A 40,805-nucleotide genomic window follows, 5' to 3' on the forward strand; every position below is an offset into this window, starting at 1 on the left:
CCCCCGCCGGCCCGTCGACCACCACGTCCGCACGCTCCCGCAGCTCCGCGACCTCGTCGCTGCCGCTGCACACCAGCAGCCCCGGAGTGCCGGCGGAGCGGAGCTTGTCGACGGCCGTGTAGGCGGCGAGGTCGCCCAGGTCGTCCCCGGCGTAGAGGACCGACCCGGCGCCGATCTCGCGGGCGTACTCCAGCAGGGCGACGCCCTTGTCCATCCCGGGCGGGCGAAGCTCCAGGACCATGCGGCCGGGCTCGACGACGAGGCCGTGCCGGGTGGCGAGGTCGGTGAGCGGCTCGCGCAGGGCCTCGAACGCGGCCTGCGGATCGGTGGCCCGGCGGGTGTGGACCGCCACCGCCCGGCCGCCCTTCTCCTCGATCCACGTGCCCCGCCACGCGCCGACCCGGTCGAGCAGCCCCGGCAGTTCCGCGCGGGCGGCGGCGACACCGGGGTGCGGGGCGGGCGCGGTGACCGTGCCGGTGACGGCCTCCCAGCGCTCGGCGCCGTAGTGGCCGAGAACGACGAGGTGCTCCAGACCGGGGACGCCCGCGAAGCCTCCGTTCCGGACCGCGACCCCCGCCGGTCGGCCCGTGACGACGGCGACCGCGGCCACCTTCGGGGCGAGCGCGGCGAGTGCGGGCACCGCGTCGGGGTGCGCGCGGGCCTGCTCGGGGTCGGCCACGATCGGCGCGAGTGTTCCGTCGAAGTCGAGCCCGATCAGCGCCTTCCCCGGCCGGGAGAGAAGCGCGTCCAGCCCTTCCCGCCCGGCCTGCGTGGCGGGCGTCGGCGTGGCATTCGGGTCCGTGGAATCCGTATGGCTGGCCATACCGTCCAACCTATCCGCGCCCGCCCCCGCACACGCCTGTGTGACCGGCCATACCTCCGGTCAGCCGGACGTTCCGTCCCGCAGCGCCTCCAGCTGCTCCAGGAACCACCGCGCCGGGGGCAGCGCGGTCGCCGCCGCGGCCAGGCGCTTGGCGCGCTCGGCGCGTTCGCCCGGGCCCATCGCCAGGGCCTCGTGCAGGGCGCCGGCGGTCCCGACGACGTCGTACGGGTTGACCGTGAGCGCGTCCTCGCCCAGTTCCTCGTGGGCGCCCGCCTCCCGCGACAGCACCAGCGCGCAGCCCGCGTCGGAGACGACCGGGACCTCCTTGGCGACCAGGTTCATGCCGTCGCGGATCGGGTTGACCAGGGCCACGTCCGCCAGCCGGTACGCGGCGAGGGAGCGCGCGAAGTCGTCCTTGACGTGCAGGACGACCGGCCGCCAGCCCGGCGTGCCGTACCGCTCGTTGATGTCCTCCGCGACCCGCCGCACCTCGGCGGTGTAGTCGCGGTACACGGCGAGGTCCTGCCGGGAGGGGTAGGCGAACGCGACGTGCACGACGCGCTCGCGCCACTCGGGGTGGTCGTCCAGGAGCTGCCGGTACGCCAGCAGTCCGCGCACGATGTTCTTCGACAGCTCGGTCCGGTCGACCCGGACGATCGTCCGGCGCCCCGCGCCGATCTCCTCCCGGAGCGCGGTGATCCGCTCCTCGACGTCCGCCTCGTGGGCGCGGGCGCGCAGGAAGTCCGCGTCGGCGCCGAGGCCGTGCACCCCGATACGCGTCTCCCCGAGCCCGTCCGCGAACCGCTCGCAGCACGCGGTGAACGCGTCCGCCCAGCGGCGGGTGAGGAAGCCGAGCCGGTCGGCGCCGAGCATCCCGCGCAGCACCTGCCGCGCGATGTCGTCCGGCAGCAGCGCGAAGTACTCCGGCGGCGCCCACGGCGTGTGCGAGAAGTGGGCGATGCGCAGGTCGGGGCGGAGCTCGCGGAGCATCCCGGGGACGAGTGTCAGGTGGTAGTCCTGGACCAGCACCGCCGCGCCCCGTGCCGCCTCCTCGGCCAGCGCCTCGGCGAACGCCCGGTTGTAGGCCTCGTACGACGCCCACTGCCGGCGGAACTCCGCGTCGAAGACCGGCTCCAGCGGCGTCTGGTACAGCATGTGGTGCACGAACCACAGCACCGAGTTGGCGATCCCGTTGTACGCGTCCGCGTGCACGTCCGCCGGGATGTCCAGCATCCGCACGCCGTCCTCGCCGACTCCGCGCCGCACCGCCTCGCGGTCGCCGTCGGACAGCGCCGAGCACACCCACAGCGCCCCGGCGTCCGGCCCGATCGCCGACAGCCCGGACACCAGCCCGCCACCGCCCCGCCCGGTCCGCAGCGAACCGTCGTCCTCCACCGTGTACGAGACGGGCCCGCGATTCGACGCGACCAGCACCTGAGCACCCTGAGCAGCCTGCGTGACAGCCATAAACGTCAACCTAGCCCGGCCCCGGAGACCTCAAACGCACCTGATCGGCCGTATACGGGTCAGGCCACCCACCGCGCCTGGTACTCCGCGATCTCCGTCATCGGGGGCCGTTCCTCCGTGTCGACGGAGTACGTACGGGGCTCGAAGTTGTCGCCCGCCCGCTCGAACTGGGTGAGGGACGGCCGGATCAGATGGCCGCGGGCCAGGCGGAGCTGGGCGGTGCGGTAGATCGCGGCGGCCATCCGGCCGAGGGCCTGGCCGTCCTGGTGGCGGTGCTTGCGCACGCCGACGTCGACCTGGGCCAGGGCGTCCAGGCCCGCCAGGTGCAGGGCGTCGACCAGCATGCCGAGCTCGACGCCGTACCCGACCGGGAACGGGAGCTGCTCCAGCAGGCTCCGGCGGGCCGCGTACTCGCCGCCGAGCGGCTGGACGAAGCCGGCCAGCTGGGGCCAGTGCATGTTCAGCAGCGGACGGGCCATCAGCTCGGTGACCCGGCCGCCCTGACCGGCGGCGATCGTGCCGGAGGCGCGTCCGTCGGACACCGTGAGCGGGCGGTCGTACATGGCCTTGACCAGCTGCACGTCCGGCTCGGTGAGCAGCGGGCCGACGATGCCGGAGACGAAGTCGGAGGAGAACTCCCGCAGATCCGCGTCGACGAAGCACACGATGTCGCCGCGGGTGACCAGCAGGGAGCGCCACAGCACCTCGCCCTTGCCGGGCACCGCCGGTATCCGGGGCAGGATCGCGTCCCGATGCACCACGCGCGCGCCCGCCGCCGCCGCCACCTCGGCCGTGCGGTCGGTCGAGCCCGAGTCGACCACCACCACCTCGTCGACCAGGGGGACCTGGAGCACCAGGTCGTGCCGGATCACCGACACGATGTCGCCGACCGTCGCCTCCTCGTCGAGCGCGGGCAGCACCACGCTCACCGTCTGCCCCGTGGCACGCTTCGCCGCCAGGATCCGGTGGAGCGGGCGGTCGGCCACGGACCAGGAGCGGTCGATCAGCCAGCGCTCGACTTCTTCCAGCACGGTCCCGGGCTCCTCACTGGCCTGTGATCCATCTCGCGGTTCGGACGACTATCTCAACCATGCAGGCCTTCGGTTACAGTCTTGAACAACGCCGATGACCACCGCATGCCGGGGTCACCGCGCGGGACAACTGAACACCGCTCATCCAGAGGGGCAGAGGGACACGGCCCGATGAAGCCCCGGCAACCCTCCAGTCGGTTCTTGTCACACGGACGTGGCGAGGCTCCCGGCTAGGGAAGGTGCCAAATCCGTCTCACGGCGAGGTGCGTCGTGAGGAAGATGAGGAGAAAGGGCCTCGCCTCCATGGCTGTGCAGACCGTTGCAAGCACCACCGACTCCGCCGCCGCGAACTCCGTCGACCTGGGCCCCGCCGCCGCGCTCTCCTGCCGCGAATGCGGACACCGGGTCCCCCTCGGCCCCGTCTTCGCCTGCGAGGAGTGTTTCGGCCCGCTGGAGATCGCGTACGACTTCTCGGCCCACGACACCGAGGAGCTCCGCAAGCGGATCGAGGCGGGACCCGCGAACATCTGGCGCTACGCGCCGCTGCTGCCCGTCCCGGCGGACGTGGCGACCAAGCCGAACCTGAACCCCGGCTGGACCAAGCTCGTCCAGGCCGACAACCTCGCGCGTGAGCTGGGCGTCGACGCCGGCAAGCTGTTCGTCAAGGACGACTCCGGCAACCCGACGCACTCCTTCAAGGACCGCGTCGTCGCCCAGGCCATCGAGGCCGCCCGCGCCTTCGGCTTCACCACCCTCTCCTGCTCCTCCACCGGCAACCTCGCCGGCGCGGTGGGCGCCGCCGCGGCCCGTGCCGGGTTCCGGTCCTGCGTGTTCATCCCGCACGACCTGGAGCAGGGCAAGGTCGTCATGGCCGCCGTCTACGGCGGTGAGCTCGTCGGCATCGAGGGCAACTACGACGACGTGAACCGGTTCTGCTCCGAGCTGATCGGCGACCCGGCCGGCGAGGGCTGGGGCTTCGTCAACGTCAACCTGCGGCCGTACTACGCGGAGGGGTCGAAGACCCTCGCGTACGAGATCTGCGAGCAGCTCGGCTGGCGGCTGCCGGACCAGATCGTCGTCCCGATCGCGTCCGGCTCGCAGCTCACGAAGATCGACAAGGGGCTGCAGGAGCTGATCAAGCTCGGCCTGGTCGAGGACAAGCCGTACAAGATCTTCGGTGCGCAGGCCGAGGGGTGCTCGCCGGTGTCCACCGCGTACAAGGCGGGGCACGACGTCGTACGTCCGCAGAAGCCGGACACGATCGCCAAGTCGCTGGCGATCGGGAACCCGGCGGACGGGCCGTACGTCCTGGACATCGCCCGTCGCACCGGGGGCGCGGTGGAGGACGTCACGGACGAGCAGATCGTCGACGCGATCAAGCTGCTCGCGCGCACGGAGGGGATCTTCGCGGAGACCGCGGGGGGTGTGACCGTGGGGGTCACCAGGAAGCTGCTCGAGAGCGGGGCGCTCGACCCGTCCTTGAGCACCGTCGTGCTCAACACCGGGGACGGCCTGAAGACGCTGGACGCGGTCGCCGGTACGGGGATGACCGCGACCATCCGTCCCAATCTGGAGTCGTTCCGTGAGGCCGGGCTCGGCTGAGTCGTTCCGTCTGCCTGCCCGTCGCGGCTGGCCGCGCCCACGCGGCGGCAGTCGCACATCACCACAGCCCCGCGCCCCTAGGGTGTCGTCCTTCCCGGAGGTTTCAAAGTGAGCGTCACCGTTCGTATCCCTACCATCCTGCGTACCTACACCGGTGGGCAGGCCGAGGTCGCCGCCGAGGGGGCCACCCTCGCCGAGGTCATCTCGGACCTGGAGAAGAACCACACCGGGATCGCCGCCCGGGTGCTGGACGACCAGGGCAAGCTGCGGCGGTTCGTGAACGTCTACGTCAACGACGACGACGTGCGGTTCGAGCAGGGGCTCGAGACGGCCACCCCGGACGGGGCCGGCGTGTCGATCATTCCGGCGGTGGCCGGCGGCTGATCATTACCTTCGGTAATGACGGTTACCGAGTGTTTGGGTCATTGCCCCCTCCGTGAGAGAAGCGGAGGGGGCAATTCCATGGGATTGAGCGCGGTAGAGTTGGGGAACGCGCTCCCGGTCCACTGATCGGAAACACTGAATTCCTGCCGCGGGCCCGACTGGATGTAGCCAAAGTATCGGCCCCTTTCGCGGCATTTGTGACCTTTGTGTGGCCCGACTTGCCCTGGATTCAGGCGAATTCTCGCCACATTCCGGACCGGCGTCGTCCAGATTTCTCGTCCGACTGACCTGTTGCAGACGGCAGTTGGACAGATACATTCAGCCGCGGTCGACGCGTTCCGGCGCACGCCCCCAACCATTGGGGGGTGAGGTCTGACCCGGATCCGCGAAGTGCGGATCCGTGCAAGGGCCAGTAATAGGGGAGTTAGGCATGGCTCAGGGCACCGTCAAGTGGTTCAACGCGGAGAAGGGGTACGGCTTCATCGCGGTCGACGGTGGTGCGGATGTTTTCGTCCACTACAGCGCGATCCAGATGGACGGCTACCGCACCCTCGAAGAAGGCCAGCGGGTCGAGTTCGAGATCTCGCAGGGTCAGAAGGGCCCGCAGGCCGACATGGTTCGTCTCAGCGCCTGAACGCGCTATCAGCCGCAAGCATCTTCTGCCGACGAAGGGCCCGCACCTCCCGGGGTGCGGGCCCTTCGCCGTGCCCGGGGGTGGTGCGCGGCGGTGTTCGCGTGCGGCTGAGCACCCCGCGACTCCCCGAAGGCGCTTGCACTCGCATGGGTCGAGTGCTAATCATTGCGTTAGCACTCTGAAGGTGAGAGTGACAACGAAGGACCGGGTCGGTGAGGCCCGCGGGCCGTGTGGGGCAAGGAACCACGGGGCCGGCGAGCCGTCCGTCGCGGGCGCGGGCGCGGTCCGAAGGAATCACCCCCAGTCCTGGAGGGACCACTTCACATGGCCAAGATCATCGCGTTCGACGAGGAGGCGCGGCGCGGCCTCGAGCGCGGCATGAACCAGCTCGCGGACGCCGTCAAGGTGACGCTCGGCCCCAAGGGCCGCAACGTCGTCCTCGAGAAGAAGTGGGGCGCCCCCACGATCACCAACGATGGTGTCTCCATCGCCAAGGAGATCGAGCTCGAGGACCCGTACGAGAAGATCGGCGCCGAGCTGGTCAAGGAAGTCGCCAAGAAGACGGACGACGTCGCCGGTGACGGTACGACCACCGCGACCGTCCTCGCCCAGGCCCTGGTGCGCGAGGGTCTGCGCAACGTGGCCGCCGGCGCCAACCCGATGGCTCTGAAGCGCGGCATCGAGAAGGCCGTCGAGGCCGTCTCCGGCGCCCTGCTCGAGCAGGCGAAGGATGTCGAGACCAAGGAGCAGATCGCCTCCACGGCCTCCATCTCCGCCGCCGACACCCAGATCGGCGAGCTCATCGCCGAGGCGATGGACAAGGTCGGCAAGGAAGGCGTCATCACCGTCGAGGAGTCCCAGACCTTCGGTCTGGAGCTGGAGCTCACCGAGGGTATGCGCTTCGACAAGGGCTACATCTCGGCGTACTTCGCCACCGACATGGAGCGTATGGAGGCCGTCCTCGACGACCCGTACATCCTGATCGCGAACTCCAAGATCTCCAACGTCAAGGACCTGCTCCCGCTCCTGGAGAAGGTCATGCAGTCGGGCAAGCCGCTGCTGATCATCGCCGAGGACGTCGAGGGCGAGGCCCTGTCGACCCTGGTCGTCAACAAGATCCGCGGCACCTTCAAGTCCGTCGCCGTCAAGGCCCCGGGCTTCGGCGACCGCCGCAAGGCCATGCTCGGCGACATCGCCATCCTCACGGGCGGCGAGGTCATCTCCGAGGAGGTCGGCCTCAAGCTGGAGAACGCGACGCTCGACCTGCTGGGCAAGGCCCGCAAGGTCGTCATCACCAAGGACGAGACCACCATCGTCGACGGTGCCGGCTCGGCCGACCAGGTCCAGGGCCGCGTGAACCAGATCCGCGCCGAGATCGAGAACAGCGACTCGGACTACGACCGCGAGAAGCTGCAGGAGCGCCTGGCGAAGCTCGCCGGCGGTGTCGCGGTCATCAAGGCCGGTGCCGCCACCGAGGTGGAGCTCAAGGAGCGCAAGCACCGCATCGAGGACGCCGTCCGCAACGCGAAGGCCGCCGTCGAGGAGGGCATCGTCGCCGGTGGTGGCGTGGCCCTGCTGCAGGCCTCCCAGGTCTTCGAGAAGCTGGAGCTCGAGGGCGACGAGGCCACCGGTGCCGCCGCCGTCAAGCTGGCGCTCGAGGCCCCGCTGAAGCAGATCGCCGTCAACGCCGGCCTCGAGGGCGGTGTCGTGGTGGAGAAGGTGCGCAACCTGACCCCGGGCCACGGCCTGAACGCCGCGACCGGCGAGTACGTCGACCTGGTCAAGGAAGGCATCATCGACCCGGCCAAGGTGACGCGCTCCGCGCTGCAGAACGCCGCGTCGATCGCCGCGCTGTTCCTCACCACCGAGGCCGTCATCGCCGACAAGCCGGAGAAGGCCGCGGCCCCGGCCGGCGGCGGCATGCCGGGCGGTGACATGGACTTCTGATCCTTCCGAGGATCGGATCCGTCCGTCACGTACCGAGGGCGGCACCCCCTGTTCCGACAGGGGGTGCCGCCCTCGGGCGTTTCAGGCGGCGCACCACGGTCCGCCCGACGAGCCGGGCACCGCGGGCCGCCGCGGCCCCGTCGGCGAGCGCGCCGACCCACGCCGGCCCGTCCTCGTCCGCGTACAGGCCGAAGCGCAGCAGGCGTGTCCTCATCGGGTGGCCGTACCCCGGTGCGCAGGAAGACGTTTCGTGACCGGAGTCACATCCGGGCTCCGAGCGGGAATGCCTCCACCCGCTTCCCGGTTGCCGTCGTACGTGCATTTAATGCACGTACACATACCGACCGGTATTCGAAGCAGAGGAGCCCCCACGTGACCATCGCCTCCCCGGACACCGCCCTCCGAGCGGCCGCGATTCTCTCCCGGCCCACCACGATCAACGGCCTGACCGTCCCCAACCGCATCGCCATGGCGCCGATGACCCGGATGTTCTCGCCGGGCGGTGTTCCCGGCGAGGACGTCGTGTCGTACTACTCCCGTCGTGCCGCGGCCGGTGTCGGGCTGATCGTCACCGAGGGGACGTACGTGGGGCACGAGTCGGCCGGGCAGAGCGACCGGGTGCCGCGGTTCCACGGGGAGGAGCAGCTCGCGGGCTGGGCGAAGGTCGCCGAGGCGGTGCACGCGGCGGGCGGCACGATCGTGCCGCAGCTCTGGCACATCGGCATGGTCCGCGAGCAGGGCCAGGCGCCGTACCCGGACGCCCCGGCGATCGGCCCGTCCGGGGTGCGCACGGACGGCACCGAGGGCAAGGGCGAGGCGATGACGCAGGCCGACATCGACGACGTCGTCGCCGCGTTCGCCCGGGCGGCCGCCGACGCCGAGCGCATCGGCTTCGACGGCGTGGAACTGCACGGCGCCCACGGCTACCTCATCGACCAGTTCCTGTGGTCCGGCACCAACCGCCGCACCGACGCCTACGGCGGTGACCCGGTGGCCCGCGCGACGTTCGCGGCGGAGGTCGTGGCGGCGGTGCGCGCCGCCGTGTCGCCCGAGTTCCCGGTGATCTTCCGCTACTCGCAGTGGAAGCAGGACGCCTACGACGCCCGGCTCGCCGGGACGCCCCAGGAGCTGGAGGCGATCCTCGCCCCGCTCGCCGCGGCCGGTGTCGACGCCTTCCACGCGTCCACGCGCCGCTACTGGCTGCCGGAGTTCGAGGACTCCGACCTCAACCTGGCCGGCTGGACGAAGAAGCTGACCGGGAAGCCCGCCATCACGGTCGGCTCGGTCGGCCTGAACGGCGAGTTCTCCAAGGCGTTCCAGGGGGAGGGCGCCGAGCTCGGCAGCCTCGACAACCTGCTCGACCGGATGGAGCGGGACGAGTTCGACCTTGTCGCCGTGGGCCGCGCGCTGCTCCAGGACCCGGAGTGGGCGGCCAAGGTGCTGGCCGGCCGCTTCGACGAGCTGACGCCCTACGAGGCGGCGTCCCTGCAGACGCTGAGCTGAGCCGGCCGGCCCCGGCGGAGTGGTGCGGCGCCCCCCGGCCGAGGGGGCGCCGCACCGTCGTGTGTGTCATCCCCTCGTCACCCCCTTTTAACTTGCTTAAGTCAATCAATCGCCATAAGGTTGCCTGAGTCAAGTAGACCTGAGTCGTCACGGAGATCTCCCTCATGTCCGACGCGCCCGCCCGATCCGACACGACCGGCACCGCCGCGCCGCCCAAGACCGGTGCCGTGGTGCCCGTACTGGCCTTCAGCGGCATCGTGGTCTCGCTGATGCAGACCCTGGTGATCCCGATCGTGGGACAGCTGCCGCAGTACCTGGACGCCTCGGCGTCGGACACCGCCTGGGCCATCACCGCCACCCTGCTCGCGGCGGCCGTCGCCACCCCGGTCATGGGCCGGCTCGGCGACATGCACGGCAAGCGCCGCATGCTGCTGGTCAGCATGACCATGCTGGTGATCGGTTCCGTGGTCGCGGGACTCAGCGACTCCCTGGTCCCGATGATCGTCGGCCGGGCCCTGCAGGGCCTGTCGTCCGGCGTGATCCCGCTCGGCATCAGCATCCTGCGCGACGAACTGCCCGCGGAGAAGCTCGGCTCGGCCACCGCGATGATCAGCGCCTCGCTCGGCGTCGGCGGCGCCCTCGGCCTGCCCGCCGCCGCACTGATCGCCGACAACTTCGACTGGCACGCGCTGTTCTGGACCTCCGCCGCCCTCGGCGTCGTCGCCCTGGTCCTGGTGCTGGCCCTCGTACCGGAGTCGAAGGTGCGCACCGGCGGACGGTTCGACCTGGCCGGCGCGGCCGGCATGGCGGCCGGACTCGTCTGCCTGCTGCTGGCGATCTCCAAGGGCGCCGACTGGGGCTGGGGGAGCGGCACCACCCTCGGCCTGTTCGTGGCGGCCGTGGTCGTCCTGCTGGGCTGGGGCTTCTTCGAACTGCGCGTCGACCAGCCGCTGGTGGACCTGCGCACCACCGCCCGCCCCCAGGTGCTGATCACCAACCTCGCCTCGGTGGCGATCGGCTTCGGCATGTTCTCCATGTCCCTGGTCATCCCGCAGCTGCTCCAGCTGCCCGAGCGGACCGGCTACGGCCTCGGCCAGTCCCTGCTCGCCGCCGGACTGGTCATGGCCCCGTCCGGCCTGGTGATGATGGCGTTGGCCCCCGTCTCCGCGCTGGTCTCCCGCGCCAAGGGCCCGAAGGTGACGCTGATGATCGGCGCCCTGATCGTGGCCGCCGGCTACGGCCTGAACGTCCTGCTCATGAGCGAGGTCTGGCACTTCGTGCTGGCGTCCTGCGTCATCGGCGCCGGCATCGGCTTCACCTACGGCGCGATGCCCGCCCTCATCATGGGCGCGGTGCCCGCCTCCGAGACCGGCGCCGCCAACAGCCTCAACACCCTGATGCGCTCCATCGGCACCTCCGTCGCCAGCGCCGTCGCCGGTGTCGTACTGGCGCAGATGACCACGCGGTTCGGCCCGTACGCGCTGCCCGGCGAGGACGGCTTCCGCACCGTCCTGGCGCTCGGCGCCGGGGCCGCGCTCATCGGCTTCGCCATCGCCGCGTTCATCCCGCGGCAGCGTCCGGCGGCCCCGGACACGGCGGCCGCCGGCGAACCCGTCCGGCCGGCCACGGAGGCCTCCGCGGCGCAGGCGTAGGCGTAGGCGCGTCCGCGTGACCACCGGCCGCCGCCCGGACGTGGGTCCGGGCGGCGGCCACTCCGAGTACTACATGGTGCCCATCGGCGTACTACATGGTGCCCATCGGCTCGATGTCCACCCGCACCGGCGTCCCCCACACGCGCAGCACCTCGTAGTCGGTGAACTCGTGCACGATCCGGTACGCCATGGCCGGACGGGGCCCGCGCCGCTGCGCCGCGATGTACAGCTCCGCCTCGCGCCGGTCCCGGCGCGGGGTGCCGCACAGCTGCCAGGTCTGGCCGTTCCACAGCTCCGGCAGCCAGCGCTGCTGCGGCTGCGGCCGGTCCTCGCGCACCCCGTACCGGGACGGCGTGGGCTCGGCGGGCCGGGCCTGCGGGGCGGGACCGTTGAACTCGGCGCGGCGGGCGGCGCGGCGCCGGGTCTCGCAGAGCAGGCACAGGTCCGGGGCGCTCTCGTCGACCGGTCCCGTCGGGTGCTCGGCGCAGCGCGTGCTGGGCGCGGCCGTGGTGACGCTCTCCTCCAGCAGGTCCAGGGCCCGCCGCAGGTCGTCCTTCACTTCGTGCAGCCGGGCGTCAGGGGTGTCGGCGGACAGCGCCTCGCCGTGCTCCCCGAGCACGCGCAGGGCGCGGCCCAGGGCGGTGAGCTGCGCGTGGTTCATGGTTCGTCTCCGGGTCGGGTGCTCTCCAGTATCCGCCCACGGGCTTCCTTCACTCCCGCGCCCTGGTGAGAGCCGCGCGCAGGTGGCCGTCGGACTCCGCGAGGAGGCGGGCGGCCGTCGGGCCGTCGACGTCGGCCAGGATGACCAGGATCGCGTGCTTGACCTCGCCGTCCGTGGCGGTCAGGGCGCGCTCGACGACGTCGTCCGCCGCGCCCGTAGCCTGCGCGACGATGCGGCGGGAACGGGCGCGCAGCTTCTCGTTGGAGGCGCGCACGTCGACCATCAGGTTCCCGTACGTCTTGCCCAGCCGGATCATCGTGATCGTCGACAGCATGTTCAGCACCAGCTTCTGCGCCGTACCGGCCTTCAGGCGCGTGGAGCCGGTGAGGAACTCCGGGCCGACGACGACCTCGATGCCGTGCTCGGCCTCCGCCGCCAGCGCGCTGCCCCGGTTGCAGGCCAGCCCCACGGTGAGGGCGCCGCGCGCGCGGGCGTACGCGACGGCGCCGAGCGCGTACGGGGTGCGGCCGGAGGCGGAGACCCCGACCACCGTGTCGTCGGCGGTCAGCTCCAGCGCGGCCAGGTCGGACTCGGCCAGCTCGCGCGAGTCCTCGGCGCCCTCCACCGAGGTGACCAAGGCGTCGGGGCCGCCTGCGATCAGGCCGACGACCCGTGCCGGGTCGGTGTTGAAGGTGGGCGGGCACTCGGAGGCGTCCAGCACCCCGAGCCGGCCGGCGGTGCCGGCGCCCGCGTAGACCAGCCGCCCGCCGCGGGCCATCCGCTCGGCGACGGCGTCGATCGCGGCGGCGATCACCGGTACCTGTTCGGCCACGGCACCGGCCACGGTGGCGTCCTCGCCGTTCATCAGCCGCGCGATGTCGAGGGTGGGCAACCGGTCGACGTCCGCCAGCTCGGGCCGGTACGCCTCGGTGGTGAGCGTCTCCAACTGGGCGCGGACGTCGCGGTGGTGGGAAGCAGAAGGCATGGGTGACTTTCCGATTCGGGGTGGGACGGCTTACCCAGGGGCGCGGGACTGTGCTGGACGTGCGACTGCCGCCGCGTGCGCGCGATCGACCACGGACCACCCGCGGACGACCGTGACGATCGACTCCTACGGTCCCCTCCGAGCGGCCCGGTGCCGGTGCGCCAACGCCTCGTACGACGCGGACAGCGCCGGCGCCGCCGACTCGTACGTCCGTTGGGCGACCCCCACGAACAGGCAGTCCACCACCAGCAGTTGCCCCGTCCGGGAGGACATCGCGGCCGGCCGCAGCTCGCTCTCGCGGGCCGTGGACGTGGTCAGGACGTGGTCGGCGTACTGCGTGACGGGGCTGTCCGGGCGGCCGGTGACCGCCACCGTCGTCGCCCCGTGCTCGAAGGCGACCCGGAGGGGTTCGATGACGTCCCCGGTCGACCCGGAGTGCGTGACGGCGATCGCCACGTCCCCCGGACGCAGCTGCACCGCGTTGGTGACGGCGAGGTGCGGGTCGCTGTGGGCGTGCGCCAGCAGGCCTATGCGCAGGAGTTTCTGGGTGAGGTCCTGGGCGACGAGCCCCGACGCGCCGACGCCGTACACATCGGTGCGGCGGGCGCCGGCCAGGGCGGTCACGGCCGCCGCGAGCTGGACGGTGTCCAGTCCGGCCGCGGTGTCGGCGAGGGTCTGCTGCTCGTCGTAGGCGAGTTTCGCCACGACGTCGGCTATGGGGTCGTCCACCGCGATGTCGGTGGTGATGGCGGGCGCGCGGCCGGACTGCTGCTGGGCGGCGAGACCGGCCAGCGCCAGCCGCAGATCGCGGTAGCCGGGGTAGCCGAGCAGGCGGGCGGTGCGGACGACGGTGGCCTCGCTGGTGCCGGTGAGTTCGGCGAGTCCGGTGACCGTGAGGGCCGCGCAGCCGGCCGGGTCGTCGGCGACGGCCTCGGCGACCCGCTGCATGGAACGGGTCATCGACGGAGCCAGCGTGCGGACCTTGGCCGCCAGGGCGGCGGGCGCGGGAGGGGCGGGCGCGCCGCCGCCCGTGCCCGGAGCGCCCGGGCCGCCCGGCCCGCGCCCGCTCGCGAAAATTTCCTTCACTTCATCGGTCACAGTGTGAAAGATATTTTCGTTCCGGTCGTACGGTCAAGAGTGCGCACAATAGGGGCATGGACCCCCATGCTCCCCACGGCGAACCCGGCACCCACCCCGTCAGCCCCCTGGAACAGGCGTTGCACGCGGCGCGCGCCCTCGTGCTCGCCGATCTGGTCGCGCGCGAGGTCGCCGAGGCGGACGTGGTGTCCCTGGTCGAGAAGTCCGTCACGCACCGGCGCTGGTGGGTGGAACAGTGGCCGGACGGCGCCGGGTTCCTCCCCGGCCTGGTCGCCCAGGACGTACAGGACGCCCTGCTGGAACGGTACGGCCGCTGGCCGCTGTGCCCGGTCTGCCGCACCGGTGACCCGCACGCGCTGGACGTGGAGCCGGAACTCGGCCCCGATCCGCACTGGGTGTGCCACAAGGCGGGCGTGCGGGTCGCGGCCGTGGGCGGACTGGGCGGGGCCGCGGACGGAGCGGGCTCCTCGTGACCGTGTACATCGACCCGCCCACCTGGCCGGGCCACGGCCGGATGTGGTCCCACCTCGTCAGCGACCTCTCCTACGACGAACTGCACGCCTTCGCCGACCGCCTGGGCGTTCCCCGCCGCGCCTTCGAACGCGACCACTACGACATCCCCCGGCACCGGTACGCCGACGCGGTGCGCGCCGGGGCGGTCGAGGTCAGCAGCCGCGAGGTGGTGCGGCTGCTGCACGGGGCGGGGCTGCGGCGCCGCAAGGGCGCGGCTCAGCCGCGGAGTTCGTAGGAGATCTGACCCTCCTGCCGGGACACCTCGGTGAAACCGGCCCGGGTGACGACCTTCTGCGAGGGCACGTTCTCCTGGTCGACGACGGCGGCCACCGTCCGTACGCCGTCCTGCTCCAGCGCCCAGCGCGACAGCGTGCGCAGCGCCTCGGTGGCGTAACCGTGGCCGCGGGCGCCCACGACGAGGTCGTAGCCGATCTCCACGCGGCCGTCCCCGTCCGGGACGCCGTGGAAGCCCATCGCGCCCACCGCGCGGTCGTCGTCCCGCCGGACCAGCACGTACATGCCCCACTCCGGGTGGAACACGCCCTCCTCGTACTGCGTGACCATGATCCCGGCGCCTTCGCGGGTGCCGTCGGCGGCGGCCCCGCCGACCCACTCGTGACCGCCGTCACCCGCCAGGGACAGGTCGGCGGCGGTCGCCGGGGTGACACCCTCCAGGGTCAGCCGCTCCGACCGGAGCACCGGGTTGTTGCTCCAGCGCCACCCGGTGACGGGCTCCCGTCCCGGCAGTTCGCCGCGCCCGGTGGCCCACAGCAGCGTCCGCCACGGTGTGGGCCCCGGCTTGACCCGCGGGAAGATCCGGGTGAGGACGAAGGAGGCCAGCTCGGCCGGCGGCTCGTACGCGATTCCCATCCCCTCGGCGATGTCGTGCGTGTGCAGCAGCACCTCGGCCACGCCCATCGCGGCGAAGCCCTCGCGGTTCGCGTGCCGGAAGGGGTAGGGGTGGAAGGCGCGGACCGCGCGCGGGGTGGTGCGGACCGCGGCGGCGAGCAGGGCGCCGGTCGTGGTGATCACCTGGAGGGCGCCCGCGTTGTCGGCGGGGTCCAGGCCGTCCTCGCTTCCTTCGAGGGTGATCTCGAAGGGTACGTACGCGTCCTGCGCCCGCCCGGCGATCTGTCCCGCGTACGCGATGAGATCGCTCGCGATGTGCGCCGCCGTCTCCCGGCAGCTCCACTCCAGCCGCCCGGCCCTCACCCCCGCCCAGTCCCGGTCGGTGACCGCCCCCAGCGCCGCCACGCAGTCCGCGACGGCTTCCTCCACCTGTTCCGCTCCCACAGCATGCATGCGGGGCAGGCTAGGCGGGCGGTGCGGGCGCGGTCGACAGCATTTCCAGCTCGCCGCGCATGTTGTAGCGGGCGGTGGCCTCCCAGTGCTCCCGCCCGTACGGCGTACGGAACAGGCGCGGCAGGGCGAGGAGTTGCCGCAGCACGTCGGCACGGCCCGCGCGGAAGGCCTCGTTCGGCACGAAGTGGTACTCCTCGCGCACGGCGGCGGTGTAGGCGGCGTACGACGACGGCGACGCGGCGAGGATCGCGAGGTCGGCGTCGCACAGCACCTGCCCGTCGCGGTCGTCGTCGGCCGGATCGTGCGTGACGGTGAGCCGCACCAGCCGGGCCACCTCGGCGGTCTTCTCCGCGGACACCCCGGCCTCGGGGAGGGCCCGCTCGGCGAGCCGGGCGGACCGCTCCTCGTTGGTGGACCGGTCCGGCAGGTAGACCGCGTCGTGGAACCAGGCGGCGAGCCGTACGACGTCCGGGTTGTCGGCGTACTCCTCCAGCACGTCGATGTGGTCCAGGACGGCGGTCAGGTGGGTGAGCGTGTGGTAGTGCCGCTGGGGCTCTGACCAGCGGCGCAGTAGTGCGTCGGCGTACTGGTACGGCTCGGGGAAGCACGCGCCGTCCCGTGCCGGGAGGAGGGCGCGCAGCCAGCGGGCACGGAGGGCGTCGGTGTCGGCCATGGGCCCATTGTCCGCCCCGGCTCCCGACGCCTGCCGCACACTGAGGGGATGACCACGCAGATCCACCCCGTCGACCGTGAACTCGTCGAGGCCGCCGCCCGGGTCGCCCGTACCCGTTGCCGGGGCGACAACCACACCATGGCGGCCGCCGGCCGCGGCCGGGACGGGCGGATCGTCACCGCGGTGAACGCCTACCACTTCACCGGAGGGCCCTGCGCCGAGCTGGTTCTCGTCGGCGCGGCCGCGGCCCAGGGGATCTACGAACTGGAGACGATCGTCGCCGTGGGGGACCGGGACCGGGGGGTCGTTCCGCCGTGCGGCCGGTGCCGGCAGGTTCTGCTCGACTACTTTCCCGGGCTCAAGGTCGTCGTCGGCGGGGGCGAGCGCCTGCGGGCCGTCGCCGTCACCGATCTGCTGCCCGAGAGCTATGTCTGGGCCGATCACCGGATCGACGGCGAGTAGGTCCTGTGGACCGGCGGCTCCGCAACTAGCGTGGGCGGTATGACGACTCCTGCGGATGTGCGGAACGTACGGGACCCGGAGCTGCCGGGGCGGCTGTTGACCGTCGAGCGGGACGTGCTGGTCCCGTTGCTGAGGGGGAGGGCGGAGGAGGACTTCGCGTTGCCGGTGGTGGCGTGTCCGGGGTGGACGGTGCGGGACGTGCTGGCGCACTGCTCGGCCGCGTTCACCCGGGTCCTGGAGCGGCGGTTCGAGGACGGGGTGTTCTCGCCCGAGAGCAATGAGCGGGACATCGCCGAGCGGGCCGGGTGGACGAACGCCCGGGTCGTGGACGAGCTGGAGCGCGGGATGACCGAGGCGGGGCCCGTGATCGCCCGGGCGGGCGGGGCGCTGGACGTCCTCGCGCTGGGCGAGTGGGTGCACGCCGGGGACGTACGGGTCGCGCTCGGGGAACCGGGCGCGTACGCGGGCGCGGGGCTGCCGTACGCGCTCACCCTGCTGGGCCAGGTGACCGGACGGAAGGGGCATCTGCCGCTGCACGCCGACCTCGACGACGCCGACGAGCCGCTGCGCCTGGGCGACGCCACGGGGGAACGTCCCCCGGCCCGCTACATCGGCGACGGGCCGACGCTCGTACGGCTGTACGCGGGGCGTCCGGTGGACGGTGCCTCGTACGAGCTGGCCGGGGCGGAGGCGGCGGAGCTGAACATCTTCGGGGGCTGAGCGGAGGGGCTGAGCGGAAGGGCGGGGGAGCCCCGGGCGGGTGGTCGGGCGTAGGCTTGGATTGGACTAGACCTGTAGTCGCCGTCTGATGCCGAGGAATGGGGCCCCATGAGCAAGCGTGCAGTCCTGGAGGTGATCGCCCTCGACGTCGAGGACGCGGTGGCCGCCCAGGCCGGAGGTGCGGACCGCCTCGAGCTGGTGACCGACATGGCGGCGGACGGGCTGACGCCTTCGGCGGCGACCGTCGCGGGGATCCGGGCGGCCGTGGACGTCCCGGTGCGGGTGATGCTGCGGCTGGCGGACGGGTTCGCGGCGGGGGACGTCGAGCGGCTGGTGGCTGCCGTCCGCGAGATGCGCGAGGCCGGGGCGGAGGAGTTCGTGCTCGGGTTCCTCGACGCGGAGGGCGGGGTGGACCTGGGGGCGGTGGAGCGGGTCGCCCGTGAGCTGGAGGGGTGCCGGTGGACGTTCCACCGGGCCATCGACCGGGCCGCCGACCGGGACGCCCTGCGCAAGCGGCTCGCGGACTTCCCCGGCCTGGACACGTACCTGACGGCCGGGGCGGCCGAGGGGGTCGACGTGGGGATGCCGACCCTGCTCGCGGAGGCGGGGCGGCGGGGGGAGCCGGGGTACGAGCAGCAGTTGCTGGTGGGGGGTGGGTTGCGGCTGGACCACGTGCCGCTGTTGCTGAAGGCCGGGATCGATGCCTTCCACATCGGGGGAGCGGCGCGACCGCAGGGCTGGGACGGGCCGGTCTCGGTGGAGGCCGTCGCGGAGTGGCGGCGGGTGCTGGGGGGCTGAGCGGGGCTGGGCTGCGGCTGGGCGGGGGTGGGTCGCGCGGCCCGGCGCTTGCGGGGTGCCTCCCCCAGAGGGGGTACCCCCAGCGCCCACCCTCCCCCACTCTCGGCTTCGCTCGAGCGGGAGGTACCCCCATCGCCCCTGCGGCACGACTGCCCGCGGAGACGAGGGGGCGGTGGCGGTTACGTCAGTTGCTCCGGTAGCGGGGCCGTGTGCGTCACGATCAGGCCCGATACCGCTCGGGTCAGGGCCACGTAGAGGCGGCGCAGGCCCGTGCGTTCGTCCGGTTCGGCGTCGACCACCGCGCGGGGTTCGTCCAGGACCACGTAGTCGTACTCCAGGCCCTTCGCCAGGGAGGCCGGGACCAGGGTCAGGCGGGTGGCGTGGGTCGTCTCCTCGCCGGGGGCGATGGACGTGATCCCCGCCGCCGTCAGCGCCCGCGCCAGTTCCGGGACGCGGGCGTCCGCCGCGATCAGGCCCACCGAGCCCTCGTTGCGCAGGAGTTCGCGGCAGGCGGAGACCACGTCGTCCGTTCCTCCGGACCGGCGGACCTGGAAGAAGCCCGGGTTCTCGCGGATCGACGCCACCGGGGTCAGACCCGGCGCGATGTGGGGGAGGAGCCGGGAGGCGTAGGTGATGACGTCCGTGGGGACGCGGAAACCGGCCGTCAACTCCTCGATCAGCGCGTCCTGTTTGCCCAGGTGGAGCAGGGCCTCCTCCCAACTGCGCGTCGCCCAGGGCGTGGTTCCCTGGGCCAGGTCGCCGAGGACGGTCGCCGAACCGGTCGTGCAGCGGCGGCCCACCGCCCGGTACTGCATGGGGGACAGGTCCTGCGCCTCGTCGAGCACCACGTGTCCGAGGGAGTGCGTGCGCTGGATGAGGTCCGTCGCCTCGTCGATCAGCACCGCGTCCGCCGCCGACCACTTCGCCGACTTCACCGAGCGGGCGGGCTTCGCCCACAGGATCGTCTTCCGCTCCTGCTCGTCGAGCAGGCCCTCCGCGTGCTCCGCCAGGAACTCCGGGTCGCCGAGCAGCCGTAGCACCAGCTTCGCCGGGTCGACGGCCGGCCAGACCGCCTTCACCGCCGCCTTCACCGCGGCGTTGCGGGCCACCGCGTCCTGGACCCTGTCGTCCGGTGCCTCGCCCGCCCGCTCCATCTGTACCAGCACGGCGTGCGCGATGCGCTGCGGCAGGGCGTCGCGGGCGGCCCCGTAGCGGATGTCGCGGTCGAGCAACTGCCGGACGATCTCCTCCAGTTCGTACGCCGGTACCCGCCAGCGGCGTGAGCCGCGTACGACCACGACCGGTTCGGTGGGCATCGTGACGTGTGCGTAGAGGGCCCTGCGCAGGACCTCCGCCATCCGGGCGTCGCCCTTGACCACCGCCGCCGGCGCGTCGTCCGTCCCGCGCACCTCCACGTGCGCCACCAGGTCGTCCACCGTGGCCTGCGCCACCGTCAGCTCGCCCAGCGCGGGCAGCACCTGCTCGATGTAGTGCAGGAAGGACCGGTTCGGGCCGACGACCAGCGTGCCGGTGCGGGCCAGCCGCTCGCGGTGGGCGTAGAGGAGGTAGGCGACCCGGTGCAGGCCGACGGCCGTCTTCCCGGTGCCGGGGCCTCCCTGCACGCACACGCTGCCGGACAGCCCGGACCGTACGATCTCGTCCTGCTCGGGCTGGATCGTGGCGACGATGTCCCGCATCGGGCCGACGCGCGGACGTTCGATCTCCTGCTGGAGCAGCTTGCTGGTGGTAGCGGCCTCCGCCGGGTCGGAGAGGTGTTCGTCCTCGTACGCGGTGAGGTCGCCGCCCGTGTAGCCGAAGCGGCGGCGCAGCGCGATGTCCAGCGGGTCCTTCTTGGACGCCCGGTAGAACGGCTGCGACACCGGCGCACGCCAGTCGATCACCATCGGGTCGCCGTCCGCGTCGTGCACGTGCCGGCGCCCGATGTAGAAGCGCTCCCCGTCCGCGCCCTCGGCCTGCTCGGCGCCGGGGGAGTGCAGGTAGTCGAGGCGGCCGAAGAACAGCGGGGTGTCGCTGAGGTCGGCCAGCGCCTTGACGCGTTCCTCGATCTGGTGCGCCAGCGCGGCCGCGTTGACCCAGTTCGCCGTGACGTCGCTGATGTCGAGGGCCTCGACGTCCTCGCGCATGGCGCGCAGTGCGGAACGGGACGCGGCGAGGTGGGTGCGCTCGCGGGCGAGCGGGTCGTCTGAGGGGATGCTCGCGGGACCGTCTGCGGATTCGCCTACGGATTCGTCTGCGGATTCGCCTACTGATTCGTCTACGGGCTCGTCTACCGGCGTGGACGCGGACAAGGGGGTGCCTCCGGGGGACCTGCTGCTGGGGTTGCTGCGGTGTACCGGCCGGTTTCCGTCCGGACGGCGGCGCTCCGTGAGGGGAGGCGGGCAAGAGCGGAGAGTCTAGGACGCGCGGCCGGTACGGGCCAAACGGTTTGTGCGCCGGACGGGGCGGCGGGCGGCGGGGCGGGCCCGCCCGTGGCCGCCCCGGTCAGCTCGTACGCGCCGAACCGTCCGCTTCCCGCACGTCGGACACGTCGGGCCCGTCGGCCGGCCGCCGCACCGGTCGTCCCGTGGTCAGCGAGGCGAGCAGGGCGAGCCGCTCGGCGTCCTCGGTCCCCGGCTCGGCGTGGTAGACCGCGAGCGTCATGCCGTCGGGGCCGTCGACGTCCAGTTTGGACATGGTGAGGTTCAGCTCGCCGACCTGTGGGTGGTTCATCCCGATCGGCCCGGTGCCCGGCGGCCGCACGTCGTGGCGCGCCCACACCCGTCGGAACTCCTCGCTGGCCAGGGAGAGTTCGCCGACGAGCCGGACGACCCGCGGGTCGTCGACGTCGGATCCGAGCCGTCGGCGGAAGGCGGCGACGCACCGGGCCGCCGTGTGGGCCCAGTCCGTGTGCAGCGCCTGCTCGGCGGGGTCGAGGAAGAACGACCGGAGCCGGTTCCCCCCCACCCGTACGCTCGGGACCAGCGCGGTGGCGAGCGCGTTGGCCGCGATCACGTCGAGGGTCCTGTCCGTCACGAAGGCCGGCAGCCCGATCGCCTCGAGCAGCTGTGCCGTGGCCGGCGGAACGGTCCGTCGCCGGGGCCGGGGGTGGGACCGGCGGTGGGCGCGGGGCCGCGGCGCGGCGAGCTGGTGGAGGTAGCCCGTGGCGGTGTCGTCGAGCCGGAGCACCCGGGCGAGCGCGTCGAGGACCTGCGCCGACGGGTTGCGGTCGCGGCCCTGCTCGAGCCGCAGGTAGTAGTCGGAGCTGATCCCGGCGAGCATGGCCACCTCCTCACGGCGCAGCCCCGGCACCCGGCGCATCCCGTGCGTCGGGAGTCCGATGTCCTCGGGCGTCACCAGCTCCCGGCGCGCCCGGAGGTAGTCACCGAGCAGATTCTCCTCAGGCATGTCCTTCATGCTAGGCGCGCGGTGCCGTTCGTCCCTGTCCCTGTCACTCCCAGGATCGGCAGGGATCTGGGCGGGCCGGCCGGTGGCACGGACGGTGGGGGCATGAGTACTCGGACCACATCCCTCCCCGGCGGCACCTGGACGATGGGCGACCTGACCGTCACCCGCTTCGGCTACGGGGCCATGCAGCTGACCGGCCCCGGCGTGATGGGGCCGCCGGCCGATCACGACGGCGCGCTCGCGGTGCTGCGCGAGGCCGTACGCCTCGGCGTCACCCACATCGACACGGCCGACGCCTACGGGCCGCACGTCACCAACCGGCTGATCCGCGAAGCGCTGCACCCCTACCCCGACTCGCTGCACCTCGTGACCAAGGTCGGCGCGGACCGCGACGCACAGGGCGGCTGGCCCCCGGCCCGGGAGCCGGACGACCTGCGCCGGGCCGTCCACAGCAACCTCGAGAACCTCGGCGTGGAGACGCTGGACCTCGTCAACCTCCGCCTCGGCGACGCCGGAGGCCCGCGGCCCGGCTCGCTCGCCACGGCGTACGAGACCCTCGTCGAACTCCAGCAGCAGGGTCTGATCCGCCACCTCGGCCTGAGCAACGCGACCGCCGATCAGATCGCCGAGGCGCAGACCATCGCCCCGTTCGTCTGCGTGCAGAACCTCTACAACCTCGCCCACCGCCAGGACGACGACCTCGTCGACCGGCTCGCCGAGCAGGGCATCGCCTACGTGCCGTTCTTCCCGCTGGGCGGCTTCAGCCCCCTGCAGTCCTCGGTGCTCTCGGCCGTGGCCGCCCGGCTCGGCGCCCGCCCGATGTCGGTCGCCCTGGCCTGGCTGCTGCACCGGTCGCCCAACATCCTGCTCATCCCCGGGACCTCGTCGGTGGCGCACCTGCGGGAGAACGTCACCGGCGCGGGCCTCTCCCTGTCCGAGGAGGACCTCGCCGAGCTGGACACGATCGGCCGCTGACCCGCCGCCCCTAGGGGACGCCCCGTCCTGCCTGAGGGGGACGGGTCGTTCCGGAGGCGTACGCGGAGGGCCGGCGGGTCGGTCCCTTCGGCCGATGCCCGTGCCGGGGGTGGAGGGCAACCATGGGGACATGAGCGCAGCGACCCTCCACCCCACCACATCGCCGGTCCGGCCGACCGGCGCGGCCCCGGTCCAGGGCAGTCGTCCGCACCGCCTCGGCGATGCCCTGCGCGCCGTGAAGGTGTTCCTCGGCGCCGCCTTCGACGTGATCGTCCTCGGCGAGTACGGCGAGGAGGCGGGCGTCCGCCGCAGGTAGGCGGCGCCGGTCGCCTACCCGCGGTCCGGGCGTGGCCCGGTGGTGTCGTCCGAGGCTGTTCCCGTGGTGTCGTCCGAGGCCGTTCCGGGGTTCGTGTAGAGGACTTCGCGAGCCTGTTCGGCAGCGCGGATCATGGTCTCGGCCACGAAGTCGAGAAAGCGGGCGGCGTTCTCCAGGCGCACGGCGGCCGGTGTGCCGGGCCCCATGACGCCGACGCCCTGCCGTGAGGTCTCGGCGACCTGGGCGGTGGACCGGGCGCTGGCCATCATCGACTGGTACCAGATGTCCTCGTCGAAGCCGTAGCGCTCACGGCGGCCCTCCTCGCGGAATCGGCGGATGAGGTCCTGGCTCTCCAGGAACGTGATCGCCTTGGAGATGGACGCCGGGCTGACCTCGAGGCGCTGGGCGAGTTCGGCGGCGGTGAGGCTCCCGCTGTCGGTGAGGGTGAGGCAGGCCATGACCCGGGCCATCATCTTGGGCGTGCCCGACGCTATGAAGACGGTGGTGAGCGTCTCCTCGTACGCGCGTACGGCCTCCGCGTCGCGGCCGTAGTCCTCCGTGAGCGCCTTCGGCCCCCGCGTCGCGGCCTGTCCGCGCCGGTGGGCCCGGCGTTCGGTGGCGCGGTGGGCCAGGTCCGCGCGGTAGCCGGCGGGGCCGCCGTTGCGCATCACCTCGCGCGTGATCGTCGAGGTGGGGCGGTCCAGACGCCTGGCGATCTCCGCGTAGGCGAGCCCGTCGGCCAGCCCCGTCGCGATCTGCTGGCGTTCCTGCTGGGTGAGCCTGCCTCCTGGCAACGCGGTCTCCTTCGTGGTCCGTGATGTCGCCAGCATAGCTTTCGCTTCAATTCATTGCAACGATCGCACCTTCTCTTGTTGCGTTAGCTTCCATCTCGTTGCAACGATTTGCCTGCTGTGACCTGCATAAATCGCTATTGCATGCAACGAAGTAGTTGCCGCAATCATGAACGCAACGTAGCGTTTCCGGTGTCAGAAACGACAACCCGAAGGAGCGCACGATGCAGTTCGACACCCCCGCCCCCATCTCGGTCGCCCTCGACGTCCCCGCGGGCCGCATCCGGTTCATCGCCGCCGACCGGGCCGACACCGTGGTCGAGGTCCTGCCCGCGGACGCCACGAAGAGCCGCGACACGAAGGCGGCGGAGCAGACCGGGGTCGAATACGGCGACGGCGTCCTGCGGATCGACGGCCCGTCGGCGAAGAACCAGCTCCTCGGCCCGTCCGGATCCGTCGAGATCACCGTCCAGCTGCCCGCCGGCTCCCACGTCGAGGGGAAGGCGGCCGCCGCGGAGCTGCGGGGCGTCGGACGGCTCGGCGACGTCACCTTCGAGGGCGCACAGGGCCCGGTCAAGCTCGACGAGACCGCGAGCGCCCGCCTCGCCGTCCTCGCCGGCGACGTCTCGGTCGGCCGTCTGGGCGGCCCCGCCGAGATCAGCACCCAGAAGGGCGACATCCGCGTCACCGAGGCCGTGCGCGGCACGGTCACGCTGCGCACCGAGCACGGCGACATCTCCGTCGGCGCCGCCCGCGGAGTCTCCGCCTCCCTCGACGCCGGCACCGGCTACGGCCGGATCCACAACACGCTCAACAACGCCGACGGCGCCGCCGCCGGCCTGGCCGTCCACGCGACCACCGGCTACGGCGACATCACCGCCCGCAGCCTGTAACCCCCCTCGGCACCCGAAGGAGAACCCCTCATGACCGGCTTGGCCATCGCGGCGAACGGGCTGCGCAAGTCCTACGGAGACAAGGTCGTGCTCGACGGCGTCGACCTCACCGTCCCGGAAGGCACGATCTTCTCCCTGCTCGGCCCGAACGGCGCGGGCAAGACCACCGCCGTCAAGATCCTCTCCACCCTCGTCACCGCGGACGCCGGCGACCTGCGGGTCGGCGGCCACGACCTCGCCACCGCCCCCCAGGCCGTGCGGGCGGCGATCGGTGTCACCGGTCAGTTCTCCGCCGTGGACGGGCTGATCACCGGCGAGGAGAACATGCTCCTGATGGCGGACCTGCACCACCTCTCCCGTGCCGAGGGGCGGCGGGTGGCCGCCGAGCTGCTGGAGCGGTTCGACCTCACCGAAGCGGCGCAGAAGCCCGCCTCCACCTACTCCGGCGGCATGAAGCGCCGCCTCGACATCGCCATGACCCTGGTCGGCTCCCCGCGGATCATCTTCCTCGACGAGCCGACCACCGGCCTCGACCCCCGCTCCCGCCACAACATGTGGGGCATCATCCGCGAACTCGTCACCGGCGGGGTGACCGTCTTCCTCACCACCCAGTACCTGGAGGAGGCCGACGAACTCGCCGACCGCATCGCGGTCCTCAACGACGGGAAGATCGCCGCCGAGGGCACCGCCGAGGAACTCAAGCGCATCGTCCCCGGCGGACACGTACGGCTCCGCTTCACCGACCCGACCGCCTACCGGTCCGCCGCCACCGCACTGACCGAGGCCACCCGGGACGACGACGCCCTCGCCCTCCAGATCCCCAGCGACGGCACCCAGCGCGAACTGCGCGCGATCCTCGACCACCTGGACGCCGCCGGCATCGAAGCCGACGAACTCACCGTGCACACCCCCGACCTCGACGACGTGTTCTTCGCCCTGACCGGCCCCGCCGCCGTCCCCGCCCAGCCCAAGGAGAACGTCCGATGAGCACCCTCGCCCTCGCCGTGCGCGACTCGACCACCATGCTGCGCCGCAACCTCCTGCACGCCCGGCGCTACCCGTCCCTCACCCTGAACCTGCTGCTCACGCCGGTCATGCTGTTGCTGCTCTTCGTCTACATCTTCGGCGACGTGATGAGCGCGGGCATGGGCGGAGCCGACCGCTCCGCGTACATCGCCTACCTCGTGCCGGGTGTGCTGCTGATGACCATCGGCTCCACCACGATCGGCACCGCGGTGTCCGTCTCCATGGACATGAGCGAGGGCATCATCGCCCGCTTCCGCACCATGGCCATCCACCGGGGCTCCGTGCTCATCGGGCACGTCATCGGCAGCGTGCTGCAGTCGGTCGCGAGCGTGGTCCTCGTCGGCGCCGTCGGCGTGGCCATCGGCTTCCGCTCCACGGACGCCACGGCCCTGGAGTGGCTGGCCGCGTTCGGGCTGCTGGTGCTGTTCGCCCTGGCGCTCACCTGGATCGCCGTCGGCATGGGCCTGATCAGCCCGAACGCCGAGGCCGCCAGCAACAACGCGCTGCCGCTGATCCTGCTGCCGCTGCTGTCCAGCGCCTTCGTCCCGGTCGACGGAATGCCGGGCTGGTTCCAGCCGATCGCCGAGTACCAGCCCTTCACCCCGGCCATCGAGACCCTGCGCGGCCTGCTGCTCGGCACGGAGATCGGCCACAACGGATGGCTGGCCATGGCCTGGTGCCTGGGCCTGGCGGTGCTCGGCTACTTCTGGTCGGCCGCCAAGTTCAACCGCGACCCGAGGTAACCCTCATGACGGCCCGTCCCGCCCGAGGGCGGCGTACCCCGACACCACGTCGGCGCACGCCGCCCCACCGGCGTTCCCGGCAGTCCGTCCCGGTGCCGGCGTTCCGCCTGCCCGAGGGGCGACCGCTCAGTTCTCCGTCAGCAGCTCGTCCGCGTCCATGATCCGGTACGCGTACCCCTGCTCCGCCAGGAACCGCTGGCGGTGTGCCGCGAAGTCCTGGTCGATGGTGTCCCGGGCGACCACGGAGTAGAAGTGGGCCTGGTGCCCGTCCGCCTTGGGCCGCAGCACCCGGCCGAGCCGCTGCGCCTCCTCCTGCCGTGAGCCGAAGGTGCCCGACACCTGGATGGCGACCGTGGCCTCCGGCAGGTCGATCGAGAAGTTCGCGACCTTGGACACCACCAGGACGCTGATCTCGCCCTCCCGGAACGCGTCGAACAGCTTCTCCCTCTGGGCGTTCGACGTCTCGCCCTTGATCACCGGCGCGTCCAGGTGCTCGCCCAGCTCGTCCAGCTGGTCGATGTACTGCCCGATGACGAGGATCTGCTGCCCCGCGAACCGCCGGACGATCGCCTCCGTCACCTTCTGCTTGGTCGCCGTCGTCGAGCAGAACCGGTACTTCTCCTCCTGCTCCGCCGTCGCGTACGCCAGCCGCTCGGAGTCGGTGAGGTTGACCCGGACCTCCACGCAGTCGGCCGGGGCGATGTAGCCCTGCGCCTCGATCTCCTTCCACGGCGCGTCGAACCGCTTCGGGCCGATCAGCGAGAACACGTCCGACTCGCGGCCGTCCTCGCGCACGAGGGTCGCCGTCAGACCGAGCCGCCGCCGGGCCTGGAGATCGGCCGTGAACTTGAAGACGGGCGCGGGCAGCAGGTGCACCTCGTCGTAGAGGATCAGGCCCCAGTCCCGGGAGTCGAACAGCTCCAGGTGGGGATAGATGCCCTTCCGCTTCGTCGTCAGCACCTGGTAGGTGGCGATGGTGACGGGACGGATCTCCTTCCTCGTCCCGCTGTACTCGCCGATCTCGTCCTCGGTCAGCGAGGTCCGCCGCACCAGCTCGTGCTTCCACTGGCGGGCCGAGACGGTGTTGGTGACCAGGATCAGCGTGGTCGACTTCGCCTGCGCCATCGAACCCGCGCCGACCAGCGTCTTGCCCGCGCCGCAGGGGAGGACGACCACACCGGAGCCGCCGTGCCAGAAGTTCTCCACGGCCTGCTTCTGGTACGGGCGCAGCGCCCACCCGTCCTCGACCAGCTCGATGGGGTGCGCCTCGCCGTCCACGTACCCGGCGAGGTCCTCGGCGGGCCAGCCCAGCTTCAGCAGCGTCTGCTTGATCTGCCCGCGCTCGGAGGGGTGCACGACCACCGTGTCCGGGTCGATCCGGGCGCCGACGAGCGGGGCGATCCGCTTGGAGCGCAGCACCTCCTCCAGCACGGGCCGGTCGGTGCTGGTGAGGACCAGGCCGTGCGCCGGGTGCTTGACCAGGCTGAGCCGGCCGTAGCGGTCCATGGTGTCGGCGATGTCGACGAGCAGCGCGTGCGGCACCGGGTAGCGGCTGTACTGCACCAGCGCGTCCACGACCTGCTCGGCGTCGTGCCCGGCCGCCCGCGCGTTCCACAGGCCGAGCGGGGTCACCCGGTAGGTGTGGATGTGCTCGGGCGCCCGCTCCAGCTCGGCGAACGGCGCGATGACCCGACGGCAGTCGTCGGCCTGCTCGTGGTCGACCTCGAGGAGCAGGGTCTTGTCGGACTGGACGATGAGCGGACCATTCACGCGCGGCTGCCTTTCTGCGACGGGCTCGGCACGGGCACTGCACGGCCAAACCTCCAGTCTGCCCGATCGCGCGCGCTGGGGGTCCTGAGTGGACCGGGCTACTTCAGCAGGGGCAGCGTGAGGTTGTTCACCAGTGGCCCCTCGACGGTCACCCCCTCGGTGACGAGCGGCTCCCCTCCGGCGGCCGGAATCGGCAACGGCAGCGCGGCGGCGGCCGGACCGAGCACCGCGACGAGCGCGAGAGCGGAGAGACAGACGGCCACCGCACGGAACGTGGAAGGCACGGGACACCCTTTCATCTTCGGTTCGTCTTCGGCCGACGGGACGGGCCGGTCCCGGGGGACGAGGGGCCGGCCCGCCGTGCACGAGGAACGGATCAGAACGAGAGACGTGTCAGGACGCGGAACGTGTCAGAAGGTCACGCCCCCGCCGAGGTCGATCCCGACCGCGGCGGCCTCGGCCGCGAACGCTCCGAGCAACACGGCCGTGGAGGTCAGTACGGCGGCGACACGACGAACGGCACGCATGGGATTTCCTTTCTGTTGTGTGCGAACGGGCTGTGGTCTCCGGCCCGTTCAGGACACCCAGTGGCTGCCCACGGTCCGCCGCACGATGCGGAACGGCCCGCGAGCTCGCTCGTCGGAGCGACATCCCCGGCGTGGCGTGCATGAAGTCCGCCGTACACCCGAACGGGTCAGTCCTGGCCGTCCGCGAGCTCCGCGACCCCCGTGATCCTGTGCAGCGGATACGTACGCACCTCGTCCGCCGTGTGGTCGTACGCCGTGACGAAGCCGCCCTCGACCCGGACCGGGGCGATGACGCGCTGGCTGGCGCCGCCCTCGGCGTTGACGTAGCCGATCCACAGCGCCTCGCCGGTGAGGACGGCGGCCTGCACGGTGGCGAGGGTCTCGGCGGTGGTCGTGCGGGGCAGCTCCCCGCGGCCCGGGTCGCCCCCGGCGGCCGGTCTGCGCGGGGTGGTGGAGGCGAGGTCGCCGGCGCGGACGGCGCGGAGCGCCGCCGTGAGCAGGGTGTCGTCGGGGACCGGCGGCCCCTCCGGGACCGGCGCGGGAGGGGTGCGCGGCGGGGTGCGGTGGGCGTCGGCCCGGGCGATCACCACATCGCCCTCCGCCGACTCGGCGGCCGGGGCGAACCCCATCGCGCGCAGCCCCTCCAGCAGACCGGCCGGACCGGCCTGCGCGGCCAGCACGGTCGGGGCCAGTCGGCGCAGGCCCAGTCCCGCGGCCCGCCTGTCGGCGAGGATCTCGCTGAGCACGGCGTCGTCGTCACAGCGGACGTACGCCGAGGCGGCGCCCACCCGCAGGTGCCCGTGCCTGCGGGCGACGTCGTCGATGAGGTACGCCAGCGGCTGCGGCACCGGTGTGCGGGAGTGCGCGGCGAGGAAGGCGTGCAGGTCGGAGGCGGCCTGCCCGGCGTCGAGGGCGCGCCGCACCGAGCCGGGCGTGAACCGGTAGACGGTCGCGCCACCCTTCGACTCCACGTCCGCGAGGACCTCCAGCATGTCGGCGAGCGGCCGCTCCAGCGGGCCCGGCGCCACCGCCGTCAGGTCGGCCTGGAGGAGCACGTGGTCCAGCGGTTCGGGCAGCAGCGGTGCGAGCAGGCGGGCGGCGGCAGCGGTGGCCGTGGCCTGCTCGGCGGGGGAGAGCGGCGTCGGCACCGGGGCGGGCCGGTGCCGCACGGGCAGCTTGTCACCCGGCCCCTCGGGCTCCGCCTCCGGATGCCTGGCCGCGGGCGCGCCGATCAGCGCCCGCCCGTGCGCGGACAGGGCGCCGCGCCCGGTGATCCCGAGCATCTCCGCCTCGGAGAGCGTCCACCGCGCGATCCGCGCCCGCAGGTCCTCGCCCTCCGCCGGCCCGGACGAGCCACCCACCCCCGAGGAGCCCCTCGCCCCGGGTGCGCCCTCCGCCCCCGAAGGGGCCGGGCCGGCGAAACCCCGCCCGCCCCCGCGCGGCGGGCGCTCCCAGCGCAGCCGTGCCAGTACCGACTCGGGGGCCGGTGCGGCCCCCTCCGGGAGCCCGGCCAGCAGGGTCAGGACCCGGTGCCGTACCTCCGGGGCCGCCGAGCGGTCCAGGCCCGGGCCCAGGGCCGACAGTGTGCGGTCCTTCGCGTCCCGCCCGCCGACCAGCCCCGGCGTGCGCGTCGCCGCCAGCCACGCCGTGACCAGGTGCGCCCACCGCTCCGCGGCGGGCCGCTCGCGCCACTCGTCGTACGCCGGGGTCGCCGCGTACCGCTCGTCGGCCTCACCGTCGGAGGCCAGCAGCCCGGCCGTGTAGGCGAGTTCCACCCAGAACGCGGCCACCGGCTCGGTCACGTCCAGGGCGGTGGCGGTCCGCTTCAGGTCCCGCACGCTCAGCCCGCCGGCCCGCAGCACCGCGGGACCCCCCTCGTGCCAGTCCTTCAGCAGCTCCTCGACGGTCGACAGCGCCGTGTACGCCTGCCCGGCCGCCGTCGCGTCCACCACCTGTGGACGGTGCGTGGCGGCGGCCTCGACGGGCGGCGGCACCGGCTCCGGCGTCCGGTGCGCCCGCCCGGCCCGCAGCCGCAGCGCCACCTCGCGCGGCAGCACGACCGTCCCGGGCGCCGTCGGCAGCAGCAGTCCCCGGTCCAGGAGCCAGCGCAGCCGGGGCGCGGGATCGGCGGTGACCTGCCCGTACGGCGGACCCCACACCAGCCGCTCCAGCACCTCCACCGACTCGGCCGGCGCCTCGTCGAGCAGCGCGGACATCCGCGCCGGGTCGTTGAACAGGGCGGTCAGGGAGGCCACGGCGGACACCGAGTCGTGCGTGGACGGCAGTCCCGCCGTCGCCACGATCTCCTGGATCCGCCCCGGCGACATCCCGGCGGTGGCCTCCCGCACCGTCGGCCCCAGCCCGGTCGGCGACGGGTGCTGCGGCGACGGCGCCAGCAGCTCACGGGCGGTGCGCACCAGCCGCAGCCGGTCGTCACCGCCCCACACCAGCGCCTGCTCGCGCAAGCCGCCGAGCGCGTGCGGCAGCGCGGCACAGACCGCCGGGTCCCCGTCGTCGCCCGCCAGCAGCCCGAGCAGCTCCTCGTACGACGCCGGGTCCGCCGCCACGGCCAGCGCCTGCGCCGTCTGCAGCGCGAACCGGTCCAGCCGCTCCAGCGCCCGTACGACCGAGGCGCGGGTGCCGGCGCGGGTGGCGAGCTGGGTGAGGTCGGTGGGCACGGGCGTGATGAGGTCCGGCCGGCTGCGCAGCAGCGCGGCCAGGGAGACGTCGTCCCGCCCCCGAAGGGCCTCGGCGAGGGATCGGGGGGCCGCCGCGGGGTGCTCCTCGGTGCTCATCCGTCTCACGTTAGCGGGTGGGTACGTCCCCGGAGTGCCGGGAGTTGGGCCGGCCGGCCCCGCTCGCGGTACCGTCGGGCGACGGTGTCCCGACGCATCCGTCCCGGAGGGGACTTCGTGGGTATCGAGAGCGACCAGGTCGTCTACGAGTTTCTGAGCCGCGTCGGCGACGTGGCGCAGCAGCGGCAGCTGCCGTCGGCGGCCCGCATGCGGCTGGTCGCCGAGCTGCGCGACGAGATCGACCGGCGCCGGTCGAAGGCCGTGGTCGACTCCCCCGCCGCGGTCCGCCGCATCATCTCCCGCCTCGGCACGCCGACCGCGGTCGTCACGGCGGCCGAGGAGGCCTCCCGCGCCGCCCCGGGCGCCGCTCCCGTGCCGCCCGCCGCCGTCCCGGTGCAGCGGGAGCCCGAGCCGCAGGGCGCCGAGGCCCGCGGCGGCCGCCCGAAGGGCGTGCTGCGCCGGGTCCTGCCCCGTCCCCGTCCGGCCGGGACACCGGACGGCAGCCCCGCCCCCGCCGACGTACCGTCCCCGCCGCACCGGGCCGGCACGGACGAACTCGGCGACAGCGCCACCCAGCCCGACTGGTGGCGGGTGGACGACAGCCCGTTCGGCGTCGGCGACGAGGTGCCGGGCTTCGTCGGCGGCGTCGAGATCCCCGAGCTCCTCAAGCCGCCCCCGGCGAAGGAGAAGGAGGGGACGCCGCCCGAGCCGGCCGCGGTCCCCGTCGCTCCCGAGGCGGAGCCCGCCGCTTCCCGCCGCCGCCGCTTCCTCCCGCGCCTCCCCTCCGGCCGCTGGAGCAACCCCCTGCTCCTGCTCGCCGCCGGTCTGCTGGTCGCGGGAACCGTGATCGGCGACTGGCGCGCCCTGATCCTCGGCTGGCTCATCGCCTACGCCTCCCGCCGGTTGACCCAGGCGGAGATCAAATGGGCGGTGGTCGTCCTCCCCGGCCTCGCGCTCGCGGGTGGGGTCGTCTGGCTGTGGGGCAGGACGGAGGGCCGTTGGGGCACGCCCGTCCCCGAGGGCCACATGAACGACGCGATCTCCGAGACGTGGCCGTGGGTCATTCGGGCCGCGGCCCTCACCACGGCCCTGTTCCTGGTCTGGCGCTCGCAACGCCAACGCTGACTCAGCCCCTCCGGGGCTCACCCCAGTCCCTCCGGGGCTCACCCCAGTCCTTCCGGGGCTCAACCCAGCGCCTCCGGGGCTCACCCCAGCCCTTCCGGGGCTCACTCCAGCGCCTCCGGCTCAATCCAGCCCCTCCGGCGCTTGAGGAGCGGGGGTCCGGGGGCAGCGCCCCCGGGGACGGGACGGGAAGGGGCGGCGGAGGCGATCCAACCCGGGCGTCCGGTTGCGCTCACGGCGCTTGCCAGGTGCCGCTGCGCCCACCCGTGCCGCCCCAGCGGCACGACTGCCCGCAGCTACGGGCGGCACGACTGCCCGCCGCAGGCGCTGGGCACAATGGCCCATATGGCCATCACCACCCCGCTCCCGCCCACCGTCGGCTTCGACCTCGACATGACGCTCATCGACTCCCGGCCCGGCATCCGTGCCTGCTACCTGGCGCTGGCCGAGCGGACCGGGACGTACATCGACGCCGATCTCGCGGTCAGTCGGCTCGGGCCGCCGCTGGTGGACGAGCTGGCCAACTGGTTCCCGGCCGAGCGGGTCGAGGAGACGGCGGACCTGTACCGGGCGATGTACCCGACGTACGCCATCACCGCCACGCCCGCCCTGCCCGGCGCCCGTGAGGCGATGGCGGCCGTACGGGAGGCGGGCGGGCGCGCGATCGTCGTCACCGCCAAGTACGAGCCCAACGCCAAGCTGCACCTGGCCCACCTCGGGATCGAGCCGGACGCCGTGATCGGCGACCTGTGGGCCGAGCGGAAGGCGCTGGCGCTGCGCGAGCACGAGGCCACCGTCTACGTCGGCGACCACCTCGGCGACGTGCGCGGCGCACGCACCGCCGGTGCGCTGTCCGTCGCGGTCGCCACCGGCCCGTACGGTCCCGACGCGCTCCGCGAGGCCGGCGCGGACGTCGTCCTCACCGATCTGACGGAATTCCCCCGGTGGTTTTCGGACTACTGCTCGGACAACTGACCGGAAACCGGCGCGGAAACCTGCCCCGCCCGCGCCCGACGGCGGCCCGCCGCGACCGAACGCAGTACGCCCGCGCCCGCCATCAGGAATCCGACGGCCATGAACATGCTCAGCCCGAACATGTACGTCGGAAAGGGCGTCGTCCCGAGGAACAACGGGGCCACGGTGACCAGAGTGGCCACGGCGCCGACGAAGAAGACGATGCCACCGGCACGGACCAGGCCGTCACCGGGCACGGGGGAATTCGCTTGGGTTTTGTCACGCACCGGACCAGGGTAGTTCCCAGCGCGAAGGAACAACCCGGTGACGTCTTGTCACCGGCCTGAAGACCATTAGCCTTGGTACCGGCGGGTCATCGGGCCCGCCCGAGTGCTATCAAGAGCCGATTTCCGAAGCAGTTTTCCCGACGAGTACGAGGACGAGGACAGACGTGCCCACCGGCAAGGTCAAGTGGTTCAACAGTGAGAAGGGCTTCGGCTTTCTCTCCCGTGACGACGGCGGCGACGTCTTCGTGCATTCCTCCGTCCTCCCCGCCGGAGTCGAGGCCCTCAAGCCGGGCCAGCGCGTGGAGTTCGGCGTGGTCGCCGGACAGCGCGGCGACCAGGCCCTCTCCCTGACCATCCTGGACCCGACCCCGTCGGTCGCGGCGGCCCAGCGCAAGAAGCCGGACGAGCTGGCCTCCATCGTCCAGGACCTGACGACCCTCCTGGAGAGCATCACCCCGAACCTGGAGCGCGGCCGCTACCCCGAGCGCGCCTCCGGCAAGAAGATCGCCGGCCTGCTCCGCGCGGTCGCCGACCAACTGGACGTCTAGGACGCCGGATCCCCTACGGGAACCGCAGCGCGTCCGGGCCGAGGGGCGGCACCAGCCCCTCGGCCGCCGCACGCGTGAGCAGCCCCCGTACGGCCGCGTACCCGTCCTCGCCGAGACCGGCCGTGAACTCGTTGACGTACAGCCCGATGTGCTGGTCGGCGACGGCCGGGTCCATCTCCTGGGCGTGCTCCATGACGTACGGGCGCGACACCTCGGGCTCGTCCCAGGCCATCCGCACCGACGTCCGGACGGAGTCGGCGAGCCGCGTCAGCGCCTCCTCGCCCAGCGACCGCTTCGCGATGATCGCGCCCAGCGGGATCGGCAGCCCGGTGGTCCGCTCCCAGTGCTCACCCATGTCGGCCAGTCGGTGCAGCCCGTAGTTCCGGTACGTGAAGCGCGCCTCGTGGATGACGAGTCCCGCGTCGACCTTCCCGTCCCGTACGGCGGGCATGATCTCGTGGAATGGCATCACGACGATCTCCCCGACCCCGCCCGCCCGTCGCCCACCACCGCCCTCAACCGAGGGCCCTTCGGGCCCGCCCCCCTTGATTCCAACGACGTCCGCCGCCCACAGCCGGAACAGCAGATACGCCGTCGACCGTTCGCTCGGCACGGCGACCGTACGACCGGTCAGGTCCACCCCGGCCTCCCGGGTCAGCACCAGCGGCCCGCAGCCCCGCCCCAGCGCGCCCCCGCAGGGCAGCAGGGCGTACGTGTCGAGGACGTACGGCAGCACCGCGTACGACACCTTCAGCACGTCCAGTTCACCGCGCTCGGCCATGCCGTTGGTGAGGTCGATGTCGGCGAACGTCACGTCGACGGCGGGCGCGCCGGGGACGCGGCCGTGGGCGAGGGCGTCGAAGACGAAGGTGTCGTTCGGGCAGGGGGAGTAGGCGATCCGCAGCCGCTGCTGCTCACTGGTGGTCATGCTGAATCCAACTCTCCAGGACGGGTGCGAGCTTCCCGAAGCCCTCGGTGAGGGCCGTCAGGGCGTCGCCGATGCGCCAGGCGGCGCGGTCGCGCGGGCCGACGGGGTTCGACACCGCCCGCACCTCCAGGACGGGCCGCCCCTGTGTGACGGCCGCCTCGGCCACGCCGAAGCCCTCCATGCCCTCGGCGAGGGCGTGTGGGTGCCGGGCCCGCAGTGCGGCGGCGCGGGCGGCGGTGCCGGTGACGGTGGAGACGGTGAGGACGGTGCCGGAGCGGGCGCCCGTCACTCGAACGGCCTCCCGCACGAGTGACTCGGGGGAGTGGTGCGCGACGTGCCCGAAGCCCAGTTCGGTGACGGGGAGGAAGCCGTCCGCGGTCTCGGCGCCGAGATCGGCCACGGCGATCGTGCGGGAGACGACGAGCGAGCCGACCGGCGCCTCGGGCTGGAAGCCCCCGCCGATACCGGCGCAGACGACGAGACGGTAGGGGGTGCCGTCGAGCGCGGCGGCGGTGAGCGCGGCGGCGGTGGAGGCGGCGGCCGAGGCGGGGCCGACGCCGGTGGCCATCAGATCACACCCGCCGTCCGTCCGGACCAGGCTCACCCCGGGGAGGTGCACCTGCTTCGCCGCCCCCGGGAACGCCCCGGCCACCGCGTCCCGCTCGACGGGGACCGCGGTGGCCACGAGGACGCGTGACGACGACGTGATCAGTCGTCCTTCTTCTTCAGCCGGAAGGACCACAGACCCGTGGTCGACTCCTCGCCCTCCTTGATCGACACCAGGGTCGAGTCGCCCTGGGCGCCGTACTGGGCGTTGAAGAACACACTGCCCGGGATGACCTGGTAGGTCTTCTTGCTGGAGTCGACCAGCGGCTGACCGTTCATCAGGATGGTCCAGCCGTTGTCGGCGATGTCCGGGTCGACGCCGAAGCGCACGCTCTCGGTGGGGTCGACGGTGATCTCGTCGATGCCCTTGTCCTTCAGGCACTCGTTGAGCGTCTCGGTGGTCAGGGCCTCGCCCTCGCCACCGCAGGTGGCCTCCGAGCTCACCGAGTCGCTGCCCACCGTGAGGGTGGCCATCGACGTCGGCTTGTCACAGGCGGCCAGGACGAGCAGTCCGGCGGATACGGCGCCGGCGGCGGCGACGGCGCGGCGGCGTCGCACAGCGGATTGCAACGTGGTCATGGGCGAAGGCTATCGGGCATGCGTGTTCCTCTCCCCATGCGGGGGTGCGGCGTGGCCGCGCCGTTACGCCACCCGCGCCCGCCCCGTGTTCCCCTGCCGGGCCGAACGGATCAGCCCGCGGACCGTGGTCAGCCAGCCCGCGGCGACGATCGTCGCGCCCACCGCCAGCCCCAGCGCGCCGATCAGCGGCATCACGATGCCGATCGCGCCGCCCAGCACCCACGACATCTGCAGCAGCGTCTCCGAGCGCGCGAACGCCGACGTCCGCACCAGCTCGGGCACGTCCCGCTGGATCAGCGCGTCCAGCGACAGCTTGGCCAGCGCCTGCGCGAACCCGGCGATCGCGGCGAGACACGCCACCAGGACCGCGCCGAAGAACGCGGCGGCCAGGATCGCCGCGCTCACGACACACGCCACCACCGTCACGATGATGATCTCCGGGGCGCGCGACCGCAGCGACGCCCCGACCGCCGTACCGAGCGCGTTGCCCGCGCCCGCCGCCACGCCCACTATGCCGAGCGACACCGCGGCGCTCTGACCCGTCATCGGGTGTTCGCGCAGGAGGAAGGCGAGGAAGAAGATCAGGAAGCCGGTGAGGCAGCGGATGGAGGCGTTGGCGCCGAGCGCGTGGGTGACGGCCGGGCCGACCGTACGCAGCCCGGGGCGCTTCTCCGTCTTGCGGTGCGGGCCGTGCAGGTGCCGCTCGTCGGCGGCGAGCAGCGCCACGTCCTCGCCCTTGGCGGAGTCCACCTTCGGCGGCAGCCGGAAGGACAGGAACATCCCGGCCACGAAGATCACGAACGCCCCGTACAGCGGCCAGCGCGGCCCGACCTGCTGCAGGCCCGCGCCGATCGGCGCGGCGATCCCGGTCGCCAGCAGCCCGCCGAGCGTCACCCGTGAGTTCGCCTTCACCAGGGAGAAGGCGGGCGGCAGCAGCCGGGGCACGACCGCGCTCCGGACCACCCCGTACGCCTTCGACGAGACCAGCACGCCCAACGCCGCCGGATACAGCTCCAGTCCGCCGGTGACGACCGCGCCGGACAGCACCAGCGCGAGCAGGGCCCGGGCGAGCATCGCGCCGGCCATGGCGGCGCGGCGGCCGTGCGGGAGACGGTCGAGGAGCGGGCCGATCACCGGGGCGAGGAGGGTGAACGGCGCCATGGTGATGGCGAGGTAGAGGGCGACACGTCCGCGTGCCTCGTCGGTCGGCACCGAGAAGAACACCGTGGACGCCAGCGCGACCGTGATCATGACATCGCCGGCGCCGTTCACGCCGTGCAGTTCGATCAGCTTGCCGAGCCCGGACTCCCCCGCGCCGTGCGCGTGGGTCGCCCGGCGGATCCCCCGCGCGGTTCCGGTCACCGGCAGGTGCAGGGCACGCCCGAACGCGCGAAGACGGCCGCCCGCCCGGCTCGTCCCGAAGCGTCGGCCGCTGCCCCTGACCCCTTTCGGCTCACCGGTCCCGGTGGCGCCCTGGGGTGTCCTCGCGGTAGCCACGACGCCATAGTGCCCCGAGAAGGCGGTGTGTAATGCCGTATCGCCATGGATGCCGCCCGGGTGCGGCTGTACGGCGGAACGCCGGAAGCCGATGGGAACACGTCACCGGAGGCAGCCGGGCGTCCCCCGGAAACCGGCGCGCGGGACTCCGTAACAACCGTCGGTGTAGGCCCAGCGCACGGGAGAAGGTAGCGTGCGTATCTCAGCCATCCCGCAGAATGGATGGAGGCGCGCCCGAGCACGTTGCGGCGCGGACGTCGACGCGGTCCCACTGTCCGCTCCGTCCGCCCCCCGCGCTGGGAGTGGCGCACTCGTGAGACGGCGTAGGAGAGAAGCGATACCTGTGAGCGCAGCGACAACGCGAAGCCGCACCCCCGACCGTCTGTGCGCCGAGGCCGTCGACCTCGCCCGTGCCGCAGCAGAGGAGGCCGCCGCACCCGGGGTCGTGGGCGAGCACGAAGGCCTGGTCTCCGAGGGCGACCGCGTCGTCACCCACTTCTTCGGCTGCCACGAGCCCGGCTACCGCGGCTGGCGCTGGGCCGTCACCGTCGCCCGCGCCTCCCGCGCCAAGATCGTCACGGTCGACGAGGCGGTGCTGCTGCCCGGCCCCGACGCGGTCCTCGCGCCGGAGTGGGTGCCGTGGAGCGAGCGGCTGCGCCCCGGCGACATGGGACCCGGTGATCTCCTCCCCACCGAGGCCGAGGACCTGCGCCTGGAGCCCGGTTACTCCGGCGAGGAGGAGCCGCCGCCGAGCTCCGCGGTGTCCGGCGAGATGGCCGACCTGGTGGAGGCGGAGGACGCCGAGGTCACGGAGGGCACCCCGGCCCACCTGGCGGTGGTCCCGTCCCGCGGCACGATCGCGGCGGTCGCCGAGGAACTCGGCATGCGCCGCGCCCGGGTCCTGTCCCGCTATGGCCTGCACACCGCCGCCGACCGCTGGGAGGAGTCGTTCGGCGCGAAGACCCCGATGGCGCAGGCGGCCCCCGCGTCGTGCGTCTCGTGCGGCTTCCTCACCCCCATCGGCGGCTCGCTGGGCCAGGCGTTCGGGGTGTGCGCCAACGAGTTCTCCCCGGCCGACGGCCACGTCGTCTCCCTGGCCTACGGCTGCGGCGGCCACTCCGAGGCCGCGGTCATGCCGAAGCCCCCGCAGCCGGCCCCGCCGGTCATCGACGAGACCCGCGTCGACCCGTTCCCCCTCCGCCCGTCCCCCGACTCCGGCTCGGTCCCGGCGACGGAGGACGCGTCGGCGGCGGAGCTGGGTCACTCGTAGGGCGTCATCACAGGTTGTCCCCCCAGCCGCCCTGGACCATGGTCTGGAACGCCCACGTCCCGTTCCGCTTGAGCAGGATGTCGGCGTATCGGAGCCGCTGGGACCCGCCGTCGGCGGTCATGGTCGAGTCCGTGAAGACCACGGCCATCGAGGGGGACAGGAACACCGGGGTCCGGGTGGACTCGAAGGTGATGTCCTGATCCCCTTCGCCCATCACGTGGGTCATGACCGCGATGAACTGTTCCCGGTCCCACTGCGCCGACCGCCCGTTTCCCGCGGAGTCGTCACTCACGAGGTTGAGCGGGAACACGGCCAGGTCCGCCATGCGCTCGACGTCACGCTTCCCGCTCGCCGCGTCGTACTCGGCGAACCAGGCGTCGAGGCTCGCGCGGTCCTCGGTGGTCGGGGTGTATCCGGTGTCGGGGAGGTGGGTCATACGGGCTCCTTCGGCGATGACTAGTCAAGTTTGTCTAGTCGGTGACAAGGGAGTGTGTACCTCTTGCGGGTGCTAGTCAAACTTTATTAGCGATGTCCCCTGGTGTGGCCTGAGTCACATCAGGGGTGGGGGTGCTGACCGGTCCTCGAGGATCTCTTCGACGAGGATGCCCCGCGCCCGTACGGTCTTGGACACGCACGGTCGGTGGCCGACGCGGGGGCCGGCAAGTGGGTGCCTTGCTGAAAATCGTGAGCAGTCGGCGAGGGAGTGCCACATGGGTGCTCGGATGAGCGGTATGGGGACAAGGGCGGCCGGAGTGTGCACGTATCGCAGAAGGCATCGTGTCCAGGGGCGGGCCGGCGTCACCTTCCCGTATCCCGCACCGGAGCACGGGACGCCGACGGTTCCGGTGGGGTGAGGCGTGGTTCGGCCCGGACGGTCTTGCGCGGGAAGCGGCCCCCGGTCGCACCCCGGCGGTCCGCGAGCGCCTCGACCAGCGGCAGGCCACGGCCGGACTCGGCGTCGGGGGAGGCCGGTTGCGGCCCGGGGAGCCGTTCGCCCCGGGTGGCGGTGACCTCGATGCGGAGGGTGTCGGCGACGACGTGGAGCGTCGGCCGGAAGTCCCGCCCCTGTACGTGGCCGTGCGTCGCCGCGTCGGTGGTGGGCTCCGCGATGATCCGACGGGCCGGATCGACGGGCGGTCCCAGGAGCGGAGTTGTTCCGTTCCCGGCTGCCGGACGAAGCGGGCGCCGCGCGGTGTGGGGGAGAACCGCGCGCTGAAGTTGCGTACGGTCACCGTCCGGTGCTGTCGGGGCTGTTCCGACGGTTGGTACGGGTAGGACGCCGGGGTGCGTCACGGACGGTTCAGAGGGCTGATCGCCGAAAGCGACCCCGAGGGCGGGCGCGGGGCCGTCCTCGGGGTCGCTCGGGTGCTGCTGTGTGACCGGGGTCAGACCCGGACGCCGTTGGCGCGCAGGAACTTCGCCGGGTCCACGGCGGAGCCGTAGTTCGGGGTGGTGCGGATCTCGAAGTGCAGGTGCGGACCGCTGGAGTTGCCGGTGTTGCCGGACAGGGCGATCTTC

At 72.7% G+C, this 40,805-nt stretch carries 42 protein-coding genes, 1 pseudogene and 1 riboswitch; of the genes and pseudogenes, 20 read left to right on the forward strand and 23 right to left on the reverse strand.

Annotated features, from left to right (window positions below; translation table 11 throughout):
* From otsB to KUM38_RS16530, 3 genes are all read right to left on the reverse strand, one after another.
* Positions 1–823, reverse strand: an 823-nt coding sequence (gene otsB, locus KUM38_RS16520) for a trehalose-phosphatase (RefSeq protein ID WP_217130135.1), incomplete at its 3' end; no start/stop codon positions are given.
* Positions 824–883: 60 nt separating this feature from the next.
* Entirely contained in the window at positions 884–2,290 is a 1,407-nt protein-coding gene (locus tag KUM38_RS16525; RefSeq protein WP_217130136.1) for a trehalose-6-phosphate synthase, read from the reverse strand.
* Positions 2,291–2,349: 59 nt separating this feature from the next.
* Positions 2,350–3,321, reverse strand: a complete 972-nt coding sequence (locus KUM38_RS16530; protein ID WP_217130137.1) for a glucosyl-3-phosphoglycerate synthase — start codon at positions 3,319–3,321, stop codon at positions 2,350–2,352.
* 138 nt (positions 3,322–3,459) lie between these two features.
* Positions 3,460–3,607, forward strand: a riboswitch (SAM riboswitch).
* A 17-nt stretch (positions 3,608–3,624) separates the two neighbouring features.
* Between KUM38_RS16530 and thrC the strand changes: the two genes are divergently transcribed.
* From thrC to groL, 4 genes are all read left to right on the forward strand, one after another.
* Entirely contained in the window at positions 3,625–4,923 is a 1,299-nt protein-coding gene (gene thrC / locus KUM38_RS16535) for a threonine synthase (protein WP_217130138.1), read from the forward strand.
* A 108-nt stretch (positions 4,924–5,031) separates the two neighbouring features.
* The gene (locus tag KUM38_RS16540) at positions 5,032–5,307 is read left to right on the forward strand and encodes a MoaD/ThiS family protein (RefSeq protein WP_055625113.1); all 276 of its coding nucleotides are present in this window, start codon (positions 5,032–5,034) and stop codon (positions 5,305–5,307) included.
* 430 nt (positions 5,308–5,737) lie between these two features.
* Positions 5,738–5,941: a cold-shock protein gene (locus KUM38_RS16545; protein WP_004929928.1), complete on the forward strand. Its 204-nt coding sequence runs from the start codon at positions 5,738–5,740 to the stop codon at positions 5,939–5,941.
* A 324-nt stretch (positions 5,942–6,265) separates the two neighbouring features.
* Positions 6,266–7,888 (forward strand): chaperonin GroEL, encoded by a 1,623-nt coding sequence (gene groL / locus KUM38_RS16550; RefSeq protein ID WP_217130139.1) that lies wholly within the window; start codon positions 6,266–6,268, stop codon positions 7,886–7,888.
* 25 nt (positions 7,889–7,913) lie between these two features.
* Here groL and KUM38_RS16555 read toward each other — a convergent pair whose 3' ends face one another.
* Positions 7,914–8,102, reverse strand: a complete 189-nt coding sequence (locus KUM38_RS16555) for a hypothetical protein (RefSeq protein ID WP_217130140.1) — start codon at positions 8,100–8,102, stop codon at positions 7,914–7,916.
* A gap of 158 nt (positions 8,103–8,260) precedes the next feature.
* On the opposite strand from KUM38_RS16555, the gene KUM38_RS16560 reads away from it, so the two are divergent.
* Together KUM38_RS16560 and KUM38_RS16565 are read left to right on the forward strand one after the other, a co-directional pair.
* Complete coding sequence (locus tag KUM38_RS16560; protein WP_217130141.1) at positions 8,261–9,391, forward strand: NADH:flavin oxidoreductase; 1,131 nt, start codon at positions 8,261–8,263, stop codon at positions 9,389–9,391.
* A 164-nt stretch (positions 9,392–9,555) separates the two neighbouring features.
* On the forward strand, positions 9,556–11,043 hold the full coding sequence (locus tag KUM38_RS16565; protein ID WP_217130142.1) for an MFS transporter: 1,488 nt from the start codon (positions 9,556–9,558) through the stop codon (positions 11,041–11,043).
* 91 nt (positions 11,044–11,134) lie between these two features.
* Here KUM38_RS16565 and KUM38_RS16570 read toward each other — a convergent pair whose 3' ends face one another.
* The 3 genes from KUM38_RS16570 to KUM38_RS16580 all read right to left on the reverse strand — a co-directional run bounded on the left by KUM38_RS16570 (position 11,135) and on the right by KUM38_RS16580 (position 13,787).
* Positions 11,135–11,704 carry a hypothetical protein gene (locus KUM38_RS16570; RefSeq protein WP_217130143.1) on the reverse strand — a complete coding sequence of 190 codons (570 nt, stop codon included), beginning with the start codon at positions 11,702–11,704 and terminating at the stop codon, positions 11,135–11,137.
* A 49-nt stretch (positions 11,705–11,753) separates the two neighbouring features.
* Positions 11,754–12,689 (reverse strand): N-acetylmuramic acid 6-phosphate etherase, encoded by a 936-nt coding sequence (murQ, locus tag KUM38_RS16575; protein WP_217130144.1) that lies wholly within the window; start codon positions 12,687–12,689, stop codon positions 11,754–11,756.
* A 126-nt stretch (positions 12,690–12,815) separates the two neighbouring features.
* A complete protein-coding gene (locus KUM38_RS16580; protein WP_308408981.1) occupies positions 12,816–13,787 on the reverse strand; it encodes a MurR/RpiR family transcriptional regulator in 972 nt (323 codons plus the stop codon).
* Positions 13,788–13,843: 56 nt separating this feature from the next.
* Here KUM38_RS16580 and KUM38_RS16585 point away from each other — a divergent pair, with 56 nt between their 5' ends.
* Positions 13,844–14,260: a hypothetical protein gene (locus KUM38_RS16585; protein ID WP_217130145.1), complete on the forward strand. Its 417-nt coding sequence runs from the start codon at positions 13,844–13,846 to the stop codon at positions 14,258–14,260.
* On the forward strand, positions 14,257–14,535 hold the full coding sequence (locus KUM38_RS16590) for a DUF4031 domain-containing protein (RefSeq protein ID WP_217130146.1): 279 nt from the start codon (positions 14,257–14,259) through the stop codon (positions 14,533–14,535). The genes KUM38_RS16585 and KUM38_RS16590 overlap by 4 nt, the downstream gene beginning before the upstream one ends.
* Here KUM38_RS16590 and KUM38_RS16595 read toward each other — a convergent pair.
* Both KUM38_RS16595 and KUM38_RS16600 read right to left on the reverse strand, forming a co-directional pair.
* Positions 14,517–15,578 (reverse strand): GNAT family N-acetyltransferase, encoded by a 1,062-nt coding sequence (locus tag KUM38_RS16595; RefSeq protein WP_217130171.1) that lies wholly within the window; start codon positions 15,576–15,578, stop codon positions 14,517–14,519. The genes KUM38_RS16590 and KUM38_RS16595 overlap by 19 nt on opposite strands.
* A gap of 34 nt (positions 15,579–15,612) precedes the next feature.
* Positions 15,613–16,275, reverse strand: coding sequence for a hypothetical protein (locus KUM38_RS16600; RefSeq protein WP_217130147.1), 663 nt, complete (start codon positions 16,273–16,275; stop codon positions 15,613–15,615).
* A 48-nt stretch (positions 16,276–16,323) separates the two neighbouring features.
* On the opposite strand from KUM38_RS16600, the gene KUM38_RS16605 reads away from it, so the two are divergent.
* The 3 genes from KUM38_RS16605 (at position 16,324) to KUM38_RS16615 (ending at position 18,255) form a co-directional block, all read left to right on the forward strand.
* Positions 16,324–16,737: a cytidine deaminase gene (locus KUM38_RS16605; RefSeq protein WP_217130148.1), complete on the forward strand. Its 414-nt coding sequence runs from the start codon at positions 16,324–16,326 to the stop codon at positions 16,735–16,737.
* 39 nt (positions 16,738–16,776) lie between these two features.
* Positions 16,777–17,457, forward strand: coding sequence for a maleylpyruvate isomerase family mycothiol-dependent enzyme (locus KUM38_RS16610; RefSeq protein ID WP_217130149.1), 681 nt, complete (start codon positions 16,777–16,779; stop codon positions 17,455–17,457).
* 108 nt (positions 17,458–17,565) lie between these two features.
* Entirely contained in the window at positions 17,566–18,255 is a 690-nt protein-coding gene (locus tag KUM38_RS16615) for a copper homeostasis protein CutC (RefSeq protein WP_217130150.1), read from the forward strand.
* 179 nt (positions 18,256–18,434) lie between these two features.
* Here KUM38_RS16615 and KUM38_RS16620 read toward each other — a convergent pair whose 3' ends face one another.
* Both KUM38_RS16620 and KUM38_RS16625 read right to left on the reverse strand, forming a co-directional pair.
* A complete protein-coding gene (locus KUM38_RS16620) occupies positions 18,435–20,564 on the reverse strand; it encodes an ATP-binding domain-containing protein (protein WP_374227058.1) in 2,130 nt (709 codons plus the stop codon).
* Positions 20,565–20,757: 193 nt separating this feature from the next.
* A complete protein-coding gene (locus KUM38_RS16625; protein WP_217130151.1) occupies positions 20,758–21,669 on the reverse strand; it encodes a helix-turn-helix domain-containing protein in 912 nt (303 codons plus the stop codon).
* A 93-nt stretch (positions 21,670–21,762) separates the two neighbouring features.
* Between KUM38_RS16625 and KUM38_RS16630 the strand changes: the two genes are divergently transcribed.
* Both KUM38_RS16630 and KUM38_RS16635 read left to right on the forward strand, forming a co-directional pair.
* Positions 21,763–22,635, forward strand: a complete 873-nt coding sequence (locus tag KUM38_RS16630) for an aldo/keto reductase family oxidoreductase (protein ID WP_217130152.1) — start codon at positions 21,763–21,765, stop codon at positions 22,633–22,635.
* Positions 22,636–22,765: 130 nt separating this feature from the next.
* The gene (locus tag KUM38_RS16635) at positions 22,766–22,951 is read left to right on the forward strand and encodes a hypothetical protein (RefSeq protein ID WP_217130153.1); all 186 of its coding nucleotides are present in this window, start codon (positions 22,766–22,768) and stop codon (positions 22,949–22,951) included.
* A 14-nt stretch (positions 22,952–22,965) separates the two neighbouring features.
* Here the strand turns inward: KUM38_RS16635 and KUM38_RS16640 are convergent, their stop codons facing one another.
* The gene (locus tag KUM38_RS16640) at positions 22,966–23,745 is read right to left on the reverse strand and encodes a helix-turn-helix domain-containing protein (RefSeq protein WP_217130154.1); all 780 of its coding nucleotides are present in this window, start codon (positions 23,743–23,745) and stop codon (positions 22,966–22,968) included.
* A 221-nt stretch (positions 23,746–23,966) separates the two neighbouring features.
* On the opposite strand from KUM38_RS16640, the gene KUM38_RS16645 reads away from it, so the two are divergent.
* Genes KUM38_RS16645 through KUM38_RS16655 form a run of 3 tightly spaced genes read left to right on the forward strand, consistent with a single transcriptional unit; the run spans position 23,967 to position 26,404 of the window.
* The gene (locus KUM38_RS16645) at positions 23,967–24,635 is read left to right on the forward strand and encodes a DUF4097 family beta strand repeat-containing protein (RefSeq protein ID WP_217130155.1); all 669 of its coding nucleotides are present in this window, start codon (positions 23,967–23,969) and stop codon (positions 24,633–24,635) included.
* Positions 24,636–24,665: 30 nt separating this feature from the next.
* Entirely contained in the window at positions 24,666–25,622 is a 957-nt protein-coding gene (locus KUM38_RS16650) for an ATP-binding cassette domain-containing protein (protein WP_217130156.1), read from the forward strand.
* Positions 25,619–26,404, forward strand: coding sequence for an ABC transporter permease (locus KUM38_RS16655; RefSeq protein ID WP_217130157.1), 786 nt, complete (start codon positions 25,619–25,621; stop codon positions 26,402–26,404). The genes KUM38_RS16650 and KUM38_RS16655 overlap by 4 nt, the downstream gene beginning before the upstream one ends.
* Before the next feature lie 126 nt (positions 26,405–26,530).
* On the opposite strand, the gene KUM38_RS16660 is transcribed toward KUM38_RS16655, so the two are convergent.
* The 3 genes from KUM38_RS16660 to KUM38_RS16670 all read right to left on the reverse strand — a co-directional run bounded on the left by KUM38_RS16660 (position 26,531) and on the right by KUM38_RS16670 (position 31,496).
* Positions 26,531–28,174 (reverse strand): DNA repair helicase XPB, encoded by a 1,644-nt coding sequence (locus KUM38_RS16660; RefSeq protein WP_217130158.1) that lies wholly within the window; start codon positions 28,172–28,174, stop codon positions 26,531–26,533.
* A 98-nt stretch (positions 28,175–28,272) separates the two neighbouring features.
* Entirely contained in the window at positions 28,273–28,458 is a 186-nt protein-coding gene (locus KUM38_RS16665; protein WP_374227059.1) for a hypothetical protein, read from the reverse strand.
* A gap of 410 nt (positions 28,459–28,868) precedes the next feature.
* Positions 28,869–31,496, reverse strand: a complete 2,628-nt coding sequence (locus KUM38_RS16670) for a helicase C-terminal domain-containing protein (RefSeq protein WP_217130160.1) — start codon at positions 31,494–31,496, stop codon at positions 28,869–28,871.
* 117 nt (positions 31,497–31,613) lie between these two features.
* Between KUM38_RS16670 and KUM38_RS16675 the strand changes: the two genes are divergently transcribed.
* Both KUM38_RS16675 and KUM38_RS16680 read left to right on the forward strand, forming a co-directional pair.
* On the forward strand, positions 31,614–32,621 hold the full coding sequence (locus KUM38_RS16675; protein WP_217130161.1) for a hypothetical protein: 1,008 nt from the start codon (positions 31,614–31,616) through the stop codon (positions 32,619–32,621).
* Between the two features lie 342 nt (positions 32,622–32,963).
* On the forward strand, positions 32,964–33,593 hold the full coding sequence (locus KUM38_RS16680; protein WP_217130162.1) for an HAD family hydrolase: 630 nt from the start codon (positions 32,964–32,966) through the stop codon (positions 33,591–33,593).
* Here KUM38_RS16680 and KUM38_RS16685 read toward each other — a convergent pair.
* The gene (locus KUM38_RS16685) at positions 33,575–33,859 is read right to left on the reverse strand and encodes a hypothetical protein (RefSeq protein ID WP_217130163.1); all 285 of its coding nucleotides are present in this window, start codon (positions 33,857–33,859) and stop codon (positions 33,575–33,577) included. The genes KUM38_RS16680 and KUM38_RS16685 overlap by 19 nt on opposite strands.
* A 164-nt stretch (positions 33,860–34,023) precedes the next feature.
* On the opposite strand from KUM38_RS16685, the gene KUM38_RS42925 reads away from it, so the two are divergent.
* On the forward strand, positions 34,024–34,407 hold the full coding sequence (locus tag KUM38_RS42925; RefSeq protein WP_217130164.1) for a cold-shock protein: 384 nt from the start codon (positions 34,024–34,026) through the stop codon (positions 34,405–34,407).
* 13 nt (positions 34,408–34,420) lie between these two features.
* On the opposite strand, the gene KUM38_RS16695 is transcribed toward KUM38_RS42925, so the two are convergent.
* The 4 genes from KUM38_RS16695 to KUM38_RS16710 form a co-directional block, all read right to left on the reverse strand.
* Positions 34,421–35,335, reverse strand: a complete 915-nt coding sequence (locus tag KUM38_RS16695; protein WP_217130165.1) for a 1,4-dihydroxy-6-naphthoate synthase — start codon at positions 35,333–35,335, stop codon at positions 34,421–34,423.
* Positions 35,322–36,044: a futalosine hydrolase gene (locus KUM38_RS16700; protein WP_308408982.1), complete on the reverse strand. Its 723-nt coding sequence runs from the start codon at positions 36,042–36,044 to the stop codon at positions 35,322–35,324. Before KUM38_RS16700 ends, KUM38_RS16695 begins: the two co-directional genes overlap by 14 nt.
* Positions 36,044–36,499 carry a DUF2771 domain-containing protein gene (locus KUM38_RS16705; protein WP_217130173.1) on the reverse strand — a complete coding sequence of 152 codons (456 nt, stop codon included), beginning with the start codon at positions 36,497–36,499 and terminating at the stop codon, positions 36,044–36,046. The genes KUM38_RS16700 and KUM38_RS16705 overlap by 1 nt, the downstream gene beginning before the upstream one ends.
* An 84-nt stretch (positions 36,500–36,583) precedes the next feature.
* On the reverse strand, positions 36,584–38,017 hold the full coding sequence (locus KUM38_RS16710) for an MFS transporter (RefSeq protein WP_217130167.1): 1,434 nt from the start codon (positions 38,015–38,017) through the stop codon (positions 36,584–36,586).
* A gap of 343 nt (positions 38,018–38,360) precedes the next feature.
* Here KUM38_RS16710 and KUM38_RS16715 point away from each other — a divergent pair, with 343 nt between their 5' ends.
* On the forward strand, positions 38,361–39,287 hold the full coding sequence (locus KUM38_RS16715; RefSeq protein WP_217130168.1) for a DUF3027 domain-containing protein: 927 nt from the start codon (positions 38,361–38,363) through the stop codon (positions 39,285–39,287).
* A gap of 7 nt (positions 39,288–39,294) precedes the next feature.
* On the opposite strand, the gene KUM38_RS16720 is transcribed toward KUM38_RS16715, so the two are convergent.
* From KUM38_RS16720 to KUM38_RS16725, 3 genes and pseudogenes are all read right to left on the reverse strand, one after another.
* Positions 39,295–39,723: a DUF4440 domain-containing protein gene (locus KUM38_RS16720; RefSeq protein ID WP_217130169.1), complete on the reverse strand. Its 429-nt coding sequence runs from the start codon at positions 39,721–39,723 to the stop codon at positions 39,295–39,297.
* Between the two features lie 362 nt (positions 39,724–40,085).
* Positions 40,086–40,519 (reverse strand): annotated as a pseudogene (locus KUM38_RS41900) (ATP-binding protein).
* Between the two features lie 153 nt (positions 40,520–40,672).
* On the reverse strand, positions 40,673–40,805 hold a 133-nt coding region (locus KUM38_RS16725), incomplete at its 5' end, for a M23 family metallopeptidase (protein WP_217130174.1).

This window comes from Streptomyces sp. AC558_RSS880 (assembly GCF_019049255.1).
GTDB lineage: Bacteria > Actinomycetota > Actinomycetes > Streptomycetales > Streptomycetaceae > Streptomyces.

Excerpts from the sequence above, each read along its gene's own strand:
- KUM38_RS16680 (WP_217130162.1), top strand. The coding sequence starts at position 32,964 with ATGGCCATCACCACCCCGCTCCCGCCCACCGTCGGCTTCGACCTCGAC.
- KUM38_RS16650 (WP_217130156.1), top strand. The coding sequence starts at position 24,666 with ATGACCGGCTTGGCCATCGCGGCGAACGGGCTGCGCAAGTCCTACGGA.
- KUM38_RS16615 (WP_217130150.1), top strand. The coding sequence starts at position 17,566 with ATGAGCAAGCGTGCAGTCCTGGAGGTGATCGCCCTCGACGTCGAGGAC.
- groL (WP_217130139.1), top strand. The coding sequence starts at position 6,266 with ATGGCCAAGATCATCGCGTTCGACGAGGAGGCGCGGCGCGGCCTCGAG.
- KUM38_RS16655 (WP_217130157.1), top strand. The coding sequence starts at position 25,619 with ATGAGCACCCTCGCCCTCGCCGTGCGCGACTCGACCACCATGCTGCGC.
- KUM38_RS16600 (WP_217130147.1), bottom strand. The coding sequence starts at position 16,275 with ATGGCCGACACCGACGCCCTCCGTGCCCGCTGGCTGCGCGCCCTCCTC.
- KUM38_RS16585 (WP_217130145.1), top strand. The coding sequence starts at position 13,844 with ATGGACCCCCATGCTCCCCACGGCGAACCCGGCACCCACCCCGTCAGC.
- KUM38_RS16695 (WP_217130165.1), bottom strand. The coding sequence starts at position 35,335 with ATGACCACCAGTGAGCAGCAGCGGCTGCGGATCGCCTACTCCCCCTGC.
- KUM38_RS16625 (WP_217130151.1), bottom strand. The coding sequence starts at position 21,669 with ATGAAGGACATGCCTGAGGAGAATCTGCTCGGTGACTACCTCCGGGCG.
- KUM38_RS16635 (WP_217130153.1), top strand. The coding sequence starts at position 22,766 with ATGAGCGCAGCGACCCTCCACCCCACCACATCGCCGGTCCGGCCGACC.
- KUM38_RS16565 (WP_217130142.1), top strand. The coding sequence starts at position 9,556 with ATGTCCGACGCGCCCGCCCGATCCGACACGACCGGCACCGCCGCGCCG.
- murQ (WP_217130144.1), bottom strand. The coding sequence starts at position 12,689 with ATGCCTTCTGCTTCCCACCACCGCGACGTCCGCGCCCAGTTGGAGACG.
- KUM38_RS16525 (WP_217130136.1), bottom strand. The coding sequence starts at position 2,290 with ATGGCTGTCACGCAGGCTGCTCAGGGTGCTCAGGTGCTGGTCGCGTCG.
- KUM38_RS16570 (WP_217130143.1), bottom strand. The coding sequence starts at position 11,704 with ATGAACCACGCGCAGCTCACCGCCCTGGGCCGCGCCCTGCGCGTGCTC.
- thrC (WP_217130138.1), top strand. The coding sequence starts at position 3,625 with ATGGCTGTGCAGACCGTTGCAAGCACCACCGACTCCGCCGCCGCGAAC.
- KUM38_RS16630 (WP_217130152.1), top strand. The coding sequence starts at position 21,763 with ATGAGTACTCGGACCACATCCCTCCCCGGCGGCACCTGGACGATGGGC.
- KUM38_RS16605 (WP_217130148.1), top strand. The coding sequence starts at position 16,324 with ATGACCACGCAGATCCACCCCGTCGACCGTGAACTCGTCGAGGCCGCC.
- KUM38_RS16545 (WP_004929928.1), top strand. The coding sequence starts at position 5,738 with ATGGCTCAGGGCACCGTCAAGTGGTTCAACGCGGAGAAGGGGTACGGC.
- KUM38_RS16610 (WP_217130149.1), top strand. The coding sequence starts at position 16,777 with ATGACGACTCCTGCGGATGTGCGGAACGTACGGGACCCGGAGCTGCCG.
- KUM38_RS16720 (WP_217130169.1), bottom strand. The coding sequence starts at position 39,723 with ATGACCCACCTCCCCGACACCGGATACACCCCGACCACCGAGGACCGC.
- KUM38_RS16555 (WP_217130140.1), bottom strand. The coding sequence starts at position 8,102 with ATGAGGACACGCCTGCTGCGCTTCGGCCTGTACGCGGACGAGGACGGG.
- KUM38_RS16670 (WP_217130160.1), bottom strand. The coding sequence starts at position 31,496 with ATGAGCACCGAGGAGCACCCCGCGGCGGCCCCCCGATCCCTCGCCGAG.
- KUM38_RS16645 (WP_217130155.1), top strand. The coding sequence starts at position 23,967 with ATGCAGTTCGACACCCCCGCCCCCATCTCGGTCGCCCTCGACGTCCCC.